The organism is Streptomyces sp. NPDC046939, assembly GCF_040644575.1.
Taxonomy (GTDB): Bacteria; Actinomycetota; Actinomycetes; order Streptomycetales; family Streptomycetaceae; genus Streptomyces.
Genome location: NZ_JBEYWV010000033.1, coordinates 1 through 56629 on the forward strand (window position 1 = coordinate 1; position 56629 = coordinate 56629).

Sequence of the window (56629 nt, forward strand, 5' to 3'; positions counted from 1 at the left end):
ACCATCCGAAATACCCACCCACCAGCACAACAACGAACTCGCATCAATGGCGAGAAACCCCGAACACCTCAGTGACCCCCTCCCCGAACCTCACAGTCTCGGTTGTCCTCATCGCGTTGCAGAGCCAGCCGGGCCAGGGCGACGGTGTCGCCGTGATGGGCGGCCTGCCATGCCAGGCTTTCGGCACCATCGCGATCTCCGGACTCTTCCCGCATCCAGGACAGGTCGTTCAGGCCTTGAGCATTGCCGTGCTGTGCGGCAAGGCGGGCCAGGGTTTCGGCACCCTCCAGGTCCCCGGCTTCCTCATGCATCCAAACCAACTGGACCACGGCCTTGATGTCACCGAGGTCAGCGGCCTGTCGGTAGAGAGCTAGTGCGCTGTTCTGGTCCTCCATTTCTTTCCGGATCCGGGCCAGAGCCCGCAAGACGTCGGTGTAGCCGTGGTCAGCGGCCTGCTGCGCCAGGGTTTCAGCGCTTTCCCGGTCGCCGGCTTCCTCTCGCCACTCGGCCAGGGCGGCCAAGGCGTGTGCAGAGTTGTGCTCGATGGCTTGCCAGGCGAGTCGCTCGGCGCCTTCACGGTCTCCGGCCTTCTCCTGCGCGAGGGCTGTCACACGCAGGGCGGTGGTGCTGCCCTGGGCGGCGGCACGGTGGCGGAGGTGGTGGGCCCATTGCAGGCGGTGCCTTGTTTCGGCTGCCCGGACAAGATTGTCCAGGTCGTCGGGGTGGGTGAGGTGTGTGTGGGCGGCGTGCCAGAAGGAGATGGGCGGGCAGAGGCGTGCCCGGGTGGTTGTGCCGTGCTGTTCTAGGTAGTCGGCGAGCCGATAGATCTGTCCCGTCGGCGGACTGGAAGGTGGCGGAGCGGCTGGAGTGGGAGCGGGTGGGCGACGTCGAGGGCGGGGGGTGGTGGGGCTGAGGGGTGCTTGTTTGCCGTGGACCGGTGCGGCGAGTTCGGTGAACGCCTTCTCGGCCCAGTCGTTGGTCAGTTGGTCGTAGTCGGTTTGGTCGAGGTAGTCGGAGGCGGCGTCGGCGAGGAAGGCGTGCGGGAGGTGGGGGCCTACGCCGAGGCGGCGTGCGTCCATCGCGGCATCGAGGAGCGCTTTGGCAGCCGGGGTTGCCTGCTGGTATCGGGTGAGGAGTTCGGGTGCCCCGGCCAGGTCCTGGGCGAGTCGTCCGTGGGTGCGGGCGCGAGTGAGGGCGTCGGCGAGTAGCCGGTCACCCGCCAGGGCAAGAGTCGCGGCAGCAGCCAGAGCCCGGGCGTCAAAGACCTCTGGCACCGTTACCGTGCGGCCGGCGAGTAGCGCCCTGGCTCGGTGGTGGGGGTCTTCCTGGCCCGGGGCGGGGATGGTCATGTACTGGTGCGCGTGTTCGGGCCAGAGGGTGGCCAGTACGAGGACCGGCCCGCGCTCCGGGTCGGTCAGAAGGTCGCGGACGGCCTGGGCGACCCGCTCGTCGCGCAGGTAGTGCTGGGCCTCGTTCAGCCAAATCACGGTGCGCGGCTGAACTCGGCGCAGGTCCTGAAGCATTGCCTCGGTCTGGGTCGGGTCGGGATGCCACAGTCGCCATGCCTGGTCAGCGAGCGGCTGGACCGATTCCCAGCAGGCCCGGGTCTTTCCGGTGGACGAGCTGCCCACCAGAACCACCATGCGGCTGCGGCCGACCATGACGTCCTGCACCGCGTTGCCCAGCGCGCGGTCGTGGCCGCGCCGTACGTACCCGGATAGCACTCTCTCCCCCGGCCGCGGAAGCGTGTCGGCGTGCTCAGGGATGCCGGCCGGATGAACCTCAAGATCGTGCGGCTCCCACTGGTCAATCAGTCTGCCCGGCCCCAGCCGCTCCGTGCTCCCGCTCTTTCCGTTTCCGGTGGCGCGGCGGTGCAGCGCCTGCAACTCCATGACCGGCAGCCTCAGAGCACGGGCCAGCGCTGCCACGGTGTGCGCTGAGGGCGCCGGACCATCGGGTTGGAAGGCTTGCGACGTAATCGTGCGCCCTAAGCCTGCAGCGCGGGCGAGGGACGTCTTGTTCAACGATGTGCGGGCCAGTCCGTCAGCTAGCTGCCTGCGCAGTTCAGCAAGGGCCGGATTGTCCCTTTGGTCCTCGCCCATGTGCCCGCCCCCCGGATCGTGAAGTGTTCGCTGGTGTTCATCTTCGCCCGGGCGAACCCCGGCGAACGCCACTTCTCCGACAGTCGTCCACGTCAACACCCATCGGATCACCGGAGCTTGGCATGGTCACCCTCGTCCTCCTCGCCACCGCACATGTGGTTATCCTCGCGCTGCTGGCCGCCGCTGGCGCAGGAAAACTCTCCCGCATGGACGGCGCGACCTACCCCACCGCACTCACCCCCGGGCCGCCGTCACCTTCGCCGCCGTCATCACCTTGGCCGCCACCGTCTCCAGCGCCCTCGCCAACCTCCTGACCTGACCGCCATAGAGCGCGAGCAGATTAGGGGGCGCTGTGCGTGAGGGTCACAGGGTGACCGCGAGCGCTCCGGAGACGGCCCCCGTGCCTCGGGCAGCGATCGCCTTCCCCAGGTCGGTGAAGGCATGAGTGGTGGTGTGCAGGTGCAGGCGGCAGGTGCCCAAGTCGTCCAACAGCGTGTGGAAGACATCGACGGGGACCTTGCGGCGGACCATGTTCACCGGCAGCAGCGCGATATCTTTCGCCAGCAGGGCTGGCAGATCGACGCTCAGCGTCGTCCCGGCGACATAGCCGATCAGGACCACACGACCGCCGGGCCGCACCGCCGGCAACAAGGTGGGGACCGTGTCGCCGCCGACGCTGTCCAGCAGCACGTCGACGCCGCCCTGCGCGCCGGTGGCGCCAGCCTGCGCAGCGTCGCCTACCAGGATCTCGTGCGCGGCCGCCGGTACGGCGGCGGTCTTCTTCTGGCTGCGGACCGCGGCCAGGACGTGGGCGCCGGCGCGGGCGGCGGGCTGGACAGCCCGGCTACTGGTACCCGGGCCAGAGCGGCGGCCCCGACCATCATGGCCGGCCACCACCTCGGCCGGACAGGTCAACCGCACGGCGTTCGCCTTCCTGCGCCCCACCGGGAATGGGGGCCGCAGGTCTGGCAGGCCATGAAGGCCTGGCCCCCTCTGCTCGGAGCTGCTCCGCAGGGCGGCAAGGGCCGCCCCGCCGGCAAACCCACCGTGTCCCGCCTCCAGGCGGCCACCGGTATCCGCACCAACATCGTCCACCAGCTCAAGGGCGATGAAGCAGACGGCGTCCTGCTGTTGCTGTCCGATGCCGGAAGCGTCCAGCGCTGGGCCACCGCAGACCCGGCCACCGACGAGGTCCTCCGTGTCCGGTATGTCGCCGTCACCCGCGCCCGCCGCCCGGCCGCCATCGCCCTGCCCGACGAGGAGAGCAACCAGCTTGCCCGGCTACTGACCGAGCGGCAGGTACCGGTCCGCGTCGCATGACCCTGCGTGTTGTCTGTCCCCGCACACGGCCGGGCAGACAGCACGAGCCTCGCGACAGCCTGCGGTTCGGCGTGCCCACGCTGTCGGCATCAGCGCCGGCACGAGGCCACCACCCGTGGACGGGTCTGTCCGCTTCGGGTCTTATGAGCTCAACCGGCCCACCGCCGGCCTGCGGCACGTTAGGGTCAACTTCCGCCTAGTCGCCGCGGTTTGAGGCGGTGACGGATTTCATTCACAGGGGGAGTCTGCGGGATGTACGGTCAGCTGACGTCGGACGTGCCACTCGGCCCGTTCGAGGGCACGACGATCACCGTATGGTCGGGTCAGGGCAAGCAGGCGAAACTGCATGCCACACCGTCGTGCTCGTATCTGCGCTCGGCTCGCGGTGTCGAACGGGCGGTACATCTGGATGCCGCCGTGGTCGGGCGGATGTGTCCGCAGTGCGGCACCTACGGGTCCTGGTCACGTCCGGGCACGGGGCTGGCGGTGTTCTTGGACACGTTGACCGGGCTGGGTCTGCTATACGAACTGGACAGCTTCCGCGATCCCGACGAGGACGCCTTCGAGGACGAAGAGGTCCGGCACGCGGCCGCCGTGCTGTATAAGCCCGTGGCCGACAATCCGGCGGTCCCTACCGAACAGGACAACGCGGAGCACGACGAGGACGGCGAGGCCGACACGTGGGAGGAGCTGCGGGAGGCCCAGCGTGTACGCGAGTCGGTGCTGCGGCAGTGGGGCAGCGCGCTGGCGAGCATGCACCGCACGCACCGGCAGCTGGCTCTGTTCCCTTGGCTGCGGGCCTGGGCCGGGGCGGCTCTCGAAGCGAAGGCCGGGTATCTGCGCGTCCTGCAGGAGCAGGCCCAGCTGCTGGTCGCCGAAAGGGCGCTGTTGGCGGCGGCCGCGGCGGCCGCCATGACGGAACCGGATGTGCCCGCCGACGAGCCGGCTTTCGCACCGCTGGGCGACCCCGGCGAGGCTCGCCGGCAGTTGCTGTCGCTGTGGCGGCGGTGGCGCCGCGCGGTCGAGGACAGCTGGGACGACCCGCGGCAGCAGACCTACGTGGTGCATCATCTGACCGACGCGATGCGCAGCCGCCGCAAGGGGCGCGACCAGATGCTGGAGCGGGCCCGGGCGGTGGTGGCAGGCTGGGAGGCCGACGTCCGAGCAGCGGCCGGAGAGAGGCACGACGAGCGGATTGTGGTCGCTCGTCTTCCCCGTGATGCGGCGGAGCGCGGCTCTGGCAAGTCGCTTGTTGACCGGCTGGGTGAGTGGGAGCTGGGGGTGCTCGCCTCGTACACGGCCGACGCTGTCTGGGAGCCGCAGTCCGTCATCACCGTGCGGGTGCCGGAGCCGGTGGCCGTGCGGCTGCTGACACAGCATCACACGCTGTCCTACAGCGAGCCGGAGACCGCCGAGGCCGAACATCTGGCGGCACAATCCCCGGCGGAACCCCGGCCTGCGGCCGGATCGGGTGTCGGGCCGGGGGTGTTCGACGACACGCCGGTCCACAGCAGGTGTCTGGTCAACGGCGAGCACCTGCGCGCGCTGCGCGCCGCTACGCGGGATGCCGAGCAGCTGTACGTGGTGTTCTCCGTTGGCAGCGGGCTTGAGGTCGTGGCGTTGAGCGTCCTGGAAGAACGGTGCGCTGCAGGATGGCAGGGTTCCATCATCGCCGGTGCAAGTGACCTCCCTGATGCGCTCTTCGCGCCCCGCCGGCCGTCTCCCGACGAGGAGGAATCCATCTGGCCCGCGCGTATCCACGATCCGCATCACGAGGCGTTCGGCAGCCATCTGAGCACGGCGGAGGGCGAACGGGTGCTGGTGCGGCTGTGCGAGGGGCGACGCGACACCGATCATGCACTGCGTTCCCTGGCCCTGGCCCGCGGCGTAGCCGACCTGCGCCAGCTGGAGGCTGTCGGGTACAACGACCGGGATTTTCCACACCGTCCCTTCGCATCGGCGGTCTGGCACGGTCTGCTGGCCATGGAGCAACTGGACCTGGAACCCTTCGAACCCGTCACCGATACCGGATGGCAGAGTGGCTCCGAGCTGCCGCTGGGCATACTCGCCGGAGTACAGGCCTACACCTCGGACGCGGACGGCCGGTATCAAGGCCGGGCCCACTCCCCCGATTGCAAGCATCGGCGTCCGGAGCGTGGAGTCAGCCGCGACGATGACCTGGTGACCATCAAGGAGTTGCTGGGCAACAAGGACTTCGACCCGTGCAGCAAGTGCGGCGGGTACGCCGTCCGCCGTCTCAGCCAGGACCAGGTCGCCTACTACCGTGCCGCACACCGGCTGCACGTCCTCGGACACCAGGTGCACTCTGCAGCGGTTCGCAGCAACAGCGCCGACAGCGCTGAACTGGCAGCGAAGTTGCAGGAGTTTACTGATCTGGACCGGGGGACTGCCCAGGCATGGTTCCCGTTGCGGAAGGAAGCCCGCAGGTGGCAGCAGACCGTGAACGCTCTGCTGGGTGAGCTGCCCGGATCGGCATGACCGCGGACAGGGCTCCGGCACTCGGCGGGAAGGCTGCCCGGCGTCCAGCGGGCCTCAGGCAAGCGCCCGTTGGACGCCTCGGCCATCGGGCACCCCTACCAGTTATCAGGCAGGCTTGGGTGTCGGTGTGTCACGCCGGGCTCAGCAGCACCTCTTCCAGGTCTTGCCAGCTTGGCGGCGGCTCGGCTGCAGAACGGACGACGGTCAGCAGCCGTCCGTCGAGGCAGGCGTCGAAGTGGCCTTCGGCCCGTGCGAGACGTTCTCGGACGCCGGCCTGGGGTGGGGGCTGTTCGGCCAGGACGGCCAGCAGCACCTCGCGCTGGGCAGGTCCCAGCGCGTCGGCGGGCACCCAGGTGCCGCGGACGGGATTGCCGGCGAGTTTCGCATCGAGTTCGGGGGCGGTGTCGTACAGCCGCTGCACCAGGCGGCCGGTCCGTGAGAGCGAGTCGGTCGTGGGCTGGGTGGGAGCAGCAGCAGGCACCGGCAACATGGTCCGCAGTGTGTCCGTGGCGGATGACGGGTCGAGTGGCGGTTCAGGTTCATCCGTCAGCATCTGCCCGAAGGGGCCCTCTGATGGTCTGCGCCGTCGCTCGTGCACGGGAAAGCGCCACTGATGGCCTTCGCTCTGCCGCTTCCAGCGGACGTCGAGTGCACCGTCCCAGCGTTTGTCCTGGGGGAGGAAGACGTCCACGGCGACGCCGGAGCGGCCGATCCAGACCCAGCTCATGAAGTAGGCGTGGTCCCGGTGGGCGGCGGACCATCGCGCCAGGTCCTGCAACCGGTTCTTCTGCTCGGCAAGGGGTCGTTGCGGCAGAAGTGTCTTGGTGCGGCGGTGTCGGCCGCGGGCCTCTCCCGCAACCCGGCCGCCGGGCAGATGGAACAGCAAATCGGGCCGGATCCCGCCCTTCTGATAGCCCGTAATGCTGCCCGGCAGTGCGTCGAAGCTGTGCAGCGGATGTGCCGTGTTGTCCCAGGCGAAGAGCGCTTCGCCGGCCGCCGTCAGCATGCCCAGGCCTGAGCTTTCGGCGATGAAGCCGCGGATGTGCCGCGCGCTCGCCGTGAATGCGCGGTGATCGACGCGAAGGGGGCCGCCGGCCCCAGCGGTATGGAGGTAGCTGGCAAGGAGACGGACCTCGAGCTGCTTGGTCCGGTAGTCGAGGACGCGGTTGTGGTCGCAGGTGAGCGCGTTGATGTGGATGAGCCGGGCCAGCCCGACCGGCAGCTCGCCCTGCCCAACCTCCGTGACGGTCACCACCGGCTCCTGCACCTGGAACTGCCACACCCGGGCTCGTACCGTGTTCACTTGCGCATTCCTCTTCTCATCTGCGTCGCACGCCGCGCCGTTCCCGGACGTGATGTGGTGCGCAACTCCCCCGTGTCGTCGGGGCTTTCACATCATGCCGTTGGTCCGGGACCATCCAGCGCGTGTCGGCCTGCTGCTTGTAGGGCTGCTGCGCAGACGGTGCCGTCGCTCACAGGTCCGGATCTCGTCCGGTCCTGATGAGTCCTGCCTTGGCCGGATCACCGGGTGGTGCGGAGGCTGCTGAGTGGTTTCCGGTCTGCTTCATGGCCCTATTGGCAGAGGGCTGTTGGCTGTGACGGAGTCCACCAAGGAGCAGAATCAGCCTCGGAATATTCCGTGTTAATGTTTTGAGGTCTGATCTGAGGTGGTGGGGTGTGATGGCGTCCGGTGACCTGCAGGCGCATCCCGGCATGCTCGCGCTCGCGCGCGAGTCGCGAGGCATGACGCAGGCCGACGTGGCCGCCGCCATGACCAAGGCCGCGCCTGCCGGGTCCGCGGTGGTGTCCCAGGGATACGTCAGCCGCGCGGAATCGGGACGCCTTGTGGTCGCCGACGACCGTCTTCAACTGTATGCCGCCGCCCTGGGCTACCCGGTAGACCTGCTGTGCCTGGATCCGCGGATGAGCGGGGTGGGGGTGGGGCTGATCCATCACCGCAAGAGAGCCTCTCTGTCATCCTCGGCGCTGCGCCGCATCCACGCCCAACTCGCCCTGGTGCGGCTGCAGGTAACAGGCCTCGTGCAGGCCGCCGCGGCAGCGGACGTGCCGCACCGCTTCTCCCGCGTGCTCCTGGACGACTTCACGACGGCCAAGGATGCGGCCCGGCAGGTGCGCCGCGCTTGGGGCCTGCCCAGGGGGCCGGTGGCGGATGTGATCGCCGCGATCGAGGAGGCCGGCGGCTTGGTCGTGATGCGGAGTCTCGGCAGTGAGCTGCTGGACGCGGTCAGTCAGTGGGACGACCTCCAGGTCCCGCTGGTCCTGGTCAACGACTATGCGCCGGGCGATCGTTGCCGCTTCAGTGTCGCGCACGAGCTGGGCCATCTGGTGATGCATCCCGCGCCCGGCACATCGAGCGAGCAGGAGAAGCAGGCCGACGCGTTCGCCGCAGAGTTCCTGATGCCCGCGGCCGACATCCGGCAGGCGTTCGCCGACGGCGTGGACTTGGCGCGGCTGGCGGAGCTCAAGCGCGTCTGGCGGGTGTCGATGAGCGCGCTGCTGCGGCGTGCGCTCACCCTGAACGCCATCACCGAATGGCAGTACCGCACGGTGATGGTGGAGATGTCGGCGCTCGGCTACCGCACGGCCGAACCGGTCGAGGTGGAGCCGGAGCGGCCCATGCGCGTGCCGGCGCTGGTGGACGTCCTGTTGTCCGACCGGGGCCTGGCGATCGACGAGGCGGCCGCGTGCGTCCGCCTGCTGCCCGAGGACTTCAAGCGCCTGTATGTGGCAGGCGACCGCTCGTTATCCCCTGAGCCGCTTCGAAGGTGAGGCCATGATCGACCCGTCTGCTCCGCTGCCGCGTCCGCGCTCCGATCTCACCGAGCCTCCCGACGTGCCGCAGGCCCTGTCCGGTGCGCTGAGCGTTCTGCAGGGGCGCATGCTGCTGCAGGTGTCTCCTGCACGTGTCGGTTATCTGCGCGGACAGCTTGATGCGGGCCGCAGCGGGTTGGTGCTGTGTGGGAAGAACGCGCTGCGCAAGGCGAAAAGGCTGCGCGAGGAGGAACAGTTCAGTGGGCCCTTGCTGGTCGATCCGGCTGTGTACGAGGTGCGGGCGGCCAGCGAGGAGGAGCCGTTCCCGCCCGCATCGCAGGACACCTTCGCCTTCGACGATCCGCTCGAGGTGTCGCTGGCGGAGCAGCGGGCGGTCGGTGTTACCGCGCCGGTGACCCCGACCGGCTACATCCACGCCGAGGACTCCGATGCCCTCAAGGCGGCGGTGCGGCGGGTGGCCGACCTGGACGATGCGCAGGTCGTCTTCGCAGCGCCGGTCGATGTGGGCTGGCTGCGGGAGGAGGACGCGGTGCGGCAGCTGATCGCCTGTCTGCGGCTGGTGAAGGGGCCCAAAGGGATCATGCTGGGCGGGCAGATGGACCCTCTCGCGCGTCATGCACGGGCCGTCGACCACCTGCGGCGGGTGATCGAGGAAGTGCCGGGAGCGGCGTTGCTGCGCACCGATCTGGCGGCCTTCGGAGCGCTGGCCGCGGGCGCCTCTTTCACAGCGTTCGGTGCCGGCAGCCGGCTGCGGCACATCGTGGCCCCAGGCGAGAAGGCGAAGACCAGCAAGGGCTTTTCGACATCGCCGCACGTGCTGTTCGCCGAGCTGATGGACTTCTTCCTCGGCAAGACCCTGGCCGACCGCTTCGCCGGTGCACAGGCTCCCGTCTGCGGTTGCGCGGCGTGTGAGGGGGTGTGGGCGCTGGATGAATTCGCCAGCAATGCCGGTGAACGGCCGGCACGGGCCGCCGCGCACAATGTGGCCGTGCTGATGGAGTGGCTGCGCACGCTGACTTCGATCACTCCCGGGCTGTCGCGTCAGCAGTGGTGGCACGAGCGTTGCCGAGCGGCGGTGGAGCAGTATCCGCTGGTGAACGTGCAACTGCGGCAGCCGGATGCCTTCAAGGTGCCCCAGCAGCTGAGGCGGTGGGCGCTAGCGGCCCCGGTCTCGGTGGCGGACGGAGCGAACGGGCAGGCGGCGGCCGACGATCAGCGCAGGAGCTGATACAGCTCCTCGGCGAAGCACCACGCGGCGGCGGTGTGCCGCTGCGGCCGGTACTCCTCCGGCGCGAGCAGCATCTCCACACCATGCTCGGCGGCGAGAAACACGCCGATGCCGTAGAAGTCGGCCTCCGCCAGCAGCTCTTCCAGGTGTGAAGGGCGGCGGGTGAGCAACATGGCGCGGCGGCAGAACGGCGCGAACCGGCCCGCGTCCCGCAGTCCCTGGCGCCATCCGGCAGCGCGCACCACGGCCAGGTCCACACGCACCGGCCGGACCGCGCGCCGCGTCACCGTCGTGCGGTCACGGTTCGCGGCGCCCGCGGGCAGGGCGCGTACGGCCCGCCGCTGGCCGGCGTCGAACGAGGCGAGGGGGACGGGGATGCCCACCGGCAGCGTCAGGAGGGTCTCCAGCACCGCCATCCGATCCAGCCGTCCTGCGGCGGCCTCCTGGCGCCGGGCGTGCTCAGCGGCATCCAGCCGGTGGAAGAACAGGGCCTCAGCGCCCTGCAGGGATGCGACCTTGGTCTGGGCGCCCGTCTCCAGCAGGGCGGCAGAAGCCATCCGCACGGAACGGCCGATCACGGAGTTCGCCAAGGTCACCATGGCCCCCACCCTGCCTCACCGGGCTTCGGCCGCACGCGGCGGCCCTGCCGACTATCCAACCCGCACGGGTACGGGCTGTTCTGCCAAACAGCTCAACAGGCCTTCGAGACACTGCCAGAGCGCGTCGTTGTCGCTGCGCCGGTACCAACGGCGCCGCTCCCCCGGCGTCCGGGGCAACCGCTCAGCCAGCCCGGCCTCCACCAGGGCCCGAATCGGCGCCTGGTAGACACTCGCCGGTGCATTGCGGGCGACGGCAAGGTCTCCCAGGCATACGCCCTGCGCGTCCGCTGCCGCCAGCGCCCCCAGCAGCTCCGCCCGATAGCGGTTACCGAAGACCCGCACGGACACCTCACGCAACCGCTCCAAGGCCTCTTGAGACATAATTCATGATTCGCTAATCACTAATCGTCTGTCAAGGGCGCGGCGCAACCGGTCATATCTGCCGACGGCGTGCGTACCATCGGTCAGGAGAAGGCGTTGGCCAGAGCGCTGGTGATCGTCGCGGCCAGGGTGAGGGTCGCGGCGAAGGCGAAGGCGGCGCGGGTGAGGGCGGCGGAGTAGGTGGCGTGCTCACGGCGGGCGAGATAGCCAGCTGCGCCGCCGATGAGAACGGCGACCAGGAGGGTCATCGCGCATGCGAGCATGATCACGGCGGTGCGGTCGGACATTGGGGGAACTCCTCTTCCGCCAAGGCGGGTTGTCGTGGGCGAGTGTCGTGAAGCGCCTGTCCGCCGTGGTGCGAGCGGACGAAGATGAACACCGGCGAACAGCCGACGGGAGGAGTAGGGCGAGCGAGTGACCACCCAGAGTTTCGAGGACCCGGCGGCAGCTCTGGGCGAGTTGCGTGGCCGCCTGGAGGCCGGGCTGGCTGCGGTAGGCCTGACGAAGACCATGCTCGCCCGCCGTGCCGGGCTGGGGCGTACGACCGTCAGCGAAGCGTTCAGCAGCGCAGCCGAGGTGCCGTCGGCACAGACGGTGGGGGCACTGGCACGCGCCCTCGGTCTTGATCTTGGGCCGCTGCTGGCCCTGCGTACCGCCGCCGTCGGCGGGGCTGACGTCGTCGGCGAGGACGGGGCGTCGGTCGGACGGCCGATCGCCCAGTGCAATCCACACGACCTCGAAGTCCACCCGGCCGCCGCGCCCCCGCCAACGGGGGACGCAAGTTCACCGGTTGCGGCTGGGCAGCAGCGGGCGGCCTCCGCCTTGCCTGCATATGTTCGCCGCCCGCACGATGGGCAGCTGGCTGAGCTGGTTGCCGCCACGGTGTCGGATGGGCGCAGCAGGATGGCCGTGCTGGTCGGTTCGTCCTCGACCGGGAAGACGCGCGCCTGTTGGGAAGCGGTCCAGCCGCTGGCCGAGGCGGGGTGGCGGCTGTGGCATCCCTTTGATCCCACCCGTGCCGAGGCGGCGCTCGCCGATCTCGCCCGGGTGGATCCGGGAACGGTGGTGTGGCTCAACGAGGCGCAGCACTATATCGGCGCGGGCCGCGGGCTGGGCGAGCGCATCGGTGCCGCGCTGCATGGCCTGCTCACCGACCCGGCGCGGGGTCCGGTCTTGGTGCTGGGCACGTTGTGGCCCCAGTACGCCGAGGCATACGCCACGATCCCCCGGGTCGGCGAGGAGGATCCGCATTCGCAGGCGCGGGAGTTGCTTGCTGGCCGATTGATCCATCTGCCGGACAGCTTTGACGCGACCGCGGAAGCCGCTGCCCAGGCTCTGGCCGCCGCGGGCGACCGACAACTTGCGCACGCTCTGGAAAGTGCAATCGACGGGCGGTTAACGCAGTTCCTTGCGGGAGCGCCTGAGCTCTTGCACCGCTACGAAACGGCCACGCCGGCGGCGCGGGCGGTCTTGGACGCAGCCTTGGACGCCCGCCGCCTGGGCTCTGGCCTCCACCAGCCTGTGTCCTTCCTGGAAGCAGCGGCGGAAGGCTACCTCACCGACGACGAATACGACACGCTCGCCGACAACTGGCTTGAGCAGGCCCTCGCCGATCTCAGCCGTCCCGTGCACGGCAACCTCGCTCCCCTGCGCCGCGTCCGCCCGCGCTCAGCACAACGCGTCCCTACCAGCCCGATGCCCGTCTACCGCCTCGCCGACTATCTTGAGCAGCACGGACGCAGTCAGCGCCGACTGCTGTGCCCTCCGGCTTCGTTCTGGCACGGAGCATGCGGCCGCCTCACCGCTGCTGACGAGCGAGTCGCCCTCGGTGAATCGGCAAGGCTACGTTGGCGATTGCGGATGGCGGCCGAGCTCTTCCGGGCCCCGGCCGCAACCGGCCACCCACAGGCGCTACTGGGACTCGCGCGCATCCACCTCACCCTGGGCAGCGATCAGCATGCCGAGGACCTGTACGGACTGGCCGCGGATGCCGGATCCGTCGCTGCCCTCGGCGACTTGTACTGGTTGCGGAAACAGGCGGGCGACGAGGACGCCGCCCGGTTGATCGACCAGCGGGCCGCCGACGCCGGCGATCTCATCGCGACCCTTCGCATCTCGGTGAAGAACACGCCAGAAGAAGAACAAGCAGCCCAGGACGCGGAGTTCGTTACCGAACAGGAGGCCGCGGTGGCCGCCGGAGGATACGCCAGCATGGTCGACTACCTGACTGCACTGACGACGGAGTCCTGGACCGACACGGGCTACACGCGGCTTCAGCGTCAGGCCCACGATCAGGCTTATGACGACCCCTACGACTACCTGTTCTCCCTGTGGTCTAGGACCGGCAACGACGAGGTCGGGAAACGTCTCTGCGAGGCAGCAGCCGCTACAGGCCATCCAGAGGCGCTGTACCAGCTGGCTGTCCGGAAGTCCGAGTCCGAAGAGCATGTTGCCGCCATGGACCTGGCTTCCAGAGCAGCAGAGACTGGTCACATCCAGGCGGCTCGAATGCTTGCCTGGGATCTGGAGGCAGCGGGAGACATCGCCGGAGCGGAGCACTGGCACCGAAGAATGGCGGAGTACGGCGACGACGAACACCTCATGGCCGTGGCACGTCTGCGGCAGCAGGTCCACGACACGGCGGGCGCTCTGGCCGTGTACCGGGAAGCTGCGGAGACAGCGAGCGTTGACCTTGTCCACTGCCTCAGCTGGGCCGAGGACACCGCGTGGCGGGATCTGTGCCCGTACGGCTTCGACCCCGACGGCACCCCCAGCGCACCGTGGCAGGCGCCACTGCCCGGCTGACCGGACTGGACGGTGTGCTGGCACACCTCCATCACCGGACCTGCTCTGCAGGGCAGGCCGTGGCCCGGGAGCTCTCAGGTGTCCATGCCGGGACTAGCTCGAGACACACGGGAAAGGACCCGGCCGGCAAGGCACCGCGCATTGGTGGCACGACCTTGCACGGCGAGTGCATGCTGTGGCCCACAAGGCTGGTGTAGACGGCTCGCAGCTGGCAGGAGCGCTGAAGAATTTCGCCGGTCTGAACCGCGACCGGGCCAGGGATAGTTTTCGGCATCGGGCGAAGCACTCCCGTGGCAGCAGGCCGTGGCCCGTCCGCGCGGTGAGCTGACCGGCCCCGGGTGGTCTAGCTGTACTCGGCCGGGAGGTTGGTGACACGCCTGCTGCCGGTTGTTGATCATGGGTGGACCTCCGGGCGTAGTGGAGATTGCCGTCTTCACTCACCTCGGAGGTCCTGGTGGCCCACGCTAATGCCCGGCTGACCTTTCACGGCAGATGCCTGCTGGTGCGTCGCGTCGTCTTCGACCGGCGCCCGGTCGCGCACGTCGCCAAGGAGCTGGGAGTCTCCCGGCAATGCGCTCACGCTGGGTCAACCGCTACCGGGCCGAAGGCTGGCCGGGGCTGCACGACCGCTCCAGCCGCCCCCGCACCTGCCCCAGACGCACGCCGCCCGAAGTCGAGGAGCGTGTTCTTGAGGCCCGCCGACGCCTGCGCCGGGGGCCGGAGCAGATCGCTGAGGCCGCCCAGGTCCCCGCCCGAACGGTGAGCCGAATTCTGCGCCGTCACCGCATGCCGCCGCTGGCGGCCTGCGACCCGCTGACCGGGCAGGTGATCCGCACGGTGCGCACCAGCACCGCACGCTACGAGTACCACCAGCCCGGCGGCCTGGTCCACGTGGACGTCAAAAAGCTCGGGAAGATCCCTGACGGCGATGGCTGGCGGGCCCACGGCCGCAGCGAGGACGTCCGGGGCCGCGGCATCGGCTACGACTACGTGCATGCCGCGGTCGACGACCACTCCCGCCTGGCCTACGCCGAGATCCTGGCCGACAAGAAGGGCACCATGCTCGCAGGGCCGCTGTCGCGAACGGGTTCGCTACGGTGACCGGGTGAGTGTCGAGAACGATCCCCCGGGCGCCAGTGCGGGCTCCCCCAGTTTCGCTGTCTCCGCCGAACTGTCCACGGCACTGGCCGCTCAAGGACCGCACGGTGAGCGCGCGTTGAACCTCCTGCGGGATGCGGCGGCGGTCTTGTCCGATCCCGGCCGGTGGAGAGCGCCCTACGAGGTCGCGCAGTCCTGCTGCCGGGGAGCGATTGACAGCATCCTCAACCTGGCGCCGAGGGATATCCCGGGCATCGAGGCAGCCAGGGCCGCGGTCACGAACGCGGCCAAGTCCGCCGTCGAAGCCTGCCGCGCCAATGGCTCCGTCCCGCAAGGGCTGCTGGATGAACTTGCCGCTGCGGTCGATGCGCTGCGCGCGGAGGAGGCCAATCCGGGCGGGCGCCGTATCCGTCAGATCGGACACCTGGTACAGGAACTGACACGGCAGGAGATGGGCCTGGCCGAGGTGGAGGCTGCGCGCAACTCCTGGACCCGGTTCTACCGGGACACCTCCGGCGTCGTGCACGGGTCGGGCGCCACGCCTGAACAGTCCCGCGAGCGGTTCGAGGGTGTGGTGGCCGCCTTCGAGCAGCTCTTTTTGGGGTTGCCGGAGCGTGCCGAACGGCTACGGCAGCTGGCGCTCAGCGAGCATCCCTCGCAGGAGGATGCGGACGAGGTCGCGTCGATGTCGGATCCGCGCGCCGGCAGTTACTTCTTCCGTGCTGCGGTGAGCCGGCGCTGGCTTGGCCTGCTGCCGCTGGAGCGGCTGCTGCCGGAAGCCTCCCGCTGGCCGGCCCTGCCGTATCTGCGGCGGCTGCTGGATGCTGATCCACCGCAGTTGTGCGGGTGGGTGGCGGATCGTCTCGCCGCGATCGAAGAGCGCGGCCCGGGCGCGGTCGGCACCGCGGTGAGCCTGGTGGGCGGGGCGGGCATGGCGGCATGTGCGCTGCTGCAGCAGATCGCCCGGCAACAGCAGGACCGCCATGTGTTGCTGCGGATCAGTTTCTGGGCCCGGGACGTCCCGATGTCCGATCGCGACGGGCAGTGGGTGTCCGTCGTCGAGGCGGTGTTGCGCGCCCCGTCTTTCGGCACCGAGGAGTCCTGGGAGGCAGCGCAGTTGGCACAGGCGCTGGTCCACACGGCCCATCCGGGGGGCCGGCTGCGTTCGGCCGGGGACCGGTTGGGGGGAATCATTCGGTCCGCGCTGGCGTCTGTGCTCGCCGGGCCTCTGGCCGAGGCCGACGCGTGGCGGGTCAGCATGGTCAACGACTTGCGGGAGATTTCCTTCGCCGATCCGCCGCGCGATGTGCTGTTCACCCTGATGAGGGCCGTGCTCGACCTGGCCCGGCAGGACGCCCGGCTCGGTGTTGCGCTGGCGGAGCGCTGGCGGGTGTTGGACAGCAAGTTGCCGGCCGGTGCTGCCGCCGACCGGCTGCGCGCGGTGGTCCTGCTGGAGTCGCATGACGACGACGGGGCCGATCCGGCCTCGGCCGCCGCCTGGTGGGAGCGGGCCCTGCCGCTGGCGGGCCGGCTGATGGCGGACGGATCTGCGCGGGCGGATGTCGCGGACTTCCTCGCCCTCCTGGAGGACGCCTGCCCCGAGGAGCACCGTGCCGATCTGCACGCTGTGTTGGCCCAGGGCCTGGGAGAAGCGCCGTCCGCGTCGGAGATCTCTGCCTGGAAGAACGCTTACGAAGCGGGCTCCGAGCCGCTGCCGGATGCTTGGCGGACCGTCTGGGGCTTGTCTGCGGTTCTTGCCCCGCAGGTGCTGGAGCCGTGGGGGCCGATGCTGGAGATGCTCACCGGCCTGACGGGACAGCCTGCGCCCGTGCGTCCTCTGCCGCGCCTGCAGATCACGTCCTGGGTCGAAAGGCACGGTGGTCTGCCCGCGGATGTGTTCGCCGTCCAGGCGGCGCAGGACGGGCCGGTTGCCGCGGTCGCACAGCTGGCCGTCGCCCCCGTCCCGCGCGGTGATGTCGACGCCGAGGGCGCTCGTGCCGGTCTGCTCGGTGATCTGGTGTCCCAGGATCCGCAGTTGTGGGCCCGCGATCCGGACGGTGTGGCGGCGGCTGCGGCCAGCGCCCCGGCCCTGTTGGCCGCCTACTTCAGCGCCCTGCACCGGGCCGCCCGTGAAGAAAAGCTCGCCGAGGGCGAACTCGCTGCGATCGCGCTGGCCGCTTTCGCCGCGCGCCCGGCAGCCGGGCAGCACAGCCCGGGCACCCAGCAGTTGCAGCAGGTGATCTGCAACCTGCTGCACCGTGCGTGGGAGAGTGGCCTGCTGCTGGATGTGGCGTCCGGGGAGGCAGCGGGCGCCGTCGAGTGGCTGCAGGACCTGGTCACCGGCTGGACACAGCCCCGTACAGACACCCCGCGGCCACTGTGGGCGGCCCTGGACGAGCCGGGCGGGACGGCGCTGATCTCTCTGATCGCCTGGGCCCTCCAGCAGGCTCACCGCACCGGCCAGACCCTGCCTGAGCCGGCCCGCGGTGTACTCGGCCGCCTGCTGGAGAACGAGCCCGACGACCAGGCCCTGGCCGTCATCGGCATGTGTCTGGGCCAGCTGGCAGACGTCGATGCGGCATGGGTCGAGGAACACGCCGAGCCGCTCTACGCACTCGACACCCCCTGGCGGCCCGCCGCCGCCTGGCTGCGTCAGCCGCGGCCGCACGCTGGCGTCTTGGCACGCCTGGACCGTACAACGCTGCTGCAGGCGGCGGCCGGCCCGGACAACGCCCCCATCCTCGGCAAGATCATCATGTCGTTCCTCGACGGCTCCCAGGTGCTGGGCCCAGCCCCCGCCCTGCTGGCAGACCTCGCCGCTCAGGGCGGCGGCGTGCAGACGGTCTCCGAGCTGCTGTCCCACCTCGCGCAGGCCGTGATCCACTGTGCTCAAGCAAGCCCATGGCCCGAGCGTGCGGCAACGCTGTGGCGCTCCGCGCTCGAGGCACAGGTGGAGCCCGCTGCTCTGACTGGCGCGGGCCGGTTCGCCTACGCCGACCGCCTCGACGACGCCGCCTGGCTGGAGCTGACCGCCCGCACCGTGGCCCGCCAGCCGGATCTGGAGGCGCCCTACGCGATCGCCGAACGGGCAGCGCGCCACCCCGGCTCGGCCGATGCCCTGCTGATCGCCGCGGCCATGCTCGGCGTTGACGTGGGCTCCTTTCACCGGCAGGAGATCCAGCAACATGCGGCCCGGCTCTTTGCCCAGAGCGCTGCGCAGGGCACAGCCGAGCACGAGCAGCTGCGGATCGCGCTGATCAATGCCGGGGCAATCGAGGCGGCCTACAACGACTCTCCGCCTGGCCCGTGACCGTCCGAGCGCAGCCGCATTGGCCGTCTGGGCCGGGGGCACACCCGCGGCAGGCCTGCTCGCCGGTGGTGCTGCGCTCGCCGCAGGGCGTGCTGTTATGCAACGTGGTCATTCGTGATCGCGTTGGCGCCGTCGCGCCGGCCCGGCTCCCCTCGGATGCCGTCCGAGCGGGGTCACGGCCCATTCCCGCGATGACGCAGCGCTGACTGGGCAGCACCCGCCAGCCATTAGCCAACCGTGTTCGCGTCAGGCGGGGATGTCAGGTGTCGTCCTGCACTGAGGACCGGAGGCTCCTGATCATCTCCACGACGAAGTCCGATGGTCCCTTCTCTATCCAGTGTCCGCTTCTTGTGCGGTACCCGGGGCCGACGATCAGGTGCACGGTGCGCTCGGCGCGGGTCAGGGCCACGTAGAAGGCGCGGCGCTGCTCCGCCAGTTCCTTCGGGGTGGGGCGGCGCCACTTCCCGCGCTCTACGACGTCACGCGGGATGATCCCGTTGAGCAGGCCGGGCAGGATCACGGTGTCGAACTCTCGCCCTTTGGCGGCGTGGTAGGTGGTCAGGAGGATCTTGCCGATGACTTCTTCGCCCTGGGCCAGGTCCTGCAGCATGAGGTTTTCTCTCTGGCACAGATCGGCGAGGTCGTCGAGACAGCCGTGGTTGTCCTGGTCGGGGTGCAGGGCGGCGATGCTATCCAGTGCGAGGCTGGCCCGCAGTTGTTCCAGCCAGGTGGCGGCGGGGGCGTCGGCCGGGTAGGAGGGTATGGGGTCGAGGGTGTGCTGCAGAGCTCTGGGCAGGGCCAGGCGGGAGGCGGGCGGGGGCAGCTGTGCCTCGTGTCGAAGTCGCGTGAGGGAGAGGCTCAACGCGGCCAGGGTGGGGGCTTCGGCCCGGCGCAACATGTCTCGCCGCTCGGTGTGACCGGCTGCGTGGATCTGGTGGTTGGCCACGGCGCGGCTGGCGCAGCGCTGGACGAACCGGGAAAGCGATCCTGCCGGGAGTTTGTCGTCCCGCTCGTAGAGGAAGGTCAGCTGGTGCCGGGCCAGTTCGTGCAGCAGGGCGTCGAGCAGCGGGCCCCGGTGCGGGTAGAGGATGGCGATCCGTTCCGGTCGCACTTGGCGTTGCTGGGCCTGTTCGACGGGATCGCAGGCCGCCTGGGCATGCTCGTCCAGGCCTCTTTGCACCTGCCACGTGTTGACGTCTCCGGGGGGTGCGCCCTCGCGTGCGCGTCGCCCCCGGTGTTCGCCCAGCGCGGCCTCGGCGGCGGTGATGATGTCCTGGCCACTGCGGTAGTTCACTTCAAGGGGTAGGTCGAGGAAGTCGTCACGGCCTGCCAGGGCGGTCAGGTATTTGGCGTCGGCTCCGGTGAATCCGAAGACGGACTGATCGGTGTCCCCGACGGCGAACACGGTGATGCCGGCGAGATCGTGCAGAGCTACGACGAGTTCGTGGAGGACACCGCCGAGGTCCTGGTACTCGTCCACGATGAGGTGGGGGAAGCGGGCGCGCAGGAGATCACGTACGGGTTCGTGGTCGCGGACGACGCGCACCGCTCGCGTCACCATTGCCTCGAAGTCGATCTCGCTTCGGGCGGCGAGTTCTTCCTCATAGCGGGCGGCGGCTACGACTTCGCGGGGGTCGAAGGCGTCGAGGGGTTCGTCGCACGCCAGGGCACGGCGGATCTTGGTGTTCTCGGGCATCCGGAACTGGGCGAGCGTCTCGGCGATGCCGATCTGGTCGAAGCAGTGCTGCAGGAGCGCCTGTGTGGCGGTTTCTCCGAGGACTTGCCCGGCCTGCGGCGCTGGCTGCCCGGTGATCGCCGGGAAGGCGCGCAGGATCTCGTTGAGGCAGAAGGCGTGGACGGTGGAACAGGTGAGGCGGTCCTCGGCATGCACGCCGCTGTGGAGTACACGCCGTCGGATTTCGTCGGCCGCCGCGTTCGTGTAGGTGATGCAGGCGACCCCCGGAAGGCGGAGACCTGTGTCTGTAGGAGGTATGCCGCTCGGGCGACGAGGGTTCTGGTCTTGCCGCTGCCCGGGCCGGCGCGCAGGACGACGTTGCCGGGGTGCAGCACGGCGGTGCGCTGGGTGGGGTGCAGTTCTTCGAGTTCGCGCAGCAGCGCGTCACTGACCTGAAGCATCGATGTCCCGTGGCTCACTGGTGCCTTCGCCGCCGGCGAGGGCTGGGAAGAGAGGGGTGCCGCGCACCTGGAGAGAAATGTCGTCGAGGGCAAGGAGCAGGTAGGCCTCGGGGCCCAGGCGGCTCAGGGTCTGAGCGTCCACCGCTTGGGTGGTGTCGGTGATGCCGAGGACTGTGCACAGGCGGGTGCGCAGGTCATTGCGGCTGATGTGCGCGGCGAGCCGCTGGGCGAAGCGGCCTTTGCCCAGGGCGGCGATGCGGTTGAGCATGGTCGTGCGGATGTCGAGATCCGGGGACAGTTCCTGCTCGTTGGCGACGCCACGGCGCACGTCCTCAACGGCGCCGCGGTTACCGTTCAGCTCTTCGAACGCATGCACGATCTCTTCGCCGAACAGCAGGCACAGGTCGACTTCAAGGGTCTGGGCGCCAACGTAGATACCGAGGCCTTGCAGCTCCCGGACCAGGGGGCCGCGCCGGTTGTAGTAGTCGGCTTGCTGGTACGGCGGCAGTTGTCGGATGGCGTCGACGAGCGTGGTCCTGCGGGCTGCGTCTGGGTGGAGGTTGGCCCCGCGCCGCAGCCCTGCTTCGCGTCGGTTGAGCTGGTCGGGGGTGGCGTCGCCATCGGTGATGATCACGTGGGGGGTGTTCAGGCCGCTGGGCCCGAGCAGGGCCCGGTAGGGCTTGAAGTCGGTTCCGTGGGCGCTGGCGACGACGGTTCCGTAGGCGTCGAGGTCGAATCCCGCAGCGGCGGCCACGGCGGGCAGTACGTACAGTTCCGCCAGGCCTTCGACCAGGATGACCGCCGAGGCGAAGAGCACCTCGGCGCGGCTGATGTCGATGTAGCGTTCCAGGTCCTGGGCTTGTTCGTCGGTGACCGGCAGGGTGGCGGTGCTGGCTCCGACGGTGCCGTTGCCGGTGGCGCGCAGCACGATGAAGGAGCGGATGGGGGCCACGGCGGCGATGTGCGGGCTGTGGGTGGTGAGGATGAGTGAGGTGCCGGTGCGCAGTAGGTAGCCGAACAGGTGGCGTTGCAGGCTGACGTGCAGGTGTGCTTCGGGTTCTTCCACGGCCACGAGGGTGGCGACGAACTGTTCGTCCAGGCGCTGCTGGCTGAGCGCTTCCAGCAGCAGACCGAGGTAGATGACGTTGGCGCTGCCCAGGCTGGTCTCGGAGATGCCTCTGCGGCGGGCCGTGTCGACGAACAGCCGGACGGAGCGGATGAGTTCGTCGGGCTTGGAGGAGGCGAAGCCGAGGGCGGGGTCGACGGCCAGGCGCGGTCCCAGCATCTCTTTGAGCCGACTGGACAGGTGCTGCTCGAGCTTTGTGATGTTGGCGTCTTTGGTGAGCTGGTCGACGGCGGCCGCGACCGCGGTCGCGGTGGCCTCCAGGTTGGCCGGGTCCAGGGGAAGCCGCTCCAGCAGGTCACGCAGGGGGCTGCGCCGCCAGTACTGCAGGTCGCTTTCTGCGTCCCGCAGGGCCGGCAGGACGCGCAGGGTCACCTCGCGGCGGATGGAGCGGATGTCGTTGCTCTCGTTGTCGCCGCCGAAGACGACGAAGTCATAGTCCTGAGGGGTCAGCGTCCGCCCGGTGACCGGCGTCTGCTGCCCGGTGGCGTCGATCTCGGTGCGGGGAGCGAAGCGGTAGGTCAGGCGGGCGGTGTAGGGGGCGTAGTCGACAGTGGCCGTGGCCAGGACAGCCTTGGCGTCGTCGTCCGTGTCGTAGCCCTGCAGCTCGATGACGACGCTCACCTCAGCATGGCCGGGCAGGCCCGTCGGATGGCCTTCCCAGATGTCCTCCTCGCGCAGCAGGCGCAGCGCGTCGGGAAGCGAGGGATCAAGAACCAGGCGGATCGCCTCCAGCAGGTTCGACTTGCCCACCCCGTTCTCGCCGACGATCACCGCGTGGGCCGGGAAGTTGTCGATGACCAGATGCCGGAAGTTACGGAAGTTCTTGATCTCGATGCGCGAGATATGCAGGCCCATGCGTCCCTTGCCGACCTTCGCGTTGATTACGTACCAGGCCCGCATTCCAGACCGCCATGCGACGAGCCGCAGTCATTCCACTCCAGGCCGGCCACGCCGCCCGGCGCGCCCCCAAGCCGACGGGAGCCTTGCCACGTGATCTTGCCGTGTGGCGGACCGGGCTTGGGGACCGGTGCCGTGCCGGATCAGGGAAGCAAAGACGGCTGGACGCATTGCGAGCCCGGTCGGGCAACACTGTTCCCGCAGATCTTCGGGGATCTTGATGCCAGGTGTCAGCTCCCGGCAGGCGACCACCTCAAGTGGTAGATCCTGGGGTCGGTCTGCTCGGCCTCGGGCAGAAGCGTGCAGTGCATGTGCTGCGTCCAAAAGCGCACGGCGCCCGGGCGTGTGCGCTCAACCTCTATGCGGACGTCGTGCCCACCCTTGCTGGCCTCCTCGAGTACACGACGGGCCAGCTGCCGCCCCAAGCCCTCGCCGCGCACTTCTTGGTCGACCACCAGGTACTCGAGCAGCGGGCGGTAGGGACGCATGCCGTCAGCTGACACCACCCGTGCTCTGAATCCGTTGGCCACAACTGCCAGCCCGGCAAGTGCGTTCGAGCCTGCGCAGGTCATGGTCCAGATGCGCGGCTCGTTCACAGCAGGCGGCAGATCCGCCAGGGGCCACTCGCGTTGAAGCAACGCTCGTGCGGTGTCTTCGTGTTCACCGAGACCGAAGGAAATCTGTACCGGGGTCATGATCACCAGTGTGCCGTCAGCGCTCGAGCAGACGCGATGCCCTCGCGCTCAGGCGCCGCTTTGCATCGGAGTGCGGGTGGGCCGCGCGCTGAGCGCGCGGCCTCACCGCTGACCGAGCGCACCCCAAATGCGCTGCGGTCGGGGTTCCGTACACGGCGTTGTCCGAGGTGCCCGGATCCTGCCACCAGGGTGTCCCAGGCCGGCTGCAGGAAGCAACTCGAAACCCGGACACGCGCGGAACAGCGACGTTCGCCTGGGGCCGGTTAGTCAAAAGGGGTCTGTGAGCAGGCAAAAGTCATCGGGGTTCTGTTCTGGACAGAGTTGGGACAATGCCCTGAACTCTTGGTTCCGGGTGGTGCTGAAGGGTGCTGGTCCGGCACGATCCCGGATGTGTGCAGCGGCGGGATGGCCCCAAACCTCCTGCCGGCAGTGGGCACGCATGTCCGAGGTGCATCAAGGGAGTTCACACATGAGTAAGACTCTGCTGTGTGTCGGGGACGGCACACCGGTGCCGTATCACCTGTCCGATGTGGTGATGGTCGTCGCTGTGCTGATCTTGGTGGTGAGCACGCTGGGTTCGGCGCCAGTCTGGCAGGGCACGGTCCAGACGCTCGTGGCCGAGACGGTGGCCGCGGTGGTGGTGGCCGTGGTGAAGCCGTCAGCGTACGACCGCATGTGACGGCTGGTCGAGTCATGGCGGGGCGGCGGGAGAAGGACCTTGTTGCCCGGGTGCCGGAAATGGCGGAGGTGGCGCGCTGGCTGCGGCGGTCGCGCCGCCTCTCCGGCCTCACCTACGAGCAGCTCGTGCAGGCGACCGGCTTCAGCAGGGGCCGTCTCAACCGGGCAGCTAACGGCTGGCACTCGGCCTGGCCGGTGGTGGAGGCGTTCACCAGGGCCTGCGGCACGGATGTGGTCACGGCCAGGGCGCTGTGGCTGAAGGCCAAAGAAGCCTTGGAGGGGGCCGACCCGGTCCCGGATGTGATCGCAGTCGAGCATGTGGGCACCTTCGATGACCTGCGCGTGGCGATGGGGCACTTGCGTGTTCTGGCCGGCCGGCCGAGCCTGCGTGAACTGGTCAAGCGGAGCCGGGGGAGCCTGAGGCGCACTACCTTGGCCAGCGTTTTCAACGGAACAGCGCATCCGCGCAAGGTGCTGGTTTTGGCGTTCGTCCACGTCGTGGGTGTGGTCGGCGACGACGCCGCCGGCTGGGCAGCAGCGTGGGATCGCGCCCAGGCCCACTTGCGGAGTGCGCGCGAGGAGACGGCCTCGATGGGGCCTTTGACCGTGGTGCCATCTCCGGCCCTGCTGTCGGTCCTCGGTGATCTGCCCCTCTCCGACTGGGCCGCCGTGGCGGAAGTGGTGGACGCCGTCCGGAAAGGCGGTGAAGACGGGGTGCCCGTCTCGGTCGCGGTCGATGTCCAGCACGAGGGAACCGTGCACGAATGCGACAGGATCACCATCTCCTGCCCAGGCACCAGTTTCGAGCGTGAAACCGTTCAGCAGCTGTTCCGGATCAGCTGGACAGGCCGGTACCAAGAGCAGAATGTGTTCGGTCCCGGCTTCCTCGTGGCCTGCCTTCGGCTGGGCTCACGCATCACGCTGCGCACCGCCCAGCGGCACGAACCGACATGGACCGTCTTCACTCTCGATCTGGCTTCCCTCGTCTCCGGTACCTCCTGGCAGGTTCCCATCGGCGCGGAACCCAAGACGGAGGCGGGGCAGCAGGGCACACGCATCACCATCGAAGCTCTGCGCTCTGCCTGGCCGGCCACCATGCAACACCGTCTGCGGCGGCACTTGGGCGACGTCTACAGCTACTTGCTGCGCGAACAGCAGATCCAGCTGACCGTGTCCGGTTCTGCGGTGGCCCCCCGAAAGCCGTGCATCTGGGGAGAGAACCGCTTCGTCCAACGGCGGGGCCAGGACATCAGCGCCGTGCAGAAGATCGACGTGGTGCTGGCCACGCTGTACCGGTGCCAGGACTGCTGGCATACCAGCCCGCTCGGCTCGTTGTCCTGCCCGCAGTGCCGGGGAACGCGGCTGGAGCAGACCGAGCAGCGCGTATGGGGGTGGCTGGGCGTCCAGCGCTACCTGCACCAGCATGACTACGGCATCGACTTCTACCGTGACGGCCGGAAGATCCTCGCCAGGGACAAGCGGCTGTTCACCTTCGCTGAAGAGTCTGAGGACTTCATGGAGTACCCGGCGGACCCACCTGCGAAGGGGCGGCTGGTCGGTGAGATCCACTGCGACCACGTGCCCGTCAACTTCACCCATACGGCGTTCGATTACGACAGTGCGGAATGGCGTGGGGTCGTCCATGCCATCCGCGGTCCGGGTCGGCTCGCTCCTCTGCGGGCCCAGAAGTTGGGATTCCTGCCCAACACCAGCCCCCTGGCCAGGCTCTTTGGCGCATTCCGCAGGAACGACCCCGGATTGCGGTGCCTGATTCCCGGGGACGGGCACGGGCCCTGCACGAGACTGCCGCCACCTGGGCAGGGCTCTTCCACAAGGGAGACCCTGCCTACCAGAGCGACGAGGCGTGGTACGACGCCGCGCTCCGCCACGACACGCCAGCCCCGACGCCAACGGTGGTTGATGATCGCATCGATCTTGCGCACCTTGATCCGGAGGACCTCAGCGACCTTGTCCACCGCCTCTACATGGACCTGCACGACCCGACCGAGGGGCCCCGGGAGCTGATCGGGCCGGGAGGAGCAACCACGGTCTTCCGGGACAGGCCTCGCTCCGGCGAACGCTGGGTGCTGCAGACACGGCGCACTCAGCACGCTGTGCCGCTCGAGACAGTTCACGCTCTGGCCGGGCAGATGCTGGACGTGCAGGCCGCCCGGGGCATCCTGGTCACCACCGGTTGGTATGGAGCAAGCAGCCGTGCGTTCGCAGCCCGCTCCGGACGCATCGATCTTGTCGACGGCCGGGCGCTGAAGTCTCTCCTGCGCGAGCACCTGGGTATCGAGGCACGGCTGCGCCTTAGGCGTCTTCCGCCGGAATGGGGTGTGGGAGATCTCGACTGACCCTTTGGTTTCCGGTCCCGGCCGGGCGTGGCCAGCTGTCGCACCGTGCGGCATGAATGCCTCTCTACACCAAGTCGCAGGCCGTACCTCCGCGCCGATCGATGAGTGTCAGTGGGGCAGGGCACACTGGAGGCCGTGACAACTCCCGGCGTCCGGGGACTGGAGCAACTCGAGAGCGCGGTCCTGGACGACACTGTTTCGCTTGCCTCCGCGCTGCGGTCCTGCCTCATGCTGAGTGGCTACGCCCACCACGAGGAGCTGCGCGTGTGGGCGCTGAAGGAACTGGACGGATACGCGGCAGACGACGAATTGCCGTCCTACCGAAAGTGCCGGCCCCGCGCCGGCGCGCCCGGAACCGGTCATGCGCGTCACGTCCTGGATCGAGAGCCATGGCGGTCTGTCAGCGGAGGCGTTCGCTGCCCGTGCGGCGCAGGAAGGGCCGGCCGCCGCGGTCGGCCACCTGGCCACCGCAGCAGTCGAACGCACCGACGTCGACGCCGGTGATGCTCGCGCCGGCCTGCTGAGCGACCTGGTGGGCCAGGAGCCGCAGCTGTGGGCCCGCGATGCGGACGGTGTGGCGGCTGCCGCGGCTGACGATCCGGCTTTGTTGTCCGCCTACTTCAACGCCCGGTTGAGAGTAGGGCGCTCTCCCGTCTGAAGGCGAGGTACCTACGGCTCACGTCGCCGGAGATGGCCGCTGCGAAAGATCGAGGACAAGCCGAGGGAGCGCCCTGAGATCAAGCCGGCGCTGGGGAGCCGCTGTATGCGTCCGCGCATCTTGCGCGGACGGTTTGGGTCGTGGTGACCGAAGGCGGTTAAGGTGAGTGGGCGGGCGTCCGGGGGGTGGCGTGCGCAGACACGGCACGCTGGAGGTAACCATGGGGTTGCGCCCTACGCACCTCGGTTACGCCTACCAGGATCTGCTCACCGCGCTGCGTCTGGTGGACCTGGCGGTGGGACGTGCGAGGTCGGTGACCGTGGACACGAAGATGTTCGCCGGGGACCGGTTCGATGACATCACGTGCGAGTGGGCCACCGGCAGCCGCGAGCGATTGCAGATCAAGCACACGGATCACGACCGCGCGTTGTCGGCGGAGAGTTTCACCAAGGACAACCGGGGTCTGCGCCTGGACCTCCTTTTCTCCTCCATCGACCGTGACCTCACCGCACAGCCCGCTACCTCACACCGTCTCGTGGTCCGCGACACGGAGCCGGACGAACCTGATCTGATGCGGGTGCTGCAGCCGGTCAGCAGCGGCATCGACCCGGGGCCCGCGCTGCACGGCCTGGGCAGCAAGCGGTTCCGGTTCGACGCCGCTGCGCTGCGGGTCCACGATCCGTGGAAATCCATGCTCGCCGCTGTCCGTGACGAGGTGCTCCAGCGTGCCTGTGCCTGTCTGATCGTCGACACGGGTGTTGCGGCGTGCTCGCTCAACATCCGCGAGCCCGGCCCGGCCGAGGCGGCCCTGCTGCACCGCATCATCGAGGAACTGGGTGCTGGACGGCCGCCGAACCGGACCCGTACGGCCGAGGACGTGGCGCTGGCTCTCATCGAGACGGCCAAGGCGGCCCGCAGCCGGACGGGCACGGTGACGCTCGAGGACCTGCTTCCCCGGCTGGGTTTGGAGACCGACTTCGGGGCGGTGCGTGAGGGCCATCCCGTGGACCGTGCCACCGAGGTGATCCGCCCCGCCGTGCTCACCAAAGTGGTCACGGCTGTGGAGGACACCGCGCAGCAGGGCGGTGTCGTGGTGGTCACCGGCGCTCCCGGCATCGGCAAGTCGTGGTTGTGCGAGCAGCTCGGCGACGCACTGCACGACACCTGGCTTGCGGTGCGGCATCACTGCTGGCTCGGTGCTGCGGATGCCGACCGCGGTGAGCGGGTGCTGACCGAGGTGGTGATCGGCAGTCTGCTGCGGCAGCTGGAGAGCGCCGCACCGCAGGCGGTGGCGCAGGTCAGGCCCCGCTACGCGGCCACCAAGGAGACGCTCGTGGCGGCGGTCACGGCGGTGCGCGGCCTGCTCCCGGATCGGCCCGTCGCGTTGGTCGTGGACGGGATCGATCACGTCAGCCGGGTCCTTGGACACAGCAGTGGCGGCGCGTTCGGTGAGCCGGTGGATCCGGCGGCCTGCCTGGTCGAGGAACTCACCTCGCTCAGCCTGCCGCCCGGCGCCGTTCTTGTTCTGGCCAGTCAGCCCGGCCCTCATCTGGAGGCGGTCGACGCCCAAGCCGCCCGTTTGACCGTTCCCCCGCTCAACCGCGCCGAGCTGGGTGCGTTGGCGGAGCGTCTGGGTGTGCTGTCGGCGCTGGCACCGTCGGCTGCCAGTCCGGGGGCTGCCACGGATGCTGAGGCCGCTGTCACCTTGATCGAGGAGCGCTCACGGGGCAACGCTCTGTACGCCACATATCTGTGCCGTCAGGCCCTGGGCCCGGCTCCTGGTCTTGGGACGCCGCTTGCGCCGGGTGCTGTGGGGGATCCGCTTGAGCGGCTGCGCGCGGTTCCGTCGTCGGCGCACGACCTGGACGACTACTACGCCTATCTGCTGCGGGCGTTGACGGTCGAGCAGCGTTATGCGGTCAGCACGCTGGCGGTCTGCGACTTCGCTGTCAGTGCGGACGAGCTCGGGGAGATCTTCCCGATGCCGGCGATGATGATCGGTGCCGCCCTGAGCCGGGTGGCACCGATCATCGCGCAGCAGCCGGGGATCGGCGGGCTGAAGATCCACCATGAGAGCTTCAGCCGTTTCGTGCGCCGGGCCGAGGGTGACTCCCGGTGGGTGGACGAGGTCCGGACCCAGGCCGCTCAGTGGCTTTCGAAGCGCGGGTTCTTCACGGACGCGCGTGCCTTCCGGCACCTGCCCGAACTCTTGTCCGCGCTGGGCCGTGACGAGGACCTGGCCCTACTGATCGGGCCCGACTTCCTCTCCCGTGCGATCGCCGGCCTGCAGCCGCCGCAGGCCATCGTCCACACCCTGGCCGTCGTTGCCCGGCGGGCGGCGGCACGCTGTGACTGGCCGACGCTGGTGCGCTGCATCGAACTGAGCCGGGCGCGGTCGACCTATGAGGAAGAAGGCTTGCCGGGTTCCCTGGTGCCGTATGCGGATGTGCTGGTGGCGCTGGCGGGAGCTGACCATGTGGCGGCGGGCCTGTTGTATGAGGGAGTGCCGACGCTGTCGGCGCGGTGGGGCCTGCAGTTGTGTGCAGCGGTCGACCGGGCCGGGTTCGCCGCCCCGTGGGAGGCGTATCTGACGGCCTGGGACAAAGATCGCGGTGGTAAGTCCGGCCACGACGGTTCCGCGGATGATGAGGCGGTGTTCCTGGCGGAGTTGCGGGGGCGGATCAGGCTACCTGGCCATGGCGCTGACAAGGGTGAGTCGCCGGAAGGCCACTCGCTCACGCTTGCTCAGCGGGTGGCCCGGTTCCTTGATCAGGAGGCATTGGGCTCCCCCGGACCGGCGCTCGGTGTGCTGCTGGACTGCCTCGGTGCCGAGCCGCTGCTGGAGAGCGCGGCGCTCATTGAGCGTCCCGAGCGGCGTGCGGCGCTTTTGCTGCATCTCGCCGACGTCCGCGACAGTGCGGGCAGCATGCTGCCGTCGGCGCGCACGCTGGCCGCCGCGGCCTGGGCCAGCGCTCCGTGCGATCCGCGGCGTCTGCTGGACCACGGTGTGCCGGCGGAGGATCTTTCAGAGGAGGTCTTTGGCGGGGACGTCACCCCGGTGCTTCAGGAAGCAACCCACGCGGTGCTGACCGGTCGGCACGGCGATCTGTCGGGGCCGGTCAGCAGGTGGCTGGCGCTGCTGGCGGTGGCCCCGGCCGCTGATCCGCAGGCGCCCGCCCGGCTGCTGCCCCTCCTGGACGGCGAGGGTTTCTTCCGTGCCTGGCTGCGGTTCGCTGTCACCACGCTCGGTCTGGGCCGCGACGTCGATGCGGGCCGCATCCCCGCCGACGGCGCGTCCACCGCCGTACGTGTGGCGCTTGAGCAACTGTCCCGGCATGCGGCCGCGTTCACGGGCCGGCCCAATGCCAGCGAACTCATGGACATCCACAGGCTCGTGCGGCAGGTGTTGCACGAGGCCGTCGCCCTGCTGCGCGGCAACGACGTCGCCTTGGGCATCACGTCCCTGCAGACCGTCAGCCAGCGCACCACGACATCCCTGATGGGCATGGCCGGATCGGGTCCTTTGATCACCACGGAGCTGCTGTCCCTGCTGGCCCACAGCGTGGGCCAGGCCTGGGCCGCGGTCATTGACGAGCTGATGCGCACGCTGCGTACGGCACAGGCCGCCAGCCGGTCGATGTATGCGGAGGACGCCGACTTCGAACTCGAGATGGCCCGCGTGAGTCTCGCCTGCGGCGACCTGGACGAAGCACGGCGCTGCTGGGAACGTGCCGCCCGCTACATGGGCGCCTACGGCGGCCACAAGGACATCACCATCGAGGAACTGCTGGAGCCCCTCCCCCAGCTGGTGCAGGCCGACCAGGTCCAGGCACGAGTGCGGCTGGCACGTACGCAGCCGCTTGTGTATCTCGTTGCGGAGTGCACCGACGGGCGGGGCACGGCGGGAACACCACAGGAGTGGTGGCGTCTTCTCGCACGCCTGGATCCGCGAGCCGCCGCGCAGCTGACCGCCCGGGTGCTGCTGACCGAGCCGGGACTGCCCGATGCCCGGGTGGACGCGGCCCACCGGCAGCTGCTGGCCATGCAGGCCGACGCAGCTGACCCCGTCGTCCTGGCCGCGCTCCGTATCGCCGCAGGCCCCAGCGGCCGCAATCGCGACGCCGACATCGCCCTGCTCGGCCGGCTCGCCGACCTGCCCGGCGATGACGCGGCCCACGCTCTGCGTTTGATGCCAGTGCTCGCCAACGCGATCACCTCCACCTATGACGACCAGACGCTGATCCATTCATCGCATCTGGCCGGGGACACGCTGAGTCCTGCCCTGTGTGCGGCGGCACAGCGTCTGGGCGGTGAGGGCGGCCCGCCCTGGACACCCAGGCCCGTGCCCAGCAAATCCTCCCGCAACTGGTCCGGCCCCAAAGGGCGTTACCCGACCGGCGTCTTTCTGGACGCCCAGCAGCGCCCCGATCTGCCAGAGGGCGCGGCCGGTGTCCTCGCCGCGGTCCGTGACTGCGCCGGCAAGGCGTACGACGATCCGCCGGGGCCCCGGTGGTCGGCCGATGCGCTGGCCAACGCGGTCGGATGGCGGCTGGTGGAGATCACCGAAAGCCAGGGGCCGGACCTGGCCGCCCAGTTGCTGCACCGGATCGCCCAGGAGATGAACGCGTCCGGCCCCGTCGACGTCCTGGCCGATGTGGCCGCCGGGCTTTATCTGCGTCATGGCATCGCCCCCGACGTCTTCGGCCCGCTCGCCGCGACAGCGGGCATGCTCGCCTACACCAAGATCCGAGGCGGCGGCGGATGGCGCTCCTTCGCCGGCAACAACCGTCTGGAGCTATGGCAGCAGGCGCACACCGCGGATGCCGCTGTCGCCAGGCAGGACCTCGCAAACCAGGTGGCCAACGCCGTCGCCAACCCGTCCTACGGCCGCACCGTCGGCGTCAGCCAGGCCCTGGTCTCGGCGTTCGCCATCCAGCCCCCGGACGCCTCCCGGCCCCCCGCTGCCGACGCGCTCGCTTGCTGGGATGCCGCGTATGACGTCATCGCCCACCGTCTGCCGGGCGACGCACGCCTCGGCGACGGCGTCTACCACCCGGTAGCGGAACCGGCCACGCAGCACGACATCGACACCGCGCTGTGCCGCCTCGCCGTGGCCACCATCGCCCTGCCCGAACGCGGCGACAAACGCCGCGCCCTGCTCGCGGCGACGGTCCTGCTGGCCGCCCGCCCCCGCCAGGCACAGGCCGCGCTGGCGCACGTCCTGTCCTTCGACCTCGGCGCCGGACCCCTGACCTGGCTCCTGACCGTCCTGCACAGTCACCTGCCAGACGGGCCCCTGGATGCCGCACTGCATGAGCAGCTCGTCGCCCTGTGCACCAGCGACATGCTGTCCGTGCGGGTGGAAGCCTCCGCCGTCCTCACCAGCGCCGGACACCAGCCGCCCTCCCCACCGGCAACCGCAGCCCATCCGACACTCGCCCACACCATCGCCGCCCAACTCCGCACCCAGGAGGGCGCGTGAAAGACCCCCAGCGCTATGCGGCCCACCTCGTCGACCACTACCTGGGCGCCCGCATCGACGCCACCGGCCCCGCTCCCGGACTGCGTGAGGCCGTCATCGACCTCGTGGCCGCAGCCATCCCCGGCCATCTCGAGCCGCTCATGCGCACCCAACTGGACCTGCTGACCCACCCCAGCAGCAACCGGTTTCCCGACGCCTACCTCGCTGATCGGGCCGCCGCCGAAGACGCCCTGCAGAAGGCCGCGGCAGGCCTGCGTACCGCGCTCGCCCAAGCCGGACACCTGGTCAACGCCCAGGCCTTCGAACGCGGCACGGCCGCACGCCTGCGCGATGACTCCCGCCCGGCCCTGCGCGGCGAACTCGCCCGCATCCCCCGCCCCCTGACACGCCCCGAAGCACTTGGCTGGTCACTCGATCCCGCGCCCTGGTTCAACGACAGCCAGGAGCAAACGCCCTGGCCGCCGCCCGGTCTCGCTTCGGTCGCGGACCTGCGGTCCCTGCCGGAAGGCGCCGGGGCCTTGGCCCGAGTGGACGACGGGCCACACGCGGGCTGGATACAGATCGGACTGATCGAGCGGCAACACACCCCCGCACGCCGCTACCCCGACCAGCCCGCCCGCCGAGTACTGATCATCGTCGGTCTCGAAGCTGCCAGCGACGATCCACCCCCCGACACGCTGCCCCTCTCCCAGGCTCCCTGGCAACTGTGGACTCGCCCGTTGCAGCGCCTGGCACCCGCCCTTACCCAGGCAGGAGCGGCAGAGCACCTCAGCACCACGGACCAGGCCCTCGTGGCCCTCACCGACGCCGGCGCCACGCCCATGGTCGACGCGCCCCCGCGCCGCAGCGGTCCCGGCCTGCCCCCGTACGTCCTTGCACCCGCCGCCAGAGTCGTGGCGGCACTCGGACTTCAACCCACAGGCGGCATCTGCGGATTCAGCCTCAGCGACACAGCAGGGGAAGCACTCATCTGCCGTCAGTGGCGAGGCCACCTCGTCCACGACGGAGGCTTTGAACCGCTCCTGCCCGTGGTCGCGGGAGCGGACCTGCTCATCCGCCCAGACCTGTTCACCAGCCTGCACGCCGCCATCGGCCCCTCCCGCTGCCAGGCAGGTATCAACGTCCGTCACATGTCAGCAACCCAGGACGACGACATCCCCGACGACGAGGACTGAGAACACCCCCACGACGCCCGCGTCCCCGCCCCCACAGCTCCCTTCCAAAGGGTCCGCCCCGGACTCCCCAGAACCTCAACGCCCCCTGCAACACGCCGGAGTGGGTGGAGGAAGCGCATGCCGTGCTCAAGAGGCGAGCCAAGGGTGCAGGACTACCGTCCGGTCGCTCATACGGGCCCGGGCAAAAGAACGGATCGCTACGCTGGTCGCAGGTGCGGCGCTCCCCCCGTGGCGCCGCACCGACCTGCCTTCAGGTGCTCGCCCGTATCGCTGCGGCAGGCGGACATGGGGCCTCTAGCCGCCGCTGGCCTGATCCCCCTTGCCCTCCCGGCGGACAGGGCCGGCCAGTGCTTCGGTCTCCTGGAAGAGCCGGTCCGTGGGGGTGAAGTCCCCCAGCTCGACCGCGAGCGCGGCGCGCATGATGCGGATCGCGAATATTCCCCAGTGCTGCTCTTCGTCCCAGTTGGTTCACGAAGTGAACCAACTGGGGAACGTGGGGAGCGGAAAGCCGAAGGACTCCCCGGTCACAAAGCGGTGAGTCCTTCGGTTTGAGCACTTCAGTAGCGGGACGCGACGAAGCCTTCTGAGTGGTCGAGATGGAAGGGAGAGCCAGGTCTCCCGGGACTCCATCCGTTGGTTCGTGCGGTGCGGACGCCGTCGGCGACTGCGGAGGGAACCACCGCGCTGACTGACTCAATCAGCCAGTTGTTCGGATGTGGCTGGTTGGTCGTGACCACCAGCGTGCTGCCTGGCGCGTCGGCCAGCTCGACCGCGTAGGTGAGCGGTGACCAGCACAGGGCCTGACCGTAGGTCGGGCGTCGGCGGATTCTCCAGCGGTAGGGGATGCCGTCGACGGTGATGCGCCGGGATCCCTTCTTCACCAAGGCCATGGTCACGTCCTTTCCCAGAGCAGGGTATCGACCTGCGACTGGCAGCCCACGTGAGTTTTCTGCCAGGGACTTCAGCTTCGTCGCATTGGAATCACGTCCGGATTCGCTGCCGGAATGGTGGGCCGTGCCGCTTCTGGGGTGGCCAGGAGCGCGACGATGGTGACCGGCTTGTCGCAGTGAGGACAGTTGCGAACGGCGGTCGGCGTCAGAGCTGTCACGGGCAGTGCTGGCTCGCCTGGTGCTGTCTGGACGTCCTCGTCGGCGTCGCTGTGTTCGCGTTTGCGGCGGCGGGCTGCTTCCGCCTTGCAGCGAGGGGTGCAGTAGATGTGCCGTCCGACTGCTCTGGGGCTGACCTGGAAGGATGTCCAGCAGATCGGGCAATCTCGGAGCGGGCCTTCACCCCTGATCTTGGACAGGGTTTATGCGGCTTGAGCCAGCGTAGTTGATGTCGTTTGGAGTGCTTGCTCGTAGGCGATGGGACTGCGATGCCCGAGGCGGGAGTGGCGTCGGAGGGTGTTGTAGCGGTGCAGCCAGCGGAAGAGCTCCAGGTGGGCTTCGCCCGCAGTGTTCCAGGCCCGGCGGCCTTGCAGGGTCTCCCGTTTGCAGGTCGCGTTGAAGGACTCGGCGAGTGCGTTGTCCGCGCTGGAGCCGACCGCTCCCATGGACTGAGTGACGCCGGCCTCGCGGCAGGCGTCGGCGAAGGCCCGGCTGCAGTACTGAGCTCCGTGATCGGTGTGCATCACAGCACCGGCGAGGCTGCCGCGGGTCCGCTCGGCCGCTTTCAAAGCGTCGATGACCAGGTCGGCGCGCATGTGGTCGGCGATCGTCCACCCGGCCAGTCGCCGTGAGCAGAGATCGATCACGGTCGCGAGATAGCGGAATGTTCCGCCGGCCAGCGGCAAATACGTGATGTCGCCGACGTACTTCCGATTCACCTCGTTGGCGGTGAAGTTGCGACCGATCAGGTCCGGCACCCTCACCGCAGCGGGGTCCGGGACGGTGGTGCGGTGCCGACGACGCAGACGGAGACCGGCCAGCCCGCTCGCCCGCATGATGCGGGCGACCCGCTTGTGGTTCACCACCTCGCCCACCTCACGGAGTTCAGCGGTGATCCTGGGGACGCCATAGGTGCCGTCCGACGCGTGGTGGAGCATGCGTATCCGGGCGGCGAGCTGAGCGTCGGCAGCCTGACGGGCCGCCCGCAGCGGTGCACTTCGGCGCCAGTGGTAGAAGCTCGAGCGGGCGATGCCCAGGATGCGGCACAACCGCGTCACGCCGTAACGGCGCTGGTGGTCCTCGACAAACTGGCAGCGGTTCACCAGCCCGTCTCCGAGGCGAAATAGCGGGCCGCCGTGCGCAGGATCTCCCGTTCTTTCTTCAGTTCGGCGTTCTCCCGCCGAAAGGCGGCGACCTCGGCCTTCGAAGCCGACGGCGCGACCGCAGCCGCCGTCGGTTGTCCTGCACGACGGCCGCGCGGACGGCTGACGCCCGCGTCCCGGATCCAGTTGCGCAGCGTCTCCGGATTCACTCCCAGGTCGGCGGCGATCTGCTTGATCGTCGCCTCGGGTCGCGACTCGTACAGTGCGACCGCGTCCGCCTTGAACTGCGGCGGATAGTGCTTCATGACCACGACACATCCATTTTTCAGATCCTCAAGATCCACTATCTCGAGTGTCCAAGATCAGGGGTGAAGGCCCGTCAAGCGCCGCACACAGGTGTGGTCACTGCATCAGTTCGGTATGGGGGTGCTCCGGCGTGGCAGGGCACACGTATAGCTGTTGCTTGTATCCGCGGCCGATCTGGATGGCCGTCGGCCGTGCGGGTCGAGGCCTGCCGGCCCGGGTGGGAGCCGCCGCGCGTTCTTGCATCTCGTACGGGATCCAGCTGCGCTTGCTTCTGTCCCATTCGAAGGTCGAGATGGTCAGGAGCGGGTGCATCGTGGTGGCGCACGCGGGGCAGGATTGAGGGACGGGGTCGGTCAGGCCCCAGGAGGCCCAGCCTCCGACCTTCCAGCCGGGCGCGACGGACAAGTTGTCCGCGTAATACGAACCCGGGTATGACTCGCACTCGCTGTCCACCGCGTCAGTGGCGGCTTTCCAGGTGCGCTGGTCGTTCACCCGGCTTTGCAGGTCCTCGCCCAGCTCCTGCGGATACTCAGTGATCTGCTCGGGGACGAGCAGGCACGGCTCGGGCAGGTAGTCGGCGTACTGCACTGCAGGCGGTTCTGGGGGCGCGGTGAGGACGGTGGTGATCTCGGCTGTGGAGCGCCAGAACAACACAGTCCGCGGCATGTACGTCTTCGGTGGGTGGCCGAAGGGGCACCACAGCACCTGCAGAAGGTCTGCCCCGGCGGGTGCGCGCAGAGCGGGTATGTCCCGCGTGTAGAGCTGCGCCAGTGGCAGTAGCGCTATCGGTCCGTCGTACGCCTGGACCGCCGGGCTCACCTGATATGTCCGAGGGGGCCGGATCCGCTCGAGAGTCTCCCGTTCCTGCGGGGTCAGGTCCCGGCCCTGCGCGGCGGCCCGGATCCGGCGTTCCAGCCGCAAGTCCGCAAGTGACCGGGGCGGGATGCTGCTGGCGAACTCGTGGGGGCCCTCACAGGACGGCCATGGCTCATCGGTCGGCCACAACAGCGGGCCACCGACCGAGCTGTTGCGCGGCGATGGGGAGGCCGGAACGGGGTGCAATCTCGTCGCCGTGCGGGCCAGCGGGGCCAGTTGAGGCAAGAGCGCGGTCACGTCGAGTGGCCGCGGTGGGGTAGTGCGCGTGATCCTCATGGTGGTTGATGTTGCCAGCAGCCACTGACACTGGCGGAATCGAACCACTGCCGCAGCCGACGAGACAGCCTTCGTGAGCGCTCCAGGCGGCCGCCGGCTGCCCGGAGCTCGATGCCGAGTCCGACGATTGGAGAGGCCTGCGCACGACGTGGCCGCCTTGAGAGCGAGATCAGCGCTTTCGAAGACTGGCGCTGGCGGCCGGGCGGGGCCACGAAGCGAACGTGCTCGTAGCCGGTCATCGCGAGGCGTGTCTGCCTCAGACCGCATCTGAGATCTGGCATGGAACGATCGGGCGGTGACTCGACTCGTGAACCGTGACCTCACCCTTGGGGAACTTGAGCGCGGCCGCTGGATGACCCCGTCGGCCGCTCCCCTGGCCGGCCCGCCGCGCTCCGGTTGACGCTACGTGTTCACCGATACGCCCGGCGCGGCGCGCCGGGCGTCGTCCGCGCGCTAGCGGACGTCGACGAAGTCGGCGCCGGTCGTGACGGGGGCGGTGGTCGAGGTGCCGGCGAAGGCAAAGCGCCAGTAACCGTCGCTCGCGGCCTTGACGGTCGTCTTCACCGCGCCGCCGCTGCCCGTGGTCACCGTCTTCACCGTGGCATAGGCGCTGGCGCCCTTCTTGCGGAACTGCAGCTTCACCTGCTGCCCCGTATAACCGCCGTAACTGAACGTCTCCCAGTTGGCGCGGGTCAGCTTGCCGGTCACGGTCAAGGTCTTGCCCTTCTTGACCGGCTCGGGCGCGGCGTTGACCGTCATCGTGGCGTAGCGGCGGATCTTGACGGTGGCGGCGGCGTCCTTGCCGATGTAGTCGTAGTCATTGCCGCTGATGGCGACCCGTGCCTTCCAGCTCCCGGCCGTGGTGTTGTCCTGCGGGTTGACTCGCGGCCGCACCGACATGGGGTAGGTGCAGGTGCTGATGGTGGGCGCGTCGGCGTGGGGCACGCACTTCCCGGTGGGCTTGTCCGGGATGATCAGTCCCCTGGAGCCGTTCCACAGCGTGGGGACGGTGTAGTCCTCCTTGATGCCCGAGTCGTCGCTGGCGGTGACCTGCAGGGTGAACTTTTTCGCCTTGGTGGTGCCCATGGCGATGTCGTGACCGCCGTTGATCACTACGTTCAGGATCCGGGTGTCGCCGTCGTGCTGGTCCGCCTGGGCGGCGCCCGGCACGGTCAGCACGGATATCGCTCCCACAGCGGCGGCCACAAGGGCCCGCTTACGCATCAATGTCTTATCCCTTTACCGAACTCAACAGGGTCCGCCGCGACCTGGTTGGCGGCAACCCGCTCCGCTCCAGGGGTCCTGAAGCGTCGGGAACGACTCGCGAGGGCCCAAAAAGGTTGTGCGCCGCAGCTCCCTTCATCCGACAAGAGGCGGACGAGCAAGGCCGAGAGTGGGAGCTCCGGTACGGACCTCGATCCGTCCCCTTCTGCGCGGTTGTCGGCATACAGGCCCCGTCCTGGCCTCGTACCGGCCCATGAGGATCACGTGATCAGTTCATGGCGCAGGGGGACCCTGGCTTTGTCCACTTCAAACGGGTTCTGGCACAGACCTTGGGGAGCGGTCGCGGAGCGTCACCTGGGTGTTCGATTGTGAGGGGCTGGGTCGTGTGAGACCGCGTACGCCTGGCTGCCCGGCAGCCGAAAGTGACGCCCCATCAACTCCTCGAAGACCTCTGCCGGTGGTCGGCCGTGAGTGGTGATCGTGCCGGTCGTGCGGACCAACGCATCGTTCTGGGACTCACTCGTGTTCGGCGGGATCGACGACGTGGACGTCGAGGCGGTGACCGCCTTGTTCGGCACGGTCGAGGTGGTGGCGCGGGGCCGGTGTGCGGCGAGGAGTGTCCGGACTGTGGCCAGTTCCCGCATCGGGTGCACGACCGCTGTCGCCGCGAGTTGAAGGATCTTCCGCTCGCTGAGCGGGGCCTTGTGATCCGGCTGACGGTCCGGGGCTTCATATGCGGGTCGGCGGACGGTCCAGCAGGACGTTCGTCGAGCGGTTCTCGCGGCGGGGCCCGTGGCCGCCGCCGCGTGGGCTTCGGGGGCGACCGTCGCCCCGATGCGATGCTGTTTCATGGGCGACGACGAGTATGGTGATCCACCCGGCTAGCGCGTGTGGCAGGTTGACTGCGGCAGGAGGGGGAGCCAGCGAGGCTGCTGTGCGGACGGGTTGGGACTTCGAATGTTCCCCCAGCGGCACCGAGGCCCCAGGCGTTGCGGGTTTCGCCCCATGAGGCGAGCGGTCTGTCACACACCCCGATGCAGCGGCACTTGTGTCACCGGCTGTGGAGGGTGCGTGACTAGCCTGGCAGAGCATTGGATCAGGTCGGTGTGCGGATGCTCGGGGGAGGTCGGGCAGACGTAGATCTGCATGTTGTCGGTGCTGCCGACTTCGACCTCGGTCGGCTGCGAAGGGTTCTGGCCGCAGCAACTGCCGGTGGTGTTGGCGGCGTAGGCGGCGGCCTGTTCTTCGTGAGGTGCCCAGCTGTGTCCATCGCCGCCGTCCCATTCGAATGAGGCGATGGTCAACAGCGGGACCATCTGCACATCACAGACGGTGCAGTATTGGGGGTTGGGATCGGTGCGGCCCCACGGAGGGTAGCCGCCGACCTTCCATCCGGGCGCGTCGGCCAGATGAGTGTTGTAGAAGCTCTGGGGGTAGTCCGCGTAGGAGCTGTCCACGTTGGCGCCGGCTGCCTGCCATCTGCTCCAGTCCTGCACCGCTAGCTGCATCTGCGGGCTCAGATCGGAGCTGCTGGGGTACTCGGTGATCGTTTCCGGTGCCAGCACGCATGGCTCCGGCAGGTAGCCTTGCCAATTCACCTCCCACGGTTCGGGTGGTGCGGCAAGGATGTCGACGACCTCGGCGGCGGACCACCAGAACAGTGCGGTCGACGGTTTGTGGTGAGGGTTGTGATCGTAGGGGCACCACAGAACCTGGAGTAGATCGGCCTGTCCGGGCGGCCGCAGCAGGGGTATGTCGCGAAGGTACAGCTGGGCCACGGGCAGCATGGGGACCGGGCAGTCCGCGGGCGGGGGGTCGACGGCAAATCGCTCTGCGAGCATCGCGGCGTTCCGTTCCTCGGCCGCCGCCTCCTCGGGCGTTGTCCCGCGGCCATTGTGCTCACGGTGCCACCGAGCCCGCATCCGTCTTTCGAGTCGCACGTCGGCCGGCGACTGGCGGAACCCGCTGTCCACGTGCAGGTGCGAGGCTTCGCAGTGCGGCCATGGCTCCTGCGCCGGCCACAGCAACGGTCCCCCGACCGAGCTGTCCCTGGCTGAAGGCGATCCGGGACGGGGGTGCAGCCGAATCGCACGACGTGCCAGTGGTGCCAGCTCGGGAAATACCGCGGTCACGTCCACGGGCCGCGGTGGAGTAGTGCGTACGAGATCCATGACGGTGATCCTGCCATCAGCCACTGACAACCCCTGGTCGCCCAACCCGCTTCGGGTGCGATGACGCGCAGCAGGTCAGCTCCTACGCATGAGGTGTAGCTCTCTTGCGGGGAAACCGACCTTGGTGTTCGTGCGTTGGGGTCTGTTGCACTTGTGCCGGTGGCGGACATGTAAGGGCAGGCGCTACGGAAGGAAGCCATGCCAATCGACACCGAGGCCCAGTTCACGGACGTGTACCGGGCTCACTACGAGGACGTGCTGCGGTTCGTACGCCGCCGGGCCCACCCGATGACCGTGGACGACATCGTGGGAGAGACGTTCCTCGCTGCGTGGCGCCGCCGCCGCGAACTCCCCGCCAATCCACGGCCCTGGCTGTTCGGTGCGGCACGCAACGTGATGCTCAATGCGGACCGCACCATGCGCCGACAGGCCGCACTCATGGTTCAGATCCACACCACGGAGGCCCCCGGGCACGAACGCGCGATCGACGAGACAGCCCAGGTCGACAGCCGCATCGATCTCGTTGCAGCCTGGCGGTCACTCACCTCGGCCGACCAGGAAGTCCTCGCGCTCCACATCTGGGAAGGGCTCAACGCCCGCGACGCGGCCACCGTCCTCAGCTGCACTCGCGCGGCCTACGCCATGCGCCTGACGCGCGCCAGACGACGCCTCACCAGCGCTCTCAACCCCGCCGTCCCCGCATCGCCCGCCCTCTCGCCCAGGTACTGACAGGAGCACTCCGATGAAGACCGATCCCTTCTCCCGCCTGGCCGAGCTCGATGCCGCGCCGCGCGCCGAACTCTCCCCCGCCGAACTCGACCGCAAGGAACAACTGCTGGCGGCCGTCCTGAGCGACACCGGCCGGCCCGACCACGCCGCCGCCACCACCGGATTTCGCCGCCCGCTCGTGCGACGCCTGGCGTATACGACGGCTGGCGGACTCGCCGCCGGAGCCGCTCTCGTTGCGGTGACGCTGTCGGCCCAACCATCCGCGCCGGGCGGATCCGGACCCCTGTCATCGGCCGAAGTGGCCACGTGGACCAGCACCGCCCACCGGCCGAAGCAGAGCGACGTCGCCTTCAGCCACTGCTTCGAGAAGGCGATGGACGTCAACGCGGGAAGCGGACGACCGGGTGCGATCTCCAACTGGGACCGGCGTGGAACCACTGTCTCCATGATCGTCACGTCGAACTACCGGTCCGCGTACTGCCTGGCCGGATCGCAAGGCCCGGGTATGGCGGTACCCATCACCTCAAAGGCACAGGACACGGTCTCCGCCAACGACATCACGCTGGACGCACAGGGTGCCCTGGGGAAGGGCTCCGCACGATTTCGCTATGCCGTCGGCTTGGCGGGCCAGGACGTGAAGGAGATCACCGTGCGCGACCAGGGGCGCACCGTCCACGCCACAGTGGAACAGATGACGACGTCGTCACTGCCCTGGAGCAGATGGACCGCCTGGTGGCCGGAGAGCGAGGCCCACGACCAGATGACCGGCACCCTCACCCTCACCCTGAAGGACGGCACGAAGCGGACCATCAACGGCGCATCACTGCCAAAGTGATGCGGCCTGACCGGACAGCAGAGCTTCGCCCTGGAGGGCGCCGACCAGCACTCGGGTGAGCTGGTCGGAGGGGAGGACGACGTGCTCCCGGCTTCCCTCGTCGCCGGACGTGCAATCAGCCCTTGTCGCCATGGCGTCCCCTCGTCTCTGGATTGGAGGGAGGGTCACATCCGTAATTGGTCTCCTCGTCATGGCTTCGTCAGCAGGCCAGTGACAGCAAGTTTGTCTGCGTGTCCAGATCTGTACACGCATCGGTGCGGTTGCGGGCGGCATTGTCAGAGGCAGTTGGCAAGATCGCAGCTATGACCAGTACTCCGACCACGCCACCACGGCCGTTCGACGTCGCCGGGCTCTTCCCTCAACTGGTACCCCTGGCGCGCACCGCGACCCGGCTGCACCCCCGGCCCGGGGCGCCGTCACATCAGGACAGTTCCATCGGTGGACCGCTGTTGTGGCCCGTTGACGAACCGTGGCCGCACTGCGAAGGACCTCACGTGGTGCGCGGATCCGGTCCGGGCCAGTCTCCGGCAGACGTGAGACTGGCCCGGCAGATACGTGCAGTCGCGCGCGGCAGGGCCCTGACCGTGCGGGAACGGGAGACTCTGGAACGAATCCGCCCCTCACGGGAGTATCCGCTGAAGCCCACGGCCACCCGCTATGAGGGGCCCATGGCGATGCTGCCCGTCGCGCAACTGTACGCACGAGACGTACCCGATCTGCACGCGCCGGAAGGAGCAGACCTGCTCCAAGTCCTGTGGTGTCCCTTTGACCACCAGGCGATGCCGCGCACCGCGCTGTTCTGGCGCTCGGCAGCCACTGTCACCGGCATCCTCACCACGCCCCCTGAGCCGCCCGTGATGCAGTCCGACGGCTACCTGCCCGAGCCGTGTCTGCTCTACCCGGAGCAGGTCACGGAGTATCCCGACCATCTGGAGCTGAGCAAGGAGCATCGGGAGCGGCTCGGGAGTTGGACCGCATGGCAGACAGCCGTGGCGGATGTGGAGGAGTACGCGTCGTCCGCAGGTGTCTACTACGACCAAGAGCTGGCGAGCGCACCCGGCTGGAAGGTCGGCGGATGGCCCCGCTGGGGCGCTACCGACCCCGTCCCCCGGCTCTGCCCTGCCTGCGGTAGCGACATGGACGCCCTGCTGACCATCGCCTCGTACGAGAGCCTAGCCAACAGCGGCAGTTGGATCCCCGACGAAGCGTGTGAAGACCGCGAACGCACGAGTCCGACCTCCAACGACATAGGACCGGAGGGGCAGGAATTGATCGACTTGTTCCGCGCCCAAGGCAGGGAAGTCCAGCTTCGCGGTCACATCCCCGCCAGGGCCCACGCCACACCCGTCAACGTCAATCCTGCTCCCCGGCAACCAACCGCCATCCAGCTCGCCGACGGCTCCGACCAGCAGCTCTACATCTGCCCAGCAGACCCCGAGCACCCCCACGCGGAGATGATGCACTAGGGCGATACTGCGAGGTCTAACGCTCAGTCAGGTGACGGGTGGGCGGAGCGGGACGTCGTTGTCGGCGACCGGGACGGCCTGGGGCGGGGTGTCTGCCCTCTGGGTGAGAACAGCGCTGGCGAGCGTGAGTTGGGTGACTTGCTGGCGAATTCTGTGGATTTCTGCGTTCTGCTTCTGGACAGCCTCTCTGAGCTGGTTGACGGTTTCTCGCAGTCGCTTCTCGATTGGGTGCGGTGCGCTTGAAGGGGTGATCGGATCGAGCTGCGGGCTCCGAGCTCGGCGGCGGTTATGAGGCGTCGGCGTAGGCGAGGTGGGTGCCGCAGACGGTGCAGCGGAAGAGCATCGCGGTGGCGTCCTGGCCGAGGTGGGTGAGGAATTCCTCGAGGTGGTCTACGTGGTGCCAGCCGCCCATGCGAAGGTCCTGCCTGAGCTGGTCGAGGGCCTCGGGGTGGGCTGCCAGTTCGGTGTAGCCGACCTCGCCGATGAAGGCGGCCGCGTCGTGGCAATGGACGAGCCAGTGCGGGTCTTGCCAGGCGTGGAAGCCGGGGGGTGCGGCGGGTGACCTCGTGGAGGGTTTCCTCGCTGACGCCGTCGAGTCCGTGGGTGTCCATGAACTCACCGGCGAACCGTTTCGCCGCGCTGCCGTCGGCGATGCACCAGGGGCAGAAGCGTCCGCTGGTGTCTTGTTCGGTGTAGAAGGTCGCGGTGTAGATCCATCCCATGGTGCGGTTGCAGCACGCGCAGGTCTCGGTGCTCTCACTGATGGACCCGCTGGCGAGCGGATCGGGGTGATAGCGGAAGGCGGGAAGTTCGGGGCTCACGGGTGCAGTCTGTTCGCAAGGCAGCCCGGCGATCAAGCAGTAAGTGTGAATTCCTGCTGGTCGGGTGCCGGATAGAGACGTTGGTGCTCGCGCGTGGTGTGGTGACGCCAGTAGGAATCGAAATCTCCGTTGTCGATCAATGCGCGGAGTCTGAGGACGGCTTCGGCGCCGGCGAGGCCCCAGCGGGCTCCGGTGATGTCCAGGCGGTCGCCGATCAGGTGTCGGCAGGCGCCCTCGATCGCGCCGGTGGCGATCGGCCAGCCTGCGGCTAGGGCGACGTCGTAGCGGAGCTGGTCGAGTTGGCCGGTCAGATAGCGACGACAGGTATCGACGGCTTCCCTTCGACCAGCGCGGAGGCCGGCCTGGTCGGCTTGGGTGGCCATCTCGCGGGCGGCGCGGTCAGCTTGACCTGCGAGGATTGTGGTCAGATGACCGGCGACCCATCGCCCTGTATGGTCATTCACTCCCCGCGCGGGGACGCGTGGGGGCAAGGGGTGGGGAGCAAGCAGATGAGTGATGCCGTCAGACGGGCAGCGCTGGGTGCGCTGGCCATGGGAGTCCTCGCCGTCACCGCATGTGGCTGTGGCAGCGGGCAGCCGACGGCCGCCGCGGCGCAGTCCGTTGCGCCGGTGACGCGGGAGGCACTGTCGCAGGCGCAGTTGAAGCAGGTGGTGCTCGGTGAGAAGGACCACGGGCCATTCGACATTATGGATCTTGGCTCGAAGCCGGAAACCGATGTGAACAGCTTGGGCGAGGGTGAACTGGCCTGCGGCTCGGTAGGCCTCGCCTACGCGCAGCGGACCCGGCCCGCGGCCACCGTGCAGGAGCTGAGGGGGGCCTTCGACACACGCGATGACAAGTACAAGAAGCCGGCGAAGCCCGGGCCGCTGATGCTGGACGTGCAGGCCCACAGTTACGCCGATGCCCGGGCGGTGATGCGCAACCTCCGCGCCGACCTGGATGCCTGCCCCGGCTGGAGTATCAAGGGCGGGGTGGACTGGCAGGTCACGCGGTATGGCGACCCGAAGAACCTGGGTGACGAAGCGGTGTCCTACCGGGTCGTGAACAAGATCGATGCCAAGCATCCGCGCGCCTCCGGCTCCGTGTTCACGATCGCCCGCGCCGGATCGGTGGTGCTGTTGGCGACGGGCTCCGTCGGCGGGCCCCACCTGGAGCTCGAGGCGCCCGTGCGCGGGGCGCTCACTGATCTGCAACGAGAGCAGATCAAGCGACTTCCGCGCCAGCGCTGAGCCGATAAGCCCAAACCAGGTACGGCTGATCACCGTGTCGAGCGCTCCCGCAGTGGGGTCCGCTGGTGAGCGGCTGTCCGGTGTCTGGGCGCGGCGCGGGACCCCGGATCAGCGCTGACACCGTCGGGTGCGGCCGCTCTCTCACGCGGTACGTCCGGTCGGCGCGGCGGCAGCCTGTACCAGCAGCAGGGCCCAGACCTGGCGTCCCTCGTCGGTCATCTCCGTTCCGCAGCTGTCGGTGCCTAGGTTCCGCAGGGCCGTCAGCATGTCGGTCGTCTCGTGCTCGGCGGTCTGTTGGTGGCTCAGGCACAACACCAGGGCCAGGCCGTTTTGTTCGGACAGGTGGGGGCTGATGCGGCGGCCGCCGTCGGCGACCACCGTGGCGGCCAGCAGCCGCACCACCGGCTCGAGCTGCGCCGGAGCGGTGAAGCCCCAGCCGGTCAGCTGCTGCTCTACGTGCCGGAGGGCCTTGCCCGGCGTCCAGGTGGCCGACTCCAGCGACCCGCCACGGGACCGGCTCATTTCCCAGAGCGATGCCGCTGGATCGCGGTCGCTGTGGGAGCCTGCGCCGAGCACGAGGGGCAGCCTCCTGACCAACCAGCTGCCGTACTGCTGACACACCGCGTCCGGCCCGCCGGCGACGTCGCCCGTCCCGGCGTCGATGTGGTCACCCGGCACACGGCCCGTACCCCTTCCGCGCGTCGTAGGGCGTAGCGGCTGCCCTGCTTTCAGCGTGGGTCAGGTAGGAGATCGAGTCTTGAAGGACTGCAGGTCGGCTGCGGCGAGGATTTGCTCCGCGTCATGCGCCTCGAAGGTGCCCATGCGCTGGAAGCCGAGACGGGTGGCGAGCTTGAGGGAACGCTCGTTGGCCGTCTGGGTCACCACCAGGACCGGCTGGTCCGGAAGCTCGTCGGCGGCGGCGCGTAGCACTGCCGTGGCGGCCTCGAATGCCAGTCCCGCACCCCAACTTCCGCGCCGAAGCAGGTAGCTCAGCTCCAGCTCCCCGCCTTCCTTGGTGACGTGTCCGGGAAGGTCGGCGGAGCGGCGGTCGAGTACGAGTGTCCCGATGAACCGGTCGGTCTTCTTTTCGGCGATGACGTAGGTACCGGGTTTGTCTGCAATAGCGCTGATGCCGTTTGCGTCGAAGTACTGCTCGACGACGCTACGGGGCCGTGGGCCGCCGAGGTGGGCACGGACCTGTGGATCGGTCTGGAGCTCGATAAGGCCGTCGATGTCGGCGTCGTGCGCTTGTCGCAACCGGAGACGATCCGTGGTGATCTCAGTGGCAGACAGTGTGGGTAATGCGCTCATGAGATCCATTGTCCCCATGCGCAGTCGAAGACGATGGGTTCCACACTCAACCCGAAGGTTCAGCCCCTCCAGCCACTGCGCGCGCGTATTGAACCGCTTTGACCTGCGAGTTTCTCAGCAGGGGCTGAAGCCCTTGCGCCCTACGCGCCGGCGGGCGCTATGGCCCGCCCCTGGAAGCGCTCGGTCTTCTCGCCGACCTGGCAGATGTCGACGGTCTGCGGGTCGACGGCTTCGCCGGGCGAGCCGGTGCGGTAGTCGCCGTCGGGCTCGCTGTCGCGGTCGTGCGGGACGAGGTAGAAGACGCGGCGGTGGAAGAGGCTGGTCTGGGGGTCGCGTTCCACGGTGGGGGCGAGTTCTGCGTAGCCGACCAGGCGGCCCAGGCCGTCGAAGTTGGGCTTGCCCTTGCGGTAGGGGGTGCCGTGGACGGCCTGGCGCACGTACTCCAACCCGGCGATGTCCTCGAGCCAGACGATTCTGGCTTCCCCGATGACGTCGGTGTCGGCGAGTAGCGAGGCCTTCGGTGTCGGTGGTTGGGAGTGCGGTGAGCCGCGCCAGGGTGGTGCCGTGATGGTCAGTGTGTGGGGGGTGGTGCCATGCAGCCGGTCTCCGGGTAGTGCCCGTTGACGTCGAAGCGGCGGCTTTTCAGTCGCAGAAGAAGAGCTCAAGGTCCTCGACGGATCCCGGCCCGGTGAGGAAGCCCTCAGCCTTCGCGATCTCGTCTTCGGGTGGCAGTTCACCTGTCAGGAGCTGCCGCATCCAGTCCTCTCCTTGCTCGCCGACCGCGTAGATGCCAGACAGCAGCTCGGCCATGCCAGCAGGGTTTGGCGGGATCTCTCCGGCGACGGGTCGGAGCACCCATCCGCCTGATCGGGCCGCGAGCCGCAGTACCCCGGCCCAATTCGCGATCCTCCCGATGCGTACATGCCACGAGTCCTCGGTGAACGGGGCCATCCGTCCGCCATGGAGTGGGTTGGTGGCGGTGCCGATGTCCTTGATGACCTGCCGTTCCACGGCGTCACGGACCCAGCGCCCCTCCTGCGCTTCTGCAATGGCGGCCTCCCACCACTTCCACCCGCCGTCGAGTCGGTCCGCGAATGTATCCATGTGGACAGGCTTCCATGTGAGATGCCGCAAGCGTCGAGGGGGCACCGATCAGTGGATCGCCCCATCAAGGAGACCGGCTCTAGGTCGTCCGTCCGACCGACGCGGGAGCGGTGGTCTGCAGGGGCAGCAAAGCCCACACCTGGCGTCCCTCGGCGGTCAGCTCCGTGCCGCAGCTGTCGGTGCCCAGATCTTGCAAGACGGCCAGCATGTCGGTCGTCTCGCGCTCGGCGGTCTGCTGGTGGCTCAGGCACAACACGAGGGCGAGGCCGTTTTGTTCGGACAGGTGGAGGCTGATGCGGCGGCCGCCGTCGGCGACCACCGTGGCGGCCAGCAGCCGTACCACCGGCTCGAGCTGCGCCGGAGCGGTGAAGCCCCAGTCGGTCAACTGCTCCGTCACGCACCGGGCGGCCTTGCCCGGTGTCCAGGCAGCGGACTCCAGCGACCAGGAGGCGCCGCGCCGGTTGCGCATCACCGGATGCCCGGCCCGGCCGGTGCGCTGCGGCACGGGCAGACCGGCCAGGAGCTGCTCCTTGGTGGGCGGGTCGGGCGGTGGCGGGCTCGGCGGTTTCTTGGGAGGCGGCGTCTTCGGCGGGTAGTCGGGCCGTGGCTTGATCGCCTCTGGTTCGAGCGGCTGGTCCATGGCGGCCTCCCCGGTCAGGTCTCCAGCGTAGGCCCCGGCGCATCGCCGAGGGCCGTGATGCCGTAACCGGCACCCGATCGCGCGACGGGACCGGCTCATCGCGCAGTTGCGGGCCATATGCGGCGGCACAAGCCGCCGCATCTGCGCTACCGCATCGAGCCAGCACAGGATTGCTGGTGCGTCGCTCGGTGAACAGCCTTCACAGCATGCCGCGGGACCTGCCTCTTTCCCCAGGAACCCGCGGCGGCACGGCAAAGCCCACGCGCGGTCAGGCGCCGTCGGTATTCTGGCCGGCCGGTACGTACTCGACGTCCTGCTGGCCACATCCCTGCGCGAGCTGGTGCAGCGCCCCGGTCTCGGCCCGGTCCGCGGTCAGCTGCCAGCGGAGCTTGGTCGCCGTCCAGTCCGCGGCGTAGGTGCAGCAGGCATCGGCGAGCGGGGACAGCCACCGGGCCGGGTTCTGGTCGGCCTTGGACCGGTTGCTCTTGGCGGTGACCGCGACCAGGGAGCCTTCGGCGGTCAGGTCGTGTTCGGATGCTGGCCCGCTGGAGGGGCTTGTCACTGCCCGATGTGTGACCGGGCGGCGGTGTCGTACTTTTCGCGGTCGCGGCGGATGGCGTCGAGGTTGGCTTCGGTCCAGGCGACCAGTTCGGCCAGGATGGTGTGCAGACTGCGGCCGCGGGGGGTGAGCGCGTACTCGACCCGCGGCGGCACGGTGGGCTCGACCGTGCGGCTGATCAGGCCGTCCCGCTCGAGGCGACGAACGGTGGCGCTCAGCATCCGCTATGTGATACCGCCCGTGGCCCGTCGGAGGGCGTTGAACCGCAGCGGGCCGTCGTCGAGTCGACAGATGACGGTCACCGACCACTTGTCACCGATACGGTCCATCACGTCACGCAACAATTCGTCGCGCTCGGGATGTACGCCCGACTCGATCATCGCAGATGGGGCCACGTGGTACCTCCGGTGATACCTGGGCAGTTCAAAGTGCTCTCTTGTGGCACTCCCATGGCGGTTCCCACCATATACCGGTACCTGTTGTATACCGCTTGGAAGTGGAAGCCGCCGTGCCAGACACTGCTCCCTCATCCACCCCGCTCGTGATCCGGGGCGGCCGCGTGCTGTTCCCCGACGGGACGACCCGGATCACCGATGTCGTCATCCGGGACGGCTGCATCGCCGGCATCGGCGAAGACGCCACCGTCATTGGCGACGAAGAGATCGTCGACGTCCACGATCAGCTGGTCATGCCCGGTCTCGTGGATACGCACCGGCACATGTGGCTGGGAAGCCTGGCGGCCAGCTCCAGCGACGTGACCTTGTTTTCCTACGCCCAGCAGATCAATGAAGGACATGGCGGCCCTTTCACCTCGGAGGACGTGTACGCGGGCGTGCTGTGGGGCGCCGTGCAAGCGATCAGCGCAGGGGTGACCACCGTCGCCGACTGGGCCCACAACCTGGGTTCCGAGGCGGACATCGACGCCAACCTGCGTGCCCTGCACGACAGCGGCATCCGGGCCCGACTGTACTTCGGCGGCAAGGCCAGCTCGAGCGGGGACCAGTCCCGCTACGAAGCACAGGCCCGCCACCTGCACGCCACACATGCGCCGTACCGGGTGCACGGCCGGATCGCGCTCGGGCTCGCCGTGCGCGGTCCGTCCATGGCGACACCGGCGGAGAACGACTTCGACTTCGGGCTCGCCCGCGACCTGGGGCTGCCCATCTCCCTGCACGCCGGCATGGCGGGCCTGCCCGGCGCGGTCGACCAACTCGGAAGCCAGGATCTCCTTGGACCGGACGTGAACTACGTCCACGCCAACGAGTTCACCGAGCGGGAATGGAAGCAGGTCGCGGAATCGGGCGGGACCGTGTCGGCCACCCCGAGCATCGACATGACCATGGGTCTGGGCATCCACCCCGCCGTGGGCGCCGCGCTGGACCACGGCGTGACGGTCGGCCTCGGCGCCGACACGGTCGCCTACGGCCCCAGCGACCTGTTCACAGAGATGCGGCTGACCCTGGCCGCCGAACGGTCCCGGACCAATGCGCGACTCATCGACCAGGGCCAGATGCCCAGCGAGTTGCGCCACAGTCACCTCGCCATGTTGGACCTTGCCACGCGCGGGGGAGCCCAGGTCCTCGGCTTCGCCGACCGGATCGGAGAGATCACCGTCGGCCAGCAGGCCGATCTCATCACGCTCGACCTGTCGGCACCGCACCTCGACAGCTTCGACAACCCTGTACTCGCCGCGTTCCTCAGCGCCGGCCCACGCGACGTCGACACCGTGATCGTCGGCGGACACATCCTCAAGCGGCGCGGCACACTCACCGACGGGCTCTTCCAAAAGGCACGCCTTGAGGTGCGCCGTTCGCGGGCCCGCATCCGCGGGCGGTCGCTCTGACGGCAGTCGGCGTGCCGCGGGCAGGCGGCTTCTGTCCCGCCCTGTGGCGCGGTGACTTCAGAACCGGTCCCGCTGTGCGGCCCGACGGCCGCCGACCGCGCAGCGGGCTTGTGCGGTCAGGTCCGCCGGGGGGAGCCACGGCCCCGGCCCGGCTCCTGCTCGTCCTCCGGCTCCGGCGGCGCGGCAGCCTGGAGGCGGGCGGCTTCGGCGGCGGCTTCGGCGCGGACGACGTCGTCGGCGTGGCAGGTGCCGCACACCGGGCCCCCGGCCTTCCAGGCCGTCCTGTGCGCGGTGGTCTCCTTCCAGCGCTGGTCGGTGAACTTCTCCCCGCACCGCTAGCACACCGGGCGCCGCGCCCCCCGGGCAGCCCGCTTCGGCGCCCCGCGGCCGCGCCGGTGGTGTAGTTCTGCGACACCGGTCTCGTCCCACGGGGCGCGGTCCCCTTCGCTCTGCGGCGGTCGAGGAACTGGCGGTACCGCGGCACCGCGTGGACGCCCAGCGAGCGTCCCTGGCCGCGTCGTGCGGCCTGCCCCGTGTTCGAGCGCAGCCCGCACGGCGGGCTCGGGCCGGTCGCGGCCCCCGCACCGGCTTTCTTGTCTGCGCGGCGCCGGAAGGCCTCTGTGCCTTGCCTTGAGGCGCACGTGGCCGCTGCCGGGTCGTTGGCGTCGGTACGTGACGATGAGCTACTCCGGCCCTGCACCGGCCGATCAGATCCGCGAACTGGTGCCCGCGAGGCGACCTTCGCCCCGTGATCCGTGGCGTTGCGGCGGACGGTGACGTCAGGGGGATCAGCCGACGCTGGTCACATGCCGGCGAGGCGGTTGATGTCGCGGCTGGTCACGATGGCGGGCTCGGTGTTCCCGGGGCGGCTGAGGGCGATCGCCGCACGCCCGATGGCCTCGCTGGAGGTGGCCCAGTCAGGGAACGCGCGCCGCAGTACCGGGAACAACGGGCCGGTGGCCGTGTAGAAGGCCCGTGCTGGGCTGGAGGCGGCGCGGGCGCCGTTGAGGGGGCGGATGTAGCCGGGCCGCAGGATGTGGGTGCGCATCGGCAGGGCGAGGAGTGCGTTCTCCGCCGCGCCCTTGACGCGTGCCCACATCACGGAGCCTTGTTCCGTGCTGTCGGCGCTGCGCCCGGAGACGTAGACGAAAACGGGGTACCGGTCGCTCGCGCTCGTTCCCTTCTGGGCTGTGGGGACGGAGAGTGAGAGGGCATGCCAGACTCCAGCTGTGATCGACCTTGACGAGTTCATGAGTGGCTATCGGCCGGCAGTCCGAGGGCTGGTGAGGCAGCTCGGCGGGGAGGCGGCTGCGCTCGCCTTTGACGCGGACCCGCTAAGTGCGGTCAGCATCCTGGACGCCTATGTGCAGAGGCTGCCCTTCGCCGAGTTCGACGCGGAGGACTGGACCGCCCTGCACACAGACCTGTCGGCATTTGTCACGGTAGTGCTGCTGGAGACGTACGAAGGCGCCTACCGAGCTCGTCAGGACGAGTCTCTGCCCATGGGTTGGGAACTGGTCGTCGAGGTCGTCGGGCCCGACGGCCAGCAGCGTGTGATCGCCCCGATGTCCTTGGTGTACGAGTACTTGGTGCCCGTCCCGCAGAGGATCCCGCACCTGATGCAAGCCGTCGCCCATCACACAGGTCGTTGAGCACTTACCAATAAGGAGCCCTCATGAGCACCGCCCTCTGGATCGCCATCGGCATCGCCCTTCTGGTCGCCGTGATCGCGGGGATCAGGAAGAGCCGGGGCTGACCCGCCCGATCCGTTTGCGACACGGAAAGGGCTGTGCCGCCCGCAGGCGGTCGACCCCGCGCTCGACGTCCAGGACACGGATGTGCCATTCCTGCAGACCGACATCGGGGTGAGCCTGGGCCGGTGATGAACAGCGCGCTCCCCCGAGGGATGATCAAGTGATGACCGAACGCCGCCCCCTGGGCACCGGCCCCGACCCCGCCGACGCATCCCGCACACCAGACGCCGCCCCGCCACGCGCCCAGCTCGCCGCCGAACGGCTCGCCGTCGCCCCGGCCACCGAGCCGACGCGGCCCCCAGGAACGGGACGCCGCGTGCTGGGTGCCGGCCCCACCGCGCCCGGGCCCATCCCCCGCTGACGGGCGCGCGCCACACGTCGGCTCGGGGCTGCCGGTCGCCTCGGCACGCTGCTCAGGCCGGTCGCCGGGTATCGGCCGGAGGCGGCTGTTTCTGCCCGCCGCGCCGCTCAGCGAGGGCTACGTGGGCTTCGGCGGTTCCATCGCGCCCGCGGCTGATGCCTTCGGTGATGCTGGAGCCTTGCTGACTCCGGCCGCGCCTTCTGGGCGGTCAGTTCCGCGTAGTCGTCAGCTCTGGACGTGTCGTTCAACGCCCTGGCTACAGGCTGCGCAGGACCATGACGACCTTGCCGAGGATGGTGGCCTCGTCCCCGCACAGCGGGGTGTAGGCCGGGTTCTCGGGCACCAGCCAGACGTGGGCGCCGTCTCGCTTGAACCGCTTCACGGTGGCCTCGCCGTCCCCGAGCATCGCAGCCACGATCTCGCCGGTCTCGGCCGTGGCCTGCGCGCGGACGATCACAGTATCGCTCGGCAAAATGTGGGCATTCACCATGGAATCACCCGTTACGGTCAGTGCGAACACGTCCCCGCCGCCGACGAGTTGCCGGGGTAGAGTGAGCGTGTCCGTCGTGTGCTGCTCGGCAAGGATCGGCACCCCCGCCGCGATCCGGCCCACCAGCGGGGCCTGTACCGCGTCCGCAGGGACGGTGTCGGCTTCCTCGTGTTGCTCGGGGGCAGCCCACGACGTGGTCGCCAGGAGAGCTTCGCCCCGCGGGGTCAGGCTGTAGGCGCGAGGGCGCCTCGGGTCATGGCGAACCGCCTGCTTGCGCACCAGGGCGGCGATCTGATGGCTCACCGATGACGTGCTGGACAGGCCCGCCGCGGTGGCGAGTTCGCGCATGGACGGCGGGTATCCGCGCTCGCGCACACTCTTCTGCATCGCGCGCAGGATCGCGTCCTGCCGGCCGGTCAGGCTGTTGTCGAAGGTGCGTATCCCCGCGGGCCGACCGCCACGCTGTACTTGCTGCTGACCTGGCATGACGCCCCCCACATGATCGCTTGGCCCACAGTAACCCGGACCACTGACAGCAACCACCCCCATAACCACACCATTCATGCTGGGCCGCAGGTGAGGGCAGCGCAGCCGAGCCTGTCGGCGGTACTACCCTGAGCGTCGGCGGTGCGGGCCGTGACAGGACGCACTGGGGGCCCGCACCGCTTCTTCGCTGTCACGCCATGGGCCTGTCCGACGGATCATGGGCAGAAGCCAGGAAAGTATGTGCAGGTCACCAGGCGATATTCTGGGTGTGCTCCGTGGATGGCTGTGACAGTCTCCGTGCATGTCGATCGTTGACGTGTCCCCTGAGGTGTCTATCGCGTACGAGAGTTTCGGCGACCCTGGAGACCCGCCAGTCCTGCTGGTGATGGGTTTCGGCGCGCAGATGCTCGCCTGGCACGAGGACTTTTGCCGAGCACTGGCAGACCGCGGCCGTTACGTGATCCGGTACGACAACCGGGACTGTGGGCTGTCCACCAAGTTCGACGATCATCCTGTGGACATGGGCAAGTTCATCGCCGCCGTCAGCTCGGGAGACATTCCCGCCGCCCTCGCCATGGTTCCCTATCGGCTTCTCGACATGTCGGGTGACGGCCTCGGCCTGCTCACCGCGCTCGGTATCGAACGCGCCCACGTGGTCGGTGCCTCGATGGGAGGGATGATCGCCCAGGTGATGGCCCTCTCCTGCCCGGAGCGGGTGCTGACCTTGACGTCGATGATGTCCTCGACCGGCGAGAGCGAATACGGCCAGTCCAGCCCGGAGGCCCAGGCGGTGCTGTTCAGTCCCAAGCCCGCGGACCGCGAGGGATACGTTGCGGCGGCGGAGCGGGAACTGGTGTGGGCCTCCAAGCGATACGGCGACGCCTCGGTGCTGCGTGAGTTGGCCGCCGCGAGCTACGACCGCGCCTACTACCCCGAGGGGATCGGGCGGCAGCTCGGCGCGATGATCCTCAGCGGTTCACGTGCGGATGCACTGCGTGAGCTGCGGGTGCCGACGCTGGTGATCCACGGCCTGGACGACACGCTGATCGACCCCAGCGGCGGGAAACGCACCGCGGAGCTGGTGCCCGGCGCCGAACTCCTGCTGGTCCCCGACATGGGCCACGATCGCCCGCGTGCACTCTGGCCCGAACTCATCGATGCCGTGGTGACCCATACCGGTTGAGCAAGCACGTCCAGAGCAGCATTGAGGGGAGATGCGGCTGCTCCGGTACTGGTGCCGGCCTCGAGTACGCAGCCGGGCTCATTCCTCGTGCGACAGATCTCCCCGCCCCACGGACAGGCCAACGAGCCAGGCCCGCTACGGTCACATGATCCGTTGGGCAGGCCCTAGCCACCAGGCGGCGCGCTGCGGACACCGGACAGCCGCTCCGGGGGCCCAGAGCATCAGACGTAGCGTGCCCGTACCGTCCGCGCTCGTCGTGCCGAGCGTCAGTGCACGCGGCGGCCGCCGCGCTGGCGCCGCGGAGCCGGGAGACCGTCCAGCATCCATTCTTCCGCCTCCTCGCTCTCATCGTTGCTGGTCGTGGCGTAGACGGGGGCCTGGAAGAGGTTCTGCCACTGCGGTTTGGGCCTGACCGGGGTCTGCCGGGTGACGGTCTCGACACGCCGACGCTGTATCACCTCACGCATACACGCACCTCACTGCGCTCAAAAACTGTCACCTCGGGAGCATCACACGGCGCAAGTGCGACTTTTCCCGCTACATGGCACCACGGAGCCGGGTTGAGCTGGACCGGTGGGGTCGGTTGGGTGCGTTAGTTGGCACCGGATGTGCATCGTATGTGGCACTTGCGTCGGGATATCGGTCCGCAAGACATCAGTTTCGGAGTGCCGCGCCTGTCGTGGAACGGAAGGTGCTGCTCTGGAGGCGTGAATACCGAAGGAGACCCGCGTGAAGGCGGCTTGGAAGTGGTCTAGGCGCCGGAGGCTGGGTTGTGGTCGCATACGTGCCGGTGGGACGAGCTGCTCGTCCCCGTGTCGCTGACCGCTGGACGTCAGATGCTGGATCTGACATCGGGTTGGCAGCGGTGCTGGACGGTGACGTGGTGCTCGCCTTGCGGGAGCGTGACGCGGACGGTGGAGCAGTTGCGGCGAGAGGGTCTGGCCGGGGCCGGGCCCGTACGCCGGTTCTCTTGGCGCCGCGACCAGCGCCACCGGCCTGGACTGAAGTTTCTGATCAGCACCGGGCGGCTGCACGGGTTCGAGAGTCTGGCGGAGTCGGACCTGCTCCTGGCGCTGGACTTCGCCGGGGAGGTGCTCGAGGTGCTGCCGCAGCCGTTACGGCTGACGTTCGGCACGGTGGTTGGGCAGCGCGAGCACACGCCGGACTTCCTCGTCCGATCGACCGGCGGAGTCTGGCTCATCGATGTCCGCCCGGCGGCCCTGCTCGGCGAGCCTGAGGAGACCGCGTTCGCCGCGGCGGCAGAGCTGGCTCTTGCCTGCGGCTGGGGCTTCGCGGTGGCGGCCGGCTGGCGCGGGCACGTGCGCACGACACTGGACTGGTTGTCCTCGCGCCGGCGCCCGTTGTCCGATCCGCTCGGCGTCGAAGCGGGCTTGAT

The 56629-nt window shown here is 69.0% G+C and carries 48 protein-coding genes and 6 pseudogenes (1 of these 54 cut by a window edge); 26 read left to right on the forward strand and 28 right to left on the reverse strand.

Annotated features, from left to right (window positions below):
* Positions 1 to 68 precede the first annotated feature (68 nt).
* Both ABZ877_RS30285 and ABZ877_RS30290 read right to left on the reverse strand, forming a co-directional pair.
* Complete coding sequence (locus ABZ877_RS30285; RefSeq protein ID WP_361077473.1) at positions 69 to 1892, reverse strand: hypothetical protein; 1824 nt, start codon at positions 1890 to 1892, stop codon at positions 69 to 71.
* Positions 1893 to 2465: 573 nt separating this feature from the next.
* A complete protein-coding gene (locus tag ABZ877_RS30290) occupies positions 2466 to 3023 on the reverse strand; it encodes a zinc-binding dehydrogenase (RefSeq protein WP_361077476.1) in 558 nt (185 codons plus the stop codon).
* 54 nt (positions 3024 to 3077) lie between these two features.
* Between ABZ877_RS30290 and ABZ877_RS30295 the strand changes: the two genes are divergently transcribed.
* Together ABZ877_RS30295 and ABZ877_RS30300 are read left to right on the forward strand one after the other, a co-directional pair.
* Complete coding sequence (locus ABZ877_RS30295) at positions 3078 to 3422, forward strand: hypothetical protein (RefSeq protein ID WP_361077479.1); 345 nt, start codon at positions 3078 to 3080, stop codon at positions 3420 to 3422.
* Positions 3423 to 3674: 252 nt separating this feature from the next.
* On the forward strand, positions 3675 to 5921 hold the full coding sequence (locus tag ABZ877_RS30300; RefSeq protein ID WP_361077482.1) for a hypothetical protein: 2247 nt from the start codon (positions 3675 to 3677) through the stop codon (positions 5919 to 5921).
* 130 nt (positions 5922 to 6051) lie between these two features.
* Here the strand turns inward: ABZ877_RS30300 and ABZ877_RS30305 are convergent, their stop codons facing one another.
* Positions 6052 to 7224 carry a hypothetical protein gene (locus tag ABZ877_RS30305; RefSeq protein ID WP_361077485.1) on the reverse strand — a complete coding sequence of 391 codons (1173 nt, stop codon included), beginning with the start codon at positions 7222 to 7224 and terminating at the stop codon, positions 6052 to 6054.
* A gap of 377 nt (positions 7225 to 7601) precedes the next feature.
* On the opposite strand from ABZ877_RS30305, the gene ABZ877_RS30310 reads away from it, so the two are divergent.
* Both ABZ877_RS30310 and ABZ877_RS30315 read left to right on the forward strand, forming a co-directional pair.
* Positions 7602 to 8711, forward strand: a complete 1110-nt coding sequence (locus ABZ877_RS30310; protein WP_361077488.1) for an ImmA/IrrE family metallo-endopeptidase — start codon at positions 7602 to 7604, stop codon at positions 8709 to 8711.
* A 4-nt stretch (positions 8712 to 8715) separates the two neighbouring features.
* A complete protein-coding gene (locus ABZ877_RS30315; RefSeq protein ID WP_361077490.1) occupies positions 8716 to 9942 on the forward strand; it encodes a hypothetical protein in 1227 nt (408 codons plus the stop codon).
* Here the strand turns inward: ABZ877_RS30315 and ABZ877_RS30320 are convergent.
* Together ABZ877_RS30320 and ABZ877_RS30325 are read right to left on the reverse strand one after the other, a co-directional pair.
* Positions 9927 to 10541, reverse strand: a complete 615-nt coding sequence (locus tag ABZ877_RS30320) for a hypothetical protein (RefSeq protein ID WP_361077493.1) — start codon at positions 10539 to 10541, stop codon at positions 9927 to 9929. The genes ABZ877_RS30315 and ABZ877_RS30320 overlap by 16 nt on opposite strands.
* A gap of 464 nt (positions 10542 to 11005) precedes the next feature.
* The gene (locus tag ABZ877_RS30325; protein ID WP_361077496.1) at positions 11006 to 11209 is read right to left on the reverse strand and encodes a hypothetical protein; all 204 of its coding nucleotides are present in this window, start codon (positions 11207 to 11209) and stop codon (positions 11006 to 11008) included.
* A 127-nt stretch (positions 11210 to 11336) separates the two neighbouring features.
* Here ABZ877_RS30325 and ABZ877_RS30330 point away from each other — a divergent pair, with 127 nt between their 5' ends.
* The 3 genes and pseudogenes from ABZ877_RS30330 (at position 11337) to ABZ877_RS30340 (ending at position 18135) form a co-directional block, all read left to right on the forward strand.
* On the forward strand, positions 11337 to 13727 hold the full coding sequence (locus ABZ877_RS30330) for a helix-turn-helix transcriptional regulator (RefSeq protein WP_361077499.1): 2391 nt from the start codon (positions 11337 to 11339) through the stop codon (positions 13725 to 13727).
* 454 nt (positions 13728 to 14181) lie between these two features.
* Positions 14182 to 14810 (forward strand): annotated as a pseudogene (locus tag ABZ877_RS30335) (leucine zipper domain-containing protein); the annotation flags it as partial.
* Positions 14811 to 14832: 22 nt separating this feature from the next.
* Positions 14833 to 18135, forward strand: coding sequence for a hypothetical protein (locus tag ABZ877_RS30340; protein WP_361077501.1), 3303 nt, complete (start codon positions 14833 to 14835; stop codon positions 18133 to 18135).
* A 259-nt stretch (positions 18136 to 18394) separates the two neighbouring features.
* On the opposite strand, the gene ABZ877_RS30345 is transcribed toward ABZ877_RS30340, so the two are convergent.
* From ABZ877_RS30345 to ABZ877_RS30360, 4 genes and pseudogenes are all read right to left on the reverse strand, one after another.
* Entirely contained in the window at positions 18395 to 20128 is a 1734-nt protein-coding gene (locus ABZ877_RS30345; RefSeq protein ID WP_361077715.1) for an ATP-dependent helicase, read from the reverse strand.
* Positions 20122 to 20271, reverse strand: a pseudogene (locus ABZ877_RS30350) (UvrD-helicase domain-containing protein); the annotation flags it as partial. The gene ABZ877_RS30345 and the pseudogene ABZ877_RS30350, both read right to left, overlap by 7 nt.
* Positions 20255 to 22297: an AAA family ATPase gene (locus tag ABZ877_RS30355; protein WP_361077504.1), complete on the reverse strand. Its 2043-nt coding sequence runs from the start codon at positions 22295 to 22297 to the stop codon at positions 20255 to 20257. The gene ABZ877_RS30355 and the pseudogene ABZ877_RS30350, both read right to left, overlap by 17 nt.
* Positions 22298 to 22524: 227 nt before the next feature.
* Positions 22525 to 22989, reverse strand: a complete 465-nt coding sequence (locus ABZ877_RS30360) for a GNAT family N-acetyltransferase (RefSeq protein WP_361077507.1) — start codon at positions 22987 to 22989, stop codon at positions 22525 to 22527.
* A gap of 469 nt (positions 22990 to 23458) precedes the next feature.
* Between ABZ877_RS30360 and ABZ877_RS30365 the strand changes: the two genes are divergently transcribed.
* From ABZ877_RS30365 to ABZ877_RS30395, 7 genes and pseudogenes are all read left to right on the forward strand, one after another.
* On the forward strand, positions 23459 to 23668 hold the full coding sequence (locus ABZ877_RS30365; protein ID WP_361077509.1) for a hypothetical protein: 210 nt from the start codon (positions 23459 to 23461) through the stop codon (positions 23666 to 23668).
* Between the two features lie 14 nt (positions 23669 to 23682).
* A complete protein-coding gene (locus ABZ877_RS30370; RefSeq protein WP_361077512.1) occupies positions 23683 to 25692 on the forward strand; it encodes a helix-turn-helix domain-containing protein in 2010 nt (669 codons plus the stop codon).
* Positions 25653 to 26024: a restriction endonuclease gene (locus ABZ877_RS30375; protein ID WP_361077514.1), complete on the forward strand. Its 372-nt coding sequence runs from the start codon at positions 25653 to 25655 to the stop codon at positions 26022 to 26024. Before ABZ877_RS30370 ends, ABZ877_RS30375 begins: the two co-directional genes overlap by 40 nt.
* 135 nt (positions 26025 to 26159) lie before the next feature.
* Positions 26160 to 26339, forward strand: a pseudogene (locus ABZ877_RS30380) (hypothetical protein); the annotation flags it as partial.
* A gap of 46 nt (positions 26340 to 26385) precedes the next feature.
* The gene (locus ABZ877_RS30385; RefSeq protein WP_361077732.1) at positions 26386 to 26682 is read left to right on the forward strand and encodes a hypothetical protein; all 297 of its coding nucleotides are present in this window, start codon (positions 26386 to 26388) and stop codon (positions 26680 to 26682) included.
* 220 nt (positions 26683 to 26902) lie between these two features.
* On the forward strand, positions 26903 to 32164 hold the full coding sequence (locus tag ABZ877_RS30390; RefSeq protein WP_361077517.1) for an ATP-binding protein: 5262 nt from the start codon (positions 26903 to 26905) through the stop codon (positions 32162 to 32164).
* Positions 32161 to 33339, forward strand: coding sequence for a hypothetical protein (locus tag ABZ877_RS30395; protein WP_361077520.1), 1179 nt, complete (start codon positions 32161 to 32163; stop codon positions 33337 to 33339). Before ABZ877_RS30390 ends, ABZ877_RS30395 begins: the two co-directional genes overlap by 4 nt.
* A 294-nt stretch (positions 33340 to 33633) precedes the next feature.
* On the opposite strand, the gene ABZ877_RS30400 is transcribed toward ABZ877_RS30395, so the two are convergent.
* The 5 genes from ABZ877_RS30400 to ABZ877_RS30420 form a co-directional block, all read right to left on the reverse strand.
* Positions 33634 to 33759 (reverse strand): DUF6420 family protein, encoded by a 126-nt coding sequence (locus tag ABZ877_RS30400; RefSeq protein WP_361077522.1) that lies wholly within the window; start codon positions 33757 to 33759, stop codon positions 33634 to 33636.
* 137 nt (positions 33760 to 33896) lie between these two features.
* Entirely contained in the window at positions 33897 to 34229 is a 333-nt protein-coding gene (locus ABZ877_RS30405; protein ID WP_361077525.1) for a hypothetical protein, read from the reverse strand.
* A 419-nt stretch (positions 34230 to 34648) separates the two neighbouring features.
* Positions 34649 to 35859 (reverse strand): IS3 family transposase gene (locus tag ABZ877_RS30410; protein ID WP_361077718.1). Its coding sequence is split into 2 segments (ribosomal slippage): positions 34649 to 35559 and positions 35559 to 35859, totalling 1212 coding nucleotides; the frame shifts between segments, so codons are not numbered across the junction.
* 91 nt (positions 35860 to 35950) lie between these two features.
* Entirely contained in the window at positions 35951 to 36775 is an 825-nt protein-coding gene (locus tag ABZ877_RS30415; protein ID WP_361077528.1) for a non-ribosomal peptide synthetase, read from the reverse strand.
* 684 nt (positions 36776 to 37459) lie between these two features.
* Positions 37460 to 38185, reverse strand: a complete 726-nt coding sequence (locus ABZ877_RS30420) for a calcium-binding protein (protein ID WP_361077530.1) — start codon at positions 38183 to 38185, stop codon at positions 37460 to 37462.
* A 534-nt stretch (positions 38186 to 38719) separates the two neighbouring features.
* Here ABZ877_RS30420 and ABZ877_RS30425 point away from each other — a divergent pair.
* Positions 38720 to 38905 (forward strand): hypothetical protein, encoded by a 186-nt coding sequence (locus tag ABZ877_RS30425; RefSeq protein WP_361077735.1) that lies wholly within the window; start codon positions 38720 to 38722, stop codon positions 38903 to 38905.
* Positions 38878 to 39102 (forward strand): hypothetical protein, encoded by a 225-nt coding sequence (locus ABZ877_RS30430; protein WP_361077720.1) that lies wholly within the window; start codon positions 38878 to 38880, stop codon positions 39100 to 39102. Before ABZ877_RS30425 ends, ABZ877_RS30430 begins: the two co-directional genes overlap by 28 nt.
* 150 nt (positions 39103 to 39252) lie before the next feature.
* Here ABZ877_RS30430 and ABZ877_RS30435 read toward each other — a convergent pair whose 3' ends face one another.
* Positions 39253 to 40008, reverse strand: coding sequence for a hypothetical protein (locus ABZ877_RS30435; RefSeq protein WP_361077533.1), 756 nt, complete (start codon positions 40006 to 40008; stop codon positions 39253 to 39255).
* Positions 40009 to 40599: 591 nt separating this feature from the next.
* Between ABZ877_RS30435 and ABZ877_RS30440 the strand changes: the two genes are divergently transcribed.
* The 3 genes from ABZ877_RS30440 (at position 40600) to ABZ877_RS30450 (ending at position 43431) form a co-directional block, all read left to right on the forward strand.
* Positions 40600 to 41130 carry a sigma-70 family RNA polymerase sigma factor gene (locus ABZ877_RS30440; protein WP_361077536.1) on the forward strand — a complete coding sequence of 177 codons (531 nt, stop codon included), beginning with the start codon at positions 40600 to 40602 and terminating at the stop codon, positions 41128 to 41130.
* 13 nt (positions 41131 to 41143) lie between these two features.
* Positions 41144 to 41965: a hypothetical protein gene (locus ABZ877_RS30445; RefSeq protein WP_361077538.1), complete on the forward strand. Its 822-nt coding sequence runs from the start codon at positions 41144 to 41146 to the stop codon at positions 41963 to 41965.
* A 668-nt stretch (positions 41966 to 42633) separates the two neighbouring features.
* Positions 42634 to 43431 carry a non-ribosomal peptide synthetase gene (locus ABZ877_RS30450; RefSeq protein WP_361077541.1) on the forward strand — a complete coding sequence of 266 codons (798 nt, stop codon included), beginning with the start codon at positions 42634 to 42636 and terminating at the stop codon, positions 43429 to 43431.
* 286 nt (positions 43432 to 43717) lie between these two features.
* On the opposite strand, the gene ABZ877_RS30455 is transcribed toward ABZ877_RS30450, so the two are convergent.
* From ABZ877_RS30455 to ABZ877_RS30465, 3 genes and pseudogenes are all read right to left on the reverse strand, one after another.
* Positions 43718 to 44050, reverse strand: a complete 333-nt coding sequence (locus tag ABZ877_RS30455) for a CbrC family protein (protein WP_361077544.1) — start codon at positions 44048 to 44050, stop codon at positions 43718 to 43720.
* Positions 44037 to 44252 (reverse strand): annotated as a pseudogene (locus ABZ877_RS30460) (CbrC family protein); the annotation flags it as partial. The gene ABZ877_RS30455 and the pseudogene ABZ877_RS30460, both read right to left, overlap by 14 nt.
* 32 nt (positions 44253 to 44284) lie before the next feature.
* A pseudogene (locus tag ABZ877_RS30465) lies at positions 44285 to 44542 on the reverse strand (ISKra4 family transposase); the annotation flags it as partial.
* A 219-nt stretch (positions 44543 to 44761) separates the two neighbouring features.
* On the opposite strand from ABZ877_RS30465, the gene ABZ877_RS30470 reads away from it, so the two are divergent.
* A complete protein-coding gene (locus ABZ877_RS30470; RefSeq protein WP_361077547.1) occupies positions 44762 to 45502 on the forward strand; it encodes a hypothetical protein in 741 nt (246 codons plus the stop codon).
* 141 nt (positions 45503 to 45643) lie between these two features.
* On the opposite strand, the gene ABZ877_RS30475 is transcribed toward ABZ877_RS30470, so the two are convergent.
* The 7 genes and pseudogenes from ABZ877_RS30475 to ABZ877_RS30505 all read right to left on the reverse strand — a co-directional run bounded on the left by ABZ877_RS30475 (position 45644) and on the right by ABZ877_RS30505 (position 49646).
* Positions 45644 to 46180 carry a hypothetical protein gene (locus ABZ877_RS30475; RefSeq protein WP_361077549.1) on the reverse strand — a complete coding sequence of 179 codons (537 nt, stop codon included), beginning with the start codon at positions 46178 to 46180 and terminating at the stop codon, positions 45644 to 45646.
* A 60-nt stretch (positions 46181 to 46240) separates the two neighbouring features.
* A complete protein-coding gene (locus ABZ877_RS30480; RefSeq protein ID WP_361077552.1) occupies positions 46241 to 46813 on the reverse strand; it encodes a GNAT family N-acetyltransferase in 573 nt (190 codons plus the stop codon).
* Between the two features lie 140 nt (positions 46814 to 46953).
* Positions 46954 to 47388, reverse strand: coding sequence for a DUF6009 family protein (locus tag ABZ877_RS30485; RefSeq protein ID WP_361077722.1), 435 nt, complete (start codon positions 47386 to 47388; stop codon positions 46954 to 46956).
* 67 nt (positions 47389 to 47455) lie between these two features.
* Positions 47456 to 47917, reverse strand: coding sequence for a hypothetical protein (locus ABZ877_RS30490; RefSeq protein ID WP_361077555.1), 462 nt, complete (start codon positions 47915 to 47917; stop codon positions 47456 to 47458).
* Between the two features lie 79 nt (positions 47918 to 47996).
* Complete coding sequence (locus tag ABZ877_RS30495; protein ID WP_361077558.1) at positions 47997 to 48557, reverse strand: hypothetical protein; 561 nt, start codon at positions 48555 to 48557, stop codon at positions 47997 to 47999.
* A gap of 268 nt (positions 48558 to 48825) precedes the next feature.
* Positions 48826 to 49119 carry a hypothetical protein gene (locus ABZ877_RS30500; RefSeq protein ID WP_361077560.1) on the reverse strand — a complete coding sequence of 98 codons (294 nt, stop codon included), beginning with the start codon at positions 49117 to 49119 and terminating at the stop codon, positions 48826 to 48828.
* Positions 49116 to 49646, reverse strand: a pseudogene (locus ABZ877_RS30505) (helix-turn-helix domain-containing protein). The gene ABZ877_RS30500 and the pseudogene ABZ877_RS30505 overlap by 4 nt, the downstream one beginning before the upstream one ends.
* On the opposite strand from ABZ877_RS30505, the gene ABZ877_RS30510 reads away from it, so the two are divergent.
* Together ABZ877_RS30510 and ABZ877_RS30515 are read left to right on the forward strand one after the other, a co-directional pair.
* Positions 49625 to 50959, forward strand: coding sequence for an amidohydrolase family protein (locus ABZ877_RS30510; protein WP_361077563.1), 1335 nt, complete (start codon positions 49625 to 49627; stop codon positions 50957 to 50959). The pseudogene ABZ877_RS30505 and the gene ABZ877_RS30510 sit on opposite strands and share 22 nt — an antisense overlap.
* 51 nt (positions 50960 to 51010) lie before the next feature.
* Positions 51011 to 51298, forward strand: coding sequence for a hypothetical protein (locus tag ABZ877_RS30515; protein WP_361077566.1), 288 nt, complete (start codon positions 51011 to 51013; stop codon positions 51296 to 51298).
* Positions 51299 to 51761: 463 nt separating this feature from the next.
* Here the strand turns inward: ABZ877_RS30515 and ABZ877_RS30520 are convergent, their stop codons facing one another.
* Complete coding sequence (locus tag ABZ877_RS30520; RefSeq protein ID WP_361077569.1) at positions 51762 to 52061, reverse strand: hypothetical protein; 300 nt, start codon at positions 52059 to 52061, stop codon at positions 51762 to 51764.
* Between the two features lie 127 nt (positions 52062 to 52188).
* Here ABZ877_RS30520 and ABZ877_RS30525 point away from each other — a divergent pair, with 127 nt between their 5' ends.
* Together ABZ877_RS30525 and ABZ877_RS30530 are read left to right on the forward strand one after the other, a co-directional pair.
* Positions 52189 to 52611, forward strand: a complete 423-nt coding sequence (locus ABZ877_RS30525; RefSeq protein ID WP_361077572.1) for a hypothetical protein — start codon at positions 52189 to 52191, stop codon at positions 52609 to 52611.
* Between the two features lie 265 nt (positions 52612 to 52876).
* Entirely contained in the window at positions 52877 to 53074 is a 198-nt protein-coding gene (locus ABZ877_RS30530) for a hypothetical protein (RefSeq protein WP_361077575.1), read from the forward strand.
* Between the two features lie 256 nt (positions 53075 to 53330).
* Here the strand turns inward: ABZ877_RS30530 and lexA are convergent, their stop codons facing one another.
* Positions 53331 to 54050 (reverse strand): transcriptional repressor LexA, encoded by a 720-nt coding sequence (gene lexA / locus ABZ877_RS30535; RefSeq protein ID WP_361077578.1) that lies wholly within the window; start codon positions 54048 to 54050, stop codon positions 53331 to 53333.
* A gap of 301 nt (positions 54051 to 54351) precedes the next feature.
* Here lexA and ABZ877_RS30540 point away from each other — a divergent pair, with 301 nt between their 5' ends.
* Positions 54352 to 55233, forward strand: coding sequence for an alpha/beta hydrolase (locus ABZ877_RS30540; RefSeq protein ID WP_361077581.1), 882 nt, complete (start codon positions 54352 to 54354; stop codon positions 55231 to 55233).
* Positions 55234 to 55499: 266 nt separating this feature from the next.
* On the opposite strand, the gene ABZ877_RS30545 is transcribed toward ABZ877_RS30540, so the two are convergent.
* Positions 55500 to 55700, reverse strand: coding sequence for a hypothetical protein (locus tag ABZ877_RS30545; RefSeq protein ID WP_361077583.1), 201 nt, complete (start codon positions 55698 to 55700; stop codon positions 55500 to 55502).
* Between the two features lie 369 nt (positions 55701 to 56069).
* Here ABZ877_RS30545 and ABZ877_RS30550 point away from each other — a divergent pair, with 369 nt between their 5' ends.
* Positions 56070 to 56629 carry the 5' portion of a TnsA-like heteromeric transposase endonuclease subunit gene (locus ABZ877_RS30550; RefSeq protein WP_361077586.1) on the forward strand. The gene runs 178 nt beyond the window's last position, so only the first 560 of its 738 coding nucleotides appear in the window; it begins with the start codon at positions 56070 to 56072; its stop codon lies beyond the right edge, outside the window.

Excerpts from the sequence above, each read along its gene's own strand:
- ABZ877_RS30385 (WP_361077732.1), top strand. The coding sequence starts at position 26,386 with ATGCGCGTCACGTCCTGGATCGAGAGCCATGGCGGTCTGTCAGCGGAG.
- ABZ877_RS30295 (WP_361077479.1), top strand. The coding sequence starts at position 3,078 with ATGAAGGCCTGGCCCCCTCTGCTCGGAGCTGCTCCGCAGGGCGGCAAG.
- ABZ877_RS30540 (WP_361077581.1), top strand. The coding sequence starts at position 54,352 with ATGTCGATCGTTGACGTGTCCCCTGAGGTGTCTATCGCGTACGAGAGT.
- ABZ877_RS30355 (WP_361077504.1), bottom strand. The coding sequence starts at position 22,297 with ATGCGGGCCTGGTACGTAATCAACGCGAAGGTCGGCAAGGGACGCATG.
- ABZ877_RS30320 (WP_361077493.1), bottom strand. The coding sequence starts at position 10,541 with ATGGTGACCTTGGCGAACTCCGTGATCGGCCGTTCCGTGCGGATGGCT.
- ABZ877_RS30285 (WP_361077473.1), bottom strand. The coding sequence starts at position 1,892 with ATGGAGTTGCAGGCGCTGCACCGCCGCGCCACCGGAAACGGAAAGAGC.
- ABZ877_RS30315 (WP_361077490.1), top strand. The coding sequence starts at position 8,716 with ATGATCGACCCGTCTGCTCCGCTGCCGCGTCCGCGCTCCGATCTCACC.
- ABZ877_RS30545 (WP_361077583.1), bottom strand. The coding sequence starts at position 55,700 with ATGCGTGAGGTGATACAGCGTCGGCGTGTCGAGACCGTCACCCGGCAG.
- ABZ877_RS30325 (WP_361077496.1), bottom strand. The coding sequence starts at position 11,209 with ATGTCCGACCGCACCGCCGTGATCATGCTCGCATGCGCGATGACCCTC.
- ABZ877_RS30360 (WP_361077507.1), bottom strand. The coding sequence starts at position 22,989 with ATGACCCCGGTACAGATTTCCTTCGGTCTCGGTGAACACGAAGACACC.
- ABZ877_RS30480 (WP_361077552.1), bottom strand. The coding sequence starts at position 46,813 with ATGAGCGCATTACCCACACTGTCTGCCACTGAGATCACCACGGATCGT.
- ABZ877_RS30300 (WP_361077482.1), top strand. The coding sequence starts at position 3,675 with ATGTACGGTCAGCTGACGTCGGACGTGCCACTCGGCCCGTTCGAGGGC.
- ABZ877_RS30450 (WP_361077541.1), top strand. The coding sequence starts at position 42,634 with ATGGCGATGCTGCCCGTCGCGCAACTGTACGCACGAGACGTACCCGAT.
- ABZ877_RS30470 (WP_361077547.1), top strand. The coding sequence starts at position 44,762 with ATGAGTGATGCCGTCAGACGGGCAGCGCTGGGTGCGCTGGCCATGGGA.
- ABZ877_RS30495 (WP_361077558.1), bottom strand. The coding sequence starts at position 48,557 with ATGGACCAGCCGCTCGAACCAGAGGCGATCAAGCCACGGCCCGACTAC.
- ABZ877_RS30530 (WP_361077575.1), top strand. The coding sequence starts at position 52,877 with ATGACCGAACGCCGCCCCCTGGGCACCGGCCCCGACCCCGCCGACGCA.
- ABZ877_RS30310 (WP_361077488.1), top strand. The coding sequence starts at position 7,602 with ATGGCGTCCGGTGACCTGCAGGCGCATCCCGGCATGCTCGCGCTCGCG.
- ABZ877_RS30490 (WP_361077555.1), bottom strand. The coding sequence starts at position 47,917 with ATGGATACATTCGCGGACCGACTCGACGGCGGGTGGAAGTGGTGGGAG.
- ABZ877_RS30440 (WP_361077536.1), top strand. The coding sequence starts at position 40,600 with ATGCCAATCGACACCGAGGCCCAGTTCACGGACGTGTACCGGGCTCAC.
- ABZ877_RS30365 (WP_361077509.1), top strand. The coding sequence starts at position 23,459 with ATGAGTAAGACTCTGCTGTGTGTCGGGGACGGCACACCGGTGCCGTAT.
- ABZ877_RS30370 (WP_361077512.1), top strand. The coding sequence starts at position 23,683 with ATGGCGGGGCGGCGGGAGAAGGACCTTGTTGCCCGGGTGCCGGAAATG.
- ABZ877_RS30400 (WP_361077522.1), bottom strand. The coding sequence starts at position 33,759 with ATGCGCGCCGCGCTCGCGGTCGAGCTGGGGGACTTCACCCCCACGGAC.
- ABZ877_RS30390 (WP_361077517.1), top strand. The coding sequence starts at position 26,903 with ATGGGGTTGCGCCCTACGCACCTCGGTTACGCCTACCAGGATCTGCTC.
- lexA (WP_361077578.1), bottom strand. The coding sequence starts at position 54,050 with ATGCCAGGTCAGCAGCAAGTACAGCGTGGCGGTCGGCCCGCGGGGATA.
- ABZ877_RS30445 (WP_361077538.1), top strand. The coding sequence starts at position 41,144 with ATGAAGACCGATCCCTTCTCCCGCCTGGCCGAGCTCGATGCCGCGCCG.
- ABZ877_RS30375 (WP_361077514.1), top strand. The coding sequence starts at position 25,653 with ATGGACCTGCACGACCCGACCGAGGGGCCCCGGGAGCTGATCGGGCCG.
- ABZ877_RS30405 (WP_361077525.1), bottom strand. The coding sequence starts at position 34,229 with ATGGCCTTGGTGAAGAAGGGATCCCGGCGCATCACCGTCGACGGCATC.